Genomic DNA, 57,671 nt, shown 5'->3' on the forward strand with positions numbered 1-57,671 from the left:
TTAATACTAACTCTTGTATGTTGACGACAATTTGCGAAATACAATAAATATAAAATATGAAAGCTATTATTTTTCTTTTGTTATTACTTGGTACATACATTCCTTTTCATGAGTTATCTATAAATAATATCGATAATGAAACTGTAAATTTTGAAGACTTTGCAGGAAAAAAAATTTTGATAGTAAATACAGCTTCAAATAGCGCTGATTCCTCACAGTTTAGACAATTAGAAGAGCTATATCAATTGTACAAAAATCAGCTGATTATTATCGCTGTTCCTTCAAATGATTTTGCTAATGAGCCGTTAGAGGAAAACGAAATAAAATCCTTATTGGAAGAGCGATATGATGTGCATTATCTAATCGCCAAAAAACAAATTGTAAGAGATACAATAGGTTGTTCTCCGTTATATCAATGGATAACCCATAAGAATAAAAATGGAATGACAGATAGTAATGTGCAGGGTGATTTCTCTAAATACCTGATAAATGGAAGTGGGCAGATAATCGGAATATTTTCAAATCAGGTAAAACCATTAGACGAGGTTTTACTAACAGCAATAAAAAATTAACAGCAAATATTAATAAATATATTCTATGCTTAAGAAATTAATTGTTTGTGGAATTCTATCAGTAGCTTCCTTTAGCATATATGCACAAAACCTTCCATCTGGAGTAACGGCACCAGCTTCCGCGACTGCAAAAAAATTACCACCGGCTTTTGCCGGTTCTCCTACGGATAATTATCTAAGGACTTTTGTGCCACAGGTACCTATACAAGATTCTTCTCTAATTAAAATAACTACGTCTGTAGATAGCGTTTTAACAACAATTAGTTTTGCAGATAGTTACGGAAGAAATATTCAAACTGTTGCTAAGCAAACATCTCCCAATAAAAAAGATAATGTAACCACAACTTTTTATGATGAGTTCGGTAAGACCTCAATAGAGTATCTTCCATTTGCTTCAACATCCAATGACGGTGTTTTTAAAACCAATCCTTTTCAACAAGATTCAACCTTTTACAAAGGTATTTTTAGTAATGAACAAATATTTTATAACCAAACCTTATATGATGGTTCACCTTTAGGCATTACAGTTAAAAACTTACCACAAGGAAACAGTTGGGGAGGTGCCGGTATTGGCATTACTTTTGGCCACAGAGCAAATACTATTGCAGATAGTGTAGTGCAATGGGTGATATCAATAAACACAGAAGATGATGTTCCAGTTAAGAGTGCTTTTTATTCTGCCGGAATATTACAAGTAGAAGAGATGACCGACGAACGAGGAATTAAAGCTGTCAAATATATTAATGAAAGAGGTCAAATCATATTATCCAAAACACAACTGGCCTCTAGTCCTGGAACAGCTCATGTTGGATGGCTTTGTACTTATTACGTTTATGATGAAATAGGGAAGCTACGAATGGTAATTCCTCCCAAAGCAACTGATGCGTTGAATAGCGTTTCAACAAACTGGAATTTTAGTACCACACCTTCAATCAATACAAGTCTTTGCTATAGCTATTTTTACGATGATAAGGGACGTTGTACTATGAAACGTATCCCAGGAAAAGGAAAATCTTATACAGCTTATGATTTATATGACAGAGAAGTGATGTCTCAAGACTCTCTTTTAAGATCCACAAATCAGTGGGCATTTGTAATTTATGATTTACAAGGACGACCTAGTTCGGCCGGAGTTATTACGTCAGTATTATCAAAAGATACAATCCTGTCACAAGCAGCGCGAAGCACTGCTTATCCAGTACTAACCGGAACATATACTATACGGAGCCAATCTTATTACGATGATTATAGCTGGATCTACCCATCCGGCACTTCACTAAACAATACCCTTGAAACGTCGAATATAACTGGCAGTAATTTCATTACGACCTACAATTCATCGCCTAAGTTTGCGCAACAAATTGTCACCGGTGGTCGTATTAGAGGAATGCTGACAGGAATGAAAAAAATAATAATTAATACCAGTAATTATTTATTTGATTTGTATTTATACGATGCGAATGGTCATATAATTCAAAAAAAGCAAACTAACTACAGCGGTGGAACGGATGTCAATACTACACAATACGATTTCGTAGGGAGAACGCTCGTAGAACATCAGGCGCATCAAAAAAGTGGAACGCTTGCACAAACACATACTATACTGACTAAGTATTCTTACGATCACATTGGAAGAACCAAAAGTGTTAGTAAAAACTTTGATGGATTGGGAGATAAAACTATCCTTCAGAAAAATTACGACGAACAAGGTCAGTTGCAGGCAAAAGTTATTGGAAACGGAATCGAAACACAAAATTTCACTTATAATATCCGGGGTTGGGTGACGAGTATTAACAAAGACCATGTGAATAATACTAGCCAATCCGCATTTTTTGGCGAAGTCGTTTCTTACGATTATGGGTTTAGCAATAGTCAATTAAACGGAAACAAAGCTGGCATTAAATGGCGGGCAACAGGGGACAGCAATGTACGTGCTTTTGGGTTTGCCTACGATAACCTTAATAGATTAACCGGCGCGAATTACAGTCAGCAAAACTCCGGCAGTTCTAGCTGGACAAATGACAAGGCTGATTTTTCTGTAAGTAATTTAAGCTATGATGCCAATGGTAATATCCTCACTATGAGTCAGCGTGGCTTACAAATAGGCACCTCCGCTTTGATCGATAGTTTAAAATACACCTATTTCACCAACAGTAATCAACTACAAAAAGTTAGTGATTATGCGACTGCTGGAGGAAATCTTGGCGACTTTAAAGATAGCAGCAACACAGGCGACGATTATACTTATGATGCCAATGGTAATATTAACCGTGATTACAACCGGAGGATGCATACTACGTCTAATAATCCCGGTGCAGTTTTTAATAATTTGGATAAGGCTGATAGCATCGTTATAGCTGGAAAGGCCACGACCTATTATTATTATGATGCAGGAGGAGCAATGTTAGGAAAGAAGGTTAATACATATACAGCTTCCGGTAAAGTAGTAAAAAACTACCAGTATCTTGGTGATTTTGTTTATTATAATGATACACTGCAATATGCGATGATTGAAGGTGGCCGTATTAGGTACGCGCAAAAAAGAAATAGTATAACAGGAGCACTGTATTACGCATATGAGTATGACTATTTTATAAGTGATCACATGGGAAATGTTCGCTCAATCGTTACAGAAGGTCGCGACACAAGTACTTATAAAGCCACTATGGAATTGGCAAACCAAACAATGGAGGACGCCTTATTTACTAATGAGTATACTCCAGTAAATACTGTAATAAATAAAGTAAGCGGCTTTGATACGGATACCAGTAATCATCGGATAGTAAAAATTAATTCCTCCGGAAATAAAACTGGTCCCGGTATTGTTTTGAAAGTTATGGTGGGAGATAAAGTTCAAATTAGCAGTTATGCGTTTTATAATACGCCTACCCAAAATCCATCAGGTGTGAATCTGTTATCTGATATTCTTACGTCTCTTACAGGAGGTGTGATCACTAATAGTGGTGGTAAATTATTGCCGGGTAATAGTGCAACCGTAAACTCTGCATTGAGCCCTAATGTAACTAATTTTTTGAATAGCAGATCTTATGATAACTCAAGACCTAAAGCATACTTAAATTGGATTCTATTTGATAACCAGTTCAATTTTGTTTCCAGTAATTCAGGGGTTATGCAGGTCTTATCTGGAAGTAGCAAGCAGGCGCTTGTTCCTGGATTGCAGACAATGAACAAGAGTGGGTATTTATATGTATATGTGAGTAATGAAAGCCCGCAAGACGTATATTTTGATGATATCACAATTAAGCATACAACAGGTGCATTAGTTCAGGAACAAGCATATTATCCTTTCGGATTAGATATGGCAGGCTTAAGTGATAAAGCTCTGATGAAAAAGCCTACGAATTATAAATATAATTCGGGCAGTGAGTTAGAAGATGAGGATGGGCTCAATTATTATAACACATTTTACCGGAAGTATGATCCACAAATCGGCAGGTTTACCGGTATTGATATGCTTGCAGAAAAAACAGCGTCTATCAATTGTTACCAATATGCGAATAATAATCCCCTGCTATTTAACGACCCTTCAGGTGCGGTTTCGGTAAGTTTCAACGACATCCTAAATGTTTTGTTGAATAGTAATTATGGAGGTAGTTGGAGAGGAGGTACACTCATGGTCTTTGGTTCTGAAGGGCAAGCATTTGGAGCAGGAGCAGCATATATGACGGCCAATGGATTATGGGGTAGTCAAGCTGGATGGGCAAATTCTTTTGAAGCGGCTTTGAAAAATTTTGGAGGTGTATATGAAGGTGATGTCAGGAAGGGCTTTCAAAATGGAATTGAATCAATAGTAAAGCAAAGCATTAAGAATGGAAATTATATTAGTGCTGTCATAGCCATTAGAAATTACTACACTGAAATTTTCAAAGTTAATCCCAATTTATACAGAATTGGTACAAACACACAAGGCACCTGGTCTTCAACAGAAAAAGATGAAGATGGTCAATTCTATAGCACATTTGAAAGACAGATGTTAGATGCTTTTGCAAATGGAACTAAATATTCTAATAAATTTGGTTCATTTAATCCGACATTCAATGATATAATAAGATTGGTATATCATGAGATTCAAATCCACAACTCTCAAAATTTGGGCTTGCCTGGTTTCTCCCCTCCCGGTGACAACGTAGCAGCAAGAGCTGCCCGGGAAATGGAAGCCTACTATAGAATGTTCACCGATAATTTTGAGCGTGTTGGCCAAGCTTCATTATCTTACATGACGTATCAATGGGGTATCTTTTTAAATTATGCCACTGTTTTAGGGCAAACAAAGCCATCTTATCAGCTAATGACACCAACTGATCAGACTAAATGGGCAAAACAATATATGCAAATGGTTTTTTTCGTAAACTTTTTTAAACACTAATCATGAAACTGTTATTCATTTTTTTTATTTCAATGAGTTTTTCTGCTGCTGCGCAGAATAGTTCCCTAAAATTAGAAGTAAGTAAAATCCATGATACAATTTCACAAGAGAAGGACTTATCTATATCTCTAAAATTGTTCAACAACGATAAATTGCCTATCATTATTCCCGAGAGATATTTGATTATGAGTGATGATGATTCCTCAGATGTTTCTTACGAAATTGTGTATGTAAACAACGGTAAAATTGAAGCTGTAACTCAACATAAGACTAAATGGAGCATCGATGGTTTTGTTGATTTCGGATACACATTATTACAACCAAATCATTCAAGCGAAATTTCTTTAAATTTAGATTATGTGTACTTCAAGCGAGTAGGGAATTATAAGGTTAGGGCAACTTTTCATGCTGCAAAATTTAATAGGTGCGGAGTAGGAAACGTAATTACCGAATGGGTACCTTTCTACGTGAAAAATGTAAATATTGTGAAGCAATAAAAATAAAAGTACTATGATAGCTAAAAGTTGACCAGCTCATATTGAGATGTTTATACCGAACTTAAAAGCAACATTTATTTATTCGCTATGAGAATAGAAATCAACACAACGCCGGATATTAGCCCTCTCGATTTATGGAATAAAATAAAAGCCAAAATTAGAGACAACATTGTACGCACTTGGGAAATTGTTCGTGATGGAGATGGTAAAGAAGCATTAACACACGTAACAAGTAGCCAGCAATGGTATCGCAAAGCTGCTCTCAAACCTACCATTAACACAAACCCGAGTCGTCTTTTTCTAAGGATAATTGCATTACCAGATGAAGTTATACCCGACCACTATACACAGGCTCTTTATATTGGTCGATTCACTGAAACGCTAATGGAACACTTTAGTACCGATTTTATTAAGCTGGAAACTTTTCCTTAGTATATTTTTATCGTTGCAGGGATTAAGAACTCTACAAAATCGCAAACTGTATAAACTATTCTGGATGTTTTACTAGGCTCTTTAAGAATCTGTTTCTCGTGAAGGAAATCAAATGTTCATATAAAGACGAAGTATATTCCGTGCGTGACGATGGTTCCATCCTTCGTCACCCGCTACTAAATAGGCGTCCACGTCCAACAGATAATAAATGGACATTGGGTAAGCTTAATATTAAAACGGGCTATTTAGAAATTGCTTCAGTCCGGGTTCACCGCATCGTTGCTACCGCATTTCATGGAGATCCACCATCAGGTGAACATGTTGTCGATCATATTGATACTAACAAGCAAAACAATAGACCTGAAAACCTTCGGTGGGTAACACGATTAGAAAATATCTTACTGAATCCAATTACCGCAAGGCGTATTGAGATCATTTGTGGTAGCGTGGAAGCATTTCTTGCGAACCCGGCACAATTCCGGGATAAGTTTCATGACCCAAACTTTGCCTGGATGTGTAATGTTAGTGCTATTGAAGCTCGGCTAAGTTATGAACGACTTTTAGCCTGGTGTAAAAGTGATAAATATCCAACAGGGGGAGCATTAGGGCTTTGGCTTTTCAACCGTCATTACTACCAGCCAGAAGTCTCAGAGTTGACACTATCAAAAACTTCAAATGCCGTGCAACGCAATTGGACAACACCTTCAGAATTTCCTTGCTGTCCTCAGAATTTTACAGGCGAGCCTCTGCAATCTTATTTTGACCAGTTACAAGAACAACTAGTCTTTTGCCAAAATGAAATATACCGGTCATTAGTTTTCAAAAAAGTGCTGGCAAATGGTAATAAATCACTACATGTTCTGACTGAAAATGGTGAAGGCGTAAACAGTATTAAGCGTTGGGCGGTCGCGACAATTACTTTTGAAGATAATAAGTTCGTCCACGAAAGCCTTGGAGCATTTTTTTCAGTGGAAGGTGCTGAAAAAGTATATTGTCTTGCCCAAGGGCTTGAATGGACAGGTGGCGATTCGATTGATGATTACTGTTGACTGTTTTTAACTGGTTAGGTTTTTCAACGCCGACTATGGCACATTCGCCAAACCTATTCTAACTTCATTTCGCTGGAAGATTGTATTAATACGGCAATGTCAGTCCTGGAGGGCTTAATAACAGTTTTAAAAGCATCTTGAATAAATGGAGCCACCCAATATTGTGATCCCTCTTCAGGTTGCATATCCGCTTCAAGATGATCCAAATAATCATCGGAAGACATATAATGCGGTCTTAGAATAAAAAGGTAAGCAAAGTGAAGAACAAATAGGTCTTTTAAATTCTCTGACAACTGATCTAAAAAAGGAATTCTGCTTGTGTAAATCTGATTGTCGTTGATCATGACATACTGAAACAGGTTGTAATGCATGTGATTATTACATATGGTTCTTATTTTCTTATAACGATCATCTTTTTTCAACAAAGTCTCTAATTCATTCAGCCGATCAAAACTTTCAAGATATTTTTTCATCTCCTTATAGGTTGGAAGACCTTCAGTTCCGGTAACCCATCTGTCGATTTTTTCAGCAACACGAATTTCAACATCCAATTCCTTATCCAGATAAGAAATCTCATATGCATTAATAATAATCGAATCATGCAACTTTCTAATCAATGCGTAACTATCATTAATGCGCCCCGCATGCAGAATCATTTCTATTGAATCTAAAGTTCCTTCAATTGAAGACATGATGTGAGTGTCGAGATTAATCAATCCAGGTGTTCCTGAATTTAAATAATTTGCAACGCCAAACGCCAAAGAATTGTAGTATTCAATATAATATTGAAGTTCTTTAAAAACTTTATGGCCGATATAATCAGTGCCTAGTTGAGTATGCTCTGGCAGAATCATATGTATATTTTTTGATTGTGATCGATGATTATAGTTCTTTTTGTTCATTAAAGGTGATGGTCTCTTTTATTCTCATGGTAAAGGATATGCTGTAAGCCTTATCGGGATGATTCTGCCAATTTTCCTTTTTTAGGTTGAGTTCAAGATAATCCAAGGGCATTTGAATATTCCGCTCCTGCTTTATAGCATTAAAAATCTTTTCCGGCATAGGTTTGCCTACAGCCTTTTCGAAAAGTAAATTAACGCATGATAGCAGTTTTTTATTTGCTGAACTTTTTTGTTTCGGGTTAGTAACATTTAACATTAGTTTTAGTTCAGTTGCCTTAATCATATCACCTTTAACGAAATAACTTATTGTATTTGACATCGGCTCTTTATCCACCGCAACGTGATAGGTTGAAGCAGACCATTCATCTTCAAAAATTCGCTCATAGTATTTTGTGACAAGTCCTTCAGAAAGTAAAAAATCTTTCGCTGAATAAGGAGACCAACCTTCTTCCTTTTTGATAATTTTAGGGTTTGCTTCGAGGGCTTTCATCATAGCAAATTCTTCAAAGGACTGTAAAATTTCTTCTTTAGTTGACCGCTGTTGACGTGAAAGAAACCCTGACCATCGTGTCAGATCTTGCGCATTAAGCTTGAATCTCTTTAGAGCCTGCACTTTAGCAAATTTCCTGACGTCATTATTTTGAATAATGAAATCCAGATGAATAAATTTAGACTCATAAGCCATTATAACGGAGAAAAAATAAAGGCAAGGAATAAAAAAAAGTGTAAATAATGCGGGGACAACGAAATCTTGCAAATTGGAAAACGTCGCGAAGGAGCTAAAGTGAAAAACAAGTTGAAAAATCGCGTAAAGAATCAAAGCCAACCCAATCAGAAACAAGACCGACTCTAAAAGTTTTTCCGCAAGTTTATATTTTTTATCGGTTTTTGCATAAGCAAAAACACCTGCTATTAAAAAAAGAAAAGGGACTAAAAACAACTCAATTGCGAAATGGAAAGAATACACATTGACAAAGAATTCGACAATCGCAGTTCTTCCGAATATTTCTTTTACTTCCTTTTTAAAATATCCCGGTTGGCTGTACACATTCTGAGATTTAAATAAGGAAGGGAATGCGGAAAAAATTATCCAAACAACAGAATTTTTAATCTGTGAAAAATCCCACAGTTTAAACTTATATAGTAATAAAATAACGATAGCAGAATATAGGAGGAGGCAGAGATGTACGACCAAAATCTTTTTTGAAAAGAGCAATTTTAAGAGGCCTAAAAAACTTTGCCGTGTGCCTTTTAGAGTAAAAATCCAACCTATGAAAATCATACCCCAAATTGCCGGGCTGAGTTCCCGATTGTTTAAAATTTCTATCAGCTTCATTGGTATATTGATAATTTTCTGAATTTAGATTTTAAGTTTTCCATTTTGAACTGTTGGTAATAATGAAAAGTCGAAATCCGAGAACAAAGAACTTATCCGCATTCGGCTGATCCAAAAGAATCGAGAGGTTGATTGAAACCAATATTATTTATCTATTACTGTGCAACGATGATTCATAAATCAATTCTTTGCTTCACCATACTTTTCAAAATACTTTCTTCAATTTTGATCATATCGTCTAGAAAAAAATCTAATCCTGCTTTCGTCACGATATATACTATAGCAGATTTAGGTTCTTCACGAAAATGATAATTGTAAACCAGTCTTGATAGTGTAGTGTTTCGTAATGTTGTACTATTATCGTCTTCAATTGTCAATTCAAACAGGTCATTAGTTATTAAAACAACTGGGATGTAAATAAAATTTCTGTAATAACTTTCCTCTTCAGACATTTCCCGGCTATTCCATTCAAAAAATTCTTCCTCGGCATACTGTGTTATTTTAGATAAGCCGCTATGCAATTCTTCAGGATGTATAGCCATCAACTCTTCATTTTGTTTCTTTTTTTGAAAACTACAATATTGTGTAAACAACTTTCGTTCTTCGCCTGATGGAAAAAGCTGCTCTTGAAAATCAGAAGCGCCTTCATAGTCGACACCTTTAGGCTTCGTCTGTACAATTTTGAACATTTCATCAAAGTCTGAATTTGGCGTATACTGATACTCTGTTAACAAGACCAAAGGAAGAACGTTATTTTTTATCTCAAAGACAAACTTGATTTTGGCTGAACACCGCTTATTCTTCTTTGTATATCTTCTGTAGTACTCAGCGAGTAGATCAATCTCTCTACTTTTATTGGTAATAGGATCTTTGATAGATTGGTTTGTTTCGACAAAAAAGCCCATCTGTTGTAAATTTTTTGCCGTTTCCGATTCGAACAAATATCCTGATCGAGAGAGTGCTTCTAAAATTTCATTTTTATCCATTCTTCATTGTATTGTGAATAAAAGTTGACCCAATATCTTTCATTACCTTCGGGGCTTAATAATATTTACTGCTAATTGTTCTCATCTGAAAAAAAGTCTCTAATCACAGGAATTTTTGACAATTCCTCATAACAATCGGTTGAATGGATAAATCCAATATTTCTATCATGTGATTTATCAATCAAATTAATAAGTAATTGAAGATTCGTTTTTTGGATGTCAGACAATTCTATTAAATCTTCAAAAATCTCTTCGTGAGACTTTGTGTTCGTGTAAGCTGAAAATTTACCCAAAAGTCCCATAAGAACATCAGAGCATTGGATTAATGGACACGTTTTGGAATCTTCAAAAGAATAATTCTTAACTTCCTCATTTTCGTCCAAAATTCTATATTCCCCCATCATTTTAATTATATCGTCTTCTTTATCAAAAACATGCTGAGAGTTTTTAAATGTATAAACTGGTCTCAGGTAAAAATGTGAAAAATCTCCAATCAAAATACGATCAGTTTCATCCATGATAAAAGGGAGTGACTCTTTCTTTTTTGCTTGCTTTAAAATTTGCCTTAATGATTCTAATCCAAAATGAAACTCCTGGGTATCAATATATCCTTCAAAAAGGGAGGTTAAATCCTCAATGAAACTTGTTACTTTTTCTTTTTTAATATTGGGATAATTGTACAGATTAAAAAGTTCAATGACTGAATCAATTTCAAGTCTGCATAATTTGTATAAATCATTTTTTAGATGATTACTAAAGACCGGCCCGGCAGCTTTTGCCTCTTCTGAAACCGCAATAGCAGAATCAACGATATCAACAATTGACCAATAAAGTAGGTTAAGGCTTGAATAGTGTAGGTACATTTTGCTTTTAAGAATAAAGTCTAAAAAAAGCTGCAATTTTTGAGACTTCAAGCAATCAAGGAACTCTCCCTTTGCTATATGTTTAAATTTAATCTCAACAGAATTCTTTTGTAATTTCAGTCCATCAATAAGTGGCTGCAAATCTGGTGCTTCATCTTCATATAAAAGTCCCCCTAATATAAAGTTTGCTGTGAATGCAGCATTGAAGCCATCCTCCCTGACATGAAACTTTTTTATATTGTTTGTTTCATCATAGTAGAAAGTTAGTGACGCGTCAAAGTCTGCTTCCGGAAACATCATTTTGTTAAACTTTCGTGTGTCGCCGATTGGTAAATCTATCATAAGGCTTTTTTTTCGACTAATAATAATTATCTGATACTTTATACATTCCGTTTTCGATTATGAATCTAAATTTAAAATTTGAGAATTATAATCATCCAAAACATTTGAGGGTAAACTTTTCAAATAAATTTCAGTGGTCTTTAAGCTTGAATGTCCTGGCATAGCACTAATTGCATTAATTGGTACATTGCCCATCATCGCATGGGTGGCGAAAGAGTGGCGACTAACATATCCGGTTAAGTTTTGATCGATATCACAAAGTTTAGCAATATCCTTTAAATTTTCATTTAGAAGCTTTTGAGCATTTAATACATCAAGTTGTTTTTCAGTGGCAGAGTGCCGCTTTATTAAGGGGAAAACATATTTTGATTCACTGTTTAAAGTAATATAGTAATTCAAAATTTCATTAAGGCCTTCTGTGATTTTGATATCATATACTTTGCCTGTTTTCTTTCTTTTATAGTTTATTCTACCATCAATAATATTTTCTTTTCGCAGATAAGCCATATCAGTAAAATTCATCCCATACATTAGATAACTAGCGATGAAGTAATTGCGGGAATGAAAGCAAGTATGAGTAGAAGGCAATTTTAATGAAATGATACGTTTGAATAAGTTATGATCTAAAGCGCGCTTTTTTGTTGCTTGCGTTTTGATCTGGTAGTCAGAAAACGGATAGTATAATTTTTCCACTTTTTTCGCTTTAATAGCCTGATTAAAAATTGATCGTATAGTACGCATATAAACTGCGAGCCCGTTAAGGCCATTTCCCGACGATAAATGATAATTCTCAAACGATTTTAAAAAATCGTAATTAATTTCTTCAAATTTCAAATCCTTAAAAGTTACATCTTTGAACTTTGAAGAGTATTTGACAATATTCGAATTTTTAAAACGACCACCCTGATTCTTTTCCAACGGGTTTCCTTTGTTATAAGTTTTTAACGCAAATAATACCCCTCGATAAGATCGGGCAGTTCCAATACGTTCGGCTTTGATTAAGTCCACTACTAATTCATCGCCAAAATCGTAAAATGATAGGCTCTTTGTTTCCGGATCAATTTCAGTTTTAATATCTTTTAGTGACAGCGGAATGGAAGATGGTTTTGCCTCAATTTTTAGAATCTTATCTAAGGCTTCAGCTTTTTTCTTCTGTATTTCATTATTTAATCGTGTAACATTCGCGGTACCTTTGTAGGATTTTTTTACAACCAATCCTTTTTCATCCCAATCCTCTTTTTTTAGAGAAATGCCAGTTTTCAGTGATGTGGTTTTTCGATTATGAGTCAAACGAAAGATAAGAGGATATGTGCCGTCAGATTTTTGACGACGTGTATCAAGTGAAATTTTGATACTGGTTCCATTCATACGTTGCCCTTTCATGTACTAAATAAACAAAAAATTTGCACGCAATTTGCACGCAAATCATGTTTTTTTATGATTTTACTTGATCAAATATTTTGAATTAAAGTTGGTTATTAAGTATAAAAAACCCAAATTGCACCAAATTAATACAAAATACCTACGACTCTTAATCAGTAGGTCCAGGGTTCGAGTCCCTGAGGGGTCACAATACATTGCCCGATGGTGTAACGGTAGCACAACAGATTCTGATTCTGTTTGTCTTGGTTCGAATCCAGGTCGGGTAACAAAAAAGGACAGATCGCCATGCGGTTTGTCCTTTTTATTTGAATTCTACTCAGCTTTTTGTTTTCATTAAATGATCAGTTTTCTTTTCCAGAAATCGCCATTGCGCACAGCGATTTTTTCCACAAGATCTTTTTCAATCCCTTCGTGTAAAATCTTTTCGGCTTCCTCCATGGGACGGTCAGTGATCACCGCAAATTCTTTGGTAGTAAACGAAGGATAGTTTGAACAGAAATCTTCCAGGCTGTTGCTGAAGATCTTTTTTTCGGCACCGGGACAAAGATCGAGTACAATATTCTCGAACCTGTCAAATGATCTCACTCCTTTCAGCATCCGCTGATCGCCGGCTTCGTTCGTAAAGAATAATGTCGGAAAGCTGCGTACACCCAACGAATGCGCATAATCCAGATCGGCTGCAAATAATTCATTGGCTTTGTCTTTAAGATCTTTTTCAAATAAATCCAGCTCCAGTCCGGCTTCCTTCGCCGCTTCGCGAAGATGTTCCGGACGGGTGATATTTTTTTTCTCCAGGAAGACCATTTCTTTTATCCTCCGGAAAAATTTATCCGCTTTGGCAATATCCTGCATTTTAGCAGCAATGAAAGCGATGGAAGGAGGATAGGATGAATACAATGGATCTTCCAGCCATACATTTCCATCAATCGGCATTTCGAAATATGCACTTACTTCGTCCCAGTGATGCGCCACATCAGAAGGTTTTGCTATCGCGCCACTATTGTATACATCCCATGAAGGCAGCAATCCGCCCATGCGGTATTCGATGTTGAAATGATCGCCATATTCCTGTTTTAGTTTTCGCAACTGAGGCTCGATCCCCCAGCACGAAGAGCAAATGGGATCGGTGAAATAAATGACCTGCAGGGGTTTTTGTTGAGTAACAACAGGTATTTCCACGGACTCATAACTGGAGGTTCCCGGTATTTCACATACACCGGTTTGGGGGTCGCACAACAAAGGATTGGTGTTTTTTATAGCCATTTTATCATCTATTTTTGCAATGCAAAGTTCAAGCCTCTTTAACAGTCAAACAATAAGTCAGAAAAAACTGACTATGCAATAACCATGAGTGCAGCACCAACACCACCCAATACGCAAGGTTGCCCGGCCGAAGAAACATTGAAACTGGTTTCGGGAAAATGGAAAGCAATGATCCTCAAACTTGCCGTGGATGCGCCTTTGAGGTTCAATACCTTACTAAAACAATTACCTGGCTCCAACAAAGAATCGCTTTCAAACGCACTCAAAGACCTGGAAGAAGCAGGAGTGCTCCTTAAAGAAACGATTCAACTCAAGCCTTTGCACATCGAATATAGGTTGTCGGAAAAAGGCCAATCCATCATCCCGGTATTAAGATCCATCGAAGCGCTGGCTGAGTCAAACAATTCTGCCGGATCGTAATCATCATCTCCGGTGATTTGCGTGCCATACATCTGTGGGCATTCACAAACATTATTTCGCAGAATTCTCCCATTATCTATACTTTTGCACCCGAACCAGGTTTTTTCGCCGTTGGCGAAAAATTAAAAGGGAAGCCGGTGTAAGTCCGGCACTATCCCCGTAGCTGTAAGCTCTGTTAAGATTGTTCACTCTACAGGCCACTGTACCGCCATATCGGCGGGATGGGAAGGCAGTGAACAAAGAGTAAGTCAGAAGACCTGCCAGGTATCATTATTCATCGCTACGCTTTCGGGTGAAAGGCAGGCGGGGTATAGTCTTGTTTTATATCCTGTTTGTATACCCGTAAGCGTGGTTGAAAAATAACCATGTTCAACAGGCAAACTACATATCGTTTCAAACTGCTTCTATGCTGCACCTGTATCGTATTGGTATTGCTGGTTGTATCGGCATCTGCACAAACCGGAAAGGACACTTTGCCTGCAGTGATTGTTTCTGCCATCAAATATGCTGATGTTACCAGTTCACCGGTGCCCGTGCAGCAATTGACCAAAAAGGAGATCGGCTCATTGAATAGTTTTTCGGTGGCCGATGCCGTGAAATATTTTTCGGGGGTGCAGGTAAAAGATTATGGTGGCGTAGGCGGATTGAAAACGATCTCCCTGCGTAGCCTGGGCGCCAATCATACCGGTGTGATGTATGATGGTGTGATGCTGACAGATGCACAGGGTGGACAAATAGATCTCGGTAAATTATCGCTGGATAATATTGACCAGGTCACCCTATACAATGGCCAGCCCAACGATCTGCTGGTCCCTGCCCGCTCATTTGCATATGCCGGAGTGCTTTCATTGCGCTCGCCGATACCGCAGTACGATTCGCTGAAACCATTACATGTAAAGGCTTCTGTGAAAGCCGGCTCCTTCGGGTTGGTGAATCCATCAGTGCTTTTGCGGTATAATTTCAACAGGCATTTTTACAACAGTTTTAATGCAGAGTGGATGAGAAGTGATGGGCAATATCCATACAATGCCTATGAAGCCGGAGGTGGAAGAGTAAAACGGCAAAATTCGGATGTAGATGCATTAAGGCTGGAATATGATGCAGCTTTTGCTTTCAACGATAATGACAACATCCGGCTGAAAGCTTATTATTATAATTCCGACAGGGGCTTGCCGGGGTCAGTGATCCTTTATAATACCTATAGCGGACAACGGCTGAAGGATGAAAACTTTTTTATACAATCATCCTGGCAAAAATATTTTTCCAGCCGCAGCAAATTATTGCTGAATGTAAAATATGCCTGCAACTATAGTTTCTATCTCGATCCCGACTATCCCAATACACAAGGCAAACTGGAAAATAAGTTTCATCAAAAGGAATATTATTTGTCGGCAGCTTATTCCTATGATGTATCGAAAGTATTGTCGCTGGCTTATTCCGGAGATGCTTCTTTTAATGAACTTACCAGGTCCGACGAATTTGTTTTGGATTTTCCTGATCCAAAAAGAACAATATTGTTGAATGATGTAGCGGTAAAATTATTGCTCGATAAACTTACCATAGGGGCAAATCTTCTGCATAGCTGGTACAAGGATAAAGTTAAATACGGAACTGATGGAAAAGATATAGATGCTTTTTCACCCGGGATAGCCGTCAATTATCAGCCCTCTGCCAATTCCCCGTTACGGCTGCGATTTTTCTATAAAAACATTTTCAGGGCGCCTACTTTTAATGACCTGTATTACACATTTATCGGCAATACTTCATTGCGGCCGGAATATGCAAAGCAGTACAATGCCGGCATCACATACAAAGTAAATGGAAGAGGCTTTTTGCAATCTTCCGTATTCACACTGGATGCTTATTACAATACGGTAAAGGATAAGATACTCGCTGTGCCACGGCAAAACCTTTTTCAATGGACGATGCTGAACCTCGGCAAGGTGCAGATAAAAGGATTGGATGCCGCCTTGCAATTTTACCCGGCATCATTCAACAACATCAATATTTCTGCCCGCCTGTCGTATACCTATCAACAGGCATTGGATGTATCGGATAAAAATTCAGCCTTGTATAAAAAGCAGCTACCCTACACCCCGGAGCATTCGGGAAGTATGCATATCAGTATTGCCCGCAAAAAACTCATGATGGCATATAATGTTTTGTTATCGGGTTACCGCTATCGCCTCGGGGATCAGCTGCCGGAAAACCTTGTAAAGGAATGGGCCACCCAGGATGTAATGATGGGGTACAATTTCACCGGTGGTAAAAATTTAAAATGCCGTTTGTTCGCGGAGGTGAATAATATTTTTAACAAACAATACGAAATCATAAAACTCTATCCTATGCCGGGGATCAATTACCGGGCAGGCCTGGTAGCGGAATTTTAACCTGTATAAATTTTTTAATCAATAAAAAAGCAACAATGAAAAGGAACTTAATTAAGTGGCTGTTACCGGCAATCGTGATCTTCAGCGCATGTAGTAAAGATGATGTAGCGCCTACACCTCCGGTGCTTTCACCGGCGACCGGGGTTTATGTATTAAGCGAGGGAAATATCGGGGCAGGAAATTCAAAACTGGGATTTTATACTTTTAACCCCGTGTTGTATACAGGCGATTATTTTGTTCAGCAGAATCCCGGGCAAACCGGTCTTGGAGACACAGGAAACGATGCGGTCTTTTATGGCAGCAAGATGTATATCGTGATGAATTTTTCGAGCGAAGTAGTAGTGTTGAATGCCTCTACAGGAGTTTTCTTAAAACGTATCACTTTTGGCACCGGGGCCGGAAAACAAAACCCGCGTTATGCTTTGGGCGCAAAAGGAAAAGTATATGTTACTTCAACTAACGACAACAAGGTAAGTATCATCGATACTACTTCTCTCACCATATCGGGTTCTATAAACGTTGGTGCAAATCCCGAAGGCATGGCCGTTGTGGGGAACAACCTGTATGTGGCAAACTCTGGCGGTTACAATCTTGTGCCGGATTCTACCGTGTCTGTGATTGACCTGAATACCAATGCAGAAATAAAAAAGATCACCATCGGAACCAGGAACCCACAAAGGATTGAAGCTAATTCTGCCGGAGATCTTTATGTAAGTGGTTATGGAAACTTCACCACCATTCCTGCCAGCGTTAGTGTTATCAATAGCTCTACCAATACGGTGGCATCAGAGATGGGGGCGGCATATTCGTATGCTTTCCTCAGAATATCGAATGACCTGGCTTATTTCTACAATAACTACGGTGGTGCCGGAACAGCAAAAGTCTACAACACTATTTCTAAAACCGTTGTAAGAAATGAGTTTGTTACCGATGGAACGGTAATTGACAACCCTTATGGATTGAACGTAGATGAGCAAAATGGCGATGTATATATAACTGATGCTAAGAACTTTTCATCCGCAGGTTCTGTTACATGTTTTGATAAAGACGGTAAAAAGAAATTCTCTTTTGCAACTACTGCCGGAGTTAGTCCGAATAAAGTGCTTTTTAAACGATAGTTTTGTACCGATAAGTGGCGCATCAGTTCTGGTGCGCTGCTTTTTTTAAATAATCAAGTGATGACAAAAATAAAACCTGTTTCTTTTTCGGCCCCTCTCGCCAGTTGGGATATCTTTCTCGCCAACTACCGGCAGCTTATGCAAAAAGGGGATGACCTGGAAATGCTTAAAGCAATTTCGGGAAAAGCAAACTGGCAGGTGAAATGGGATCTCAAAGAAGAACTGGTAGCACATGATCATGTGATAGTGGTAACCGATGTGAAAAGAAAGATCGTTTTTGCAAGCAACAATATTGCGGACATGACGGGGTATTCGCCCAAAGAGCTATTGGGAAAAAGCCCTAAAATGTTGCAGGGCAGCGATACCGATCAGGAAAAACTGAAGTACATCCGCGAAAGCATTGCCGCGAAACAACCCTTTGAAGCTACCATTGTTAATTACAGGAAGGATGGAGAAGCGTACGGATGCCATATCAAGGCATTTCCTGTTTTTGATGCGGAAAACAAACTGGTCAATTTCATCGCTTTTGAAAAAGCAGCTTAATTTTATTGCATGAATCTCGAAGAACAGATCAGGTTATCGGAAACACATATTTTCAAAGCCGTGTTTCCCAATACCACTAATCATTACGATACATTATTTGGCGGAACCGCTATGCACCTGATGGACGAAGTGGCTTTCATCACAGCCACAAGGTTTACCCGTAAGCGTGTGGTGACGGTTTCTTCAGACAGGATCGATTTTAAGCAACCGATCCCTGCCGGAACGATCGTCGAACTGATCGGGAAAGTGTCTAAGATCGGCAACACCAGCCTTGATGTGAAAGTTGAAATTTATATTGAAGAAATGTACAGCAACGAAAGGAAGAAAGCCATCACCGGTAGTTTTACATTTGTTGCCATCGACGAACACAAAAAACCAACGAGGATATTGAATATCTGATGGAAACAAACCGTAAACATGAGCACAAATCCTGTCCCAGGTGTGGGAACGCCTTCACCTGCAAAGTAGGGGATGTGGCCAACTGCCAGTGCAATACGGTGAGGCTGAATAAAGAAGCATGCGATTTCATCAGCAAAAAATATGAAGACTGCCTGTGCAGCAATTGCATGGCCGAACTCAATAACCGCCCCGTTCTCTTTAAGGAAAAATTTGGAGGAAGCCCTCATTAAATACTACACATCAGCTCTTTTCGTTTTAACTTGTGGTAAATACCTGATAAGGATCATGAGGAAAACCACACTGTTATTTTTTTATTGTATGATCAGTTTGCTGTGCAAAGCACAAATGGTACATACAGGAAAAGTGACAGATGAAAATGGCAAACCATTGCGGGGCGTAACGGTTACAGCCGGTAAAAATATCTTCTCTACAATAACCGATTCTGCAGGTAGTTATTTTATTTCCCGGGAAATTGGCAATGCCGATCTTTCATTCAGCCATGTAGGCTTTCTTTCTTCTACAACAAGTGCCGGCCAGGCATTTGGTAATATTATAAAATTATACCGCAATAACGAATTCCTGGACGAAACGATCGTTACAGCTTTTGAAAACAACACAACTTTAAATCGTGTACCTGCTGCCGTTAGTGTGCTCGGCAAGACGTTGCTCAATCGATATGGCGGGCAAAGTTTTGTAGCGGCGATCAATACAGTTCCCGGGGTAAAAATGGATGAGCGCAGCCCTGGCAGTTACCGGCTGAGCATACGCGGAAACCTCCTGCGTTCCACATTTGGGGTGCGAAATGTAAAAGTGTACTGGAATGGAATTCCATTTACCGATGCAAGCGGCAACACATACTTCAACCAGCTTTCGCAGGAGAATATCGGCAGGATCGAGATCATCAAAGGCCCTTCGGGAAGTATGTACGGATCGGGAACGGGAGGTGTAGTGTTACTGGGTACTTCGCTTCCGGTAACCCGCGAAAAAACGATCTCGGTGAATGCTGCTGCAGGTAGCTACGGAATGTTCTCTACCGGTGCCGCCTACACGCAATCGGGTACAAATGCAACTTCGCTTTCTTTTCAACACCAGCAAAGCGATGGCTACCGCGTACAGACAAATATGCGCCGTGATGTGGCCAATTACACCGGTAGTTATCGCATCAATTCGCGGCAGCGTATCCACGCGAATGTTTTTTACAGTGATCTTTTTTACCAGACACCAGGAGGCCTGACTATTGCTGAATTAAGCGCAAACCCCAGGCAGGCAAGGCCTGCAGCCGGCGCCTTCCCTGGTGCAGTAACACAGAAAGCGGCGATTTATCTGAAAACGATCTATGCGGGTATTTCGCACGAGTATGAATATGGCAGGTGGAGCCACACCTCCGCACTTTACGGCTCCTATACGGATTTTAAAAATCCAACTATCCGAAATTATGAAGACAAATACGAACGTGGTATCGGCGGGCGCACTGTTTCTAAATATAAAGGGAAAACCCTGGCCCATACATTTGGCGGCGAATACCAATCGGGTTTTGTCAATACCAGTGTGCACGGCAACCGATCCGGAATAAAAGATACTTTGCAGTATCATGATAAAATACAATCAAGACAGTTCAATATCTTTCTGCAATCGGAATATTCACCGGTAAGAAACTTTAGTGTAACCGCCGGCGTTAGTTACAATAATTTTCATTACGGTTTCCGGCGTTTGAGCGAAGCACAAAAAAGAAGCAGTGATTTCACCCCGCAATTTGTACCACGGATAGCAGCGTCGCTGAAGCTTGGCCAATCCTATCTGTATGCCAATGTGAGCAAAGGATATTCGCCGCCTTCCATCGATGAAGTGCATGCCAGCGACGGAATATTCAATACAGGCCTCAAAGCAGAAAGCGCATTCCATTATGAAACAGGTATACGCACCATTATTTTACCCAACAAGCTTTGGCTGGATGGCAGCATCTATCTTTTTCAATTGCGTAATACCATTGTGAGCCGCAGGGATTCCGGCGGAGCGGATTATTATGTGAATGCCGGTAAAACCAGGCAGGCCGGCGTTGAAGTTGGGTTGATTTACCTGCCCGTAAACAACCAGGTTGATTTTGTAAGGCAATTGAAACTGCGGGTGAATTACACTTATATCCATGCCCGCTTCGGCCAATACCAGCAGGGGGTAAATACATACGACGGCAACCGGCTCACCGGTACGCCACCGGATGTATTGATTGGTGCGGCGGATATCAGTACTGCTCCGGGTATTTATCTGAACCTTACTTATAATTATACGGCCAGGCTCCCGGTGAATGATGCCAATACTTTTTTCGCCACTTCTTACAACCTTTTCATCGCGAAAGCCGGGTACAAAATAAACTTTCGGCAAAAAGCATCCGCTGATATTTATGCAGCTTACGAGCATTCTTTCAATACGCCTTACAGCCTGGGCAACGACCTGAATGCCGCCGGTAACAGGTTCTTCAACCCATCGGCGCCTTCCACATTCACAGTTGGTGCAAGGTTTGGTTTTACGGTAAAATAATCTGTTCCCATGTCGATACATCGGCGCAGGGTTGTTATCTTTGCAAAAATTCAAAGGGATGTTTGACTTCCACCGGTTGGCAATCAAAGAGATCATCACGGTATCGTTTACGCTTTTCGCCATCATAGATATGTTGGGATCGGCACCGGTATTGATTTCGCTGAAAGCAAAAATGGGGGGGCATATCAAAAGCGGGCAGGCCACGCTGGCATCCGGAGCGTTGATGATCGCTTTTTTATTTTTCGGGGAACAATTTCTCGGGTTGCTCGGGCTGGATGTAAAATCCTTCGCGGTAGCAGGCAGTATCGTGATCTTCATCCTCGGACTTGAAATGGTATTGGGGATCGAATTTTTCCAGGCCGACAAAAGTGGAAAAGTAGGGGGAAGCGTGGTGCCGATAGCGTTTCCATTGATAGCGGGATCGGGTACGCTCACCACCATCATGTCGCTGAAAGCGAATTTTTATGACGGCAATATCCTGATCGGGATACTGGTGAACCTGATCATCATTTTCCTGGTGCTCCGTTCATTGAAGTGGATAGAAAAAGCGCTCGGCCCGAACGGATTAATGGTGGTAAGAAAATTCTTTGGCGTAATATTGCTGGCCATTGCGGTAAAAATATTCGGCACGAATATTCAGAATTTTGGAAAATAAAAAAGGTCAAAAGGTTTAAGAAGTTCAAAGGTTCAAAATGTCCTGACATCATACGTCTTACATTTTACATCATACATAGATTGGCCTCGTAGTACAATGGATAGTATAAGAGTTTCCGAAGCTCCAGATCCAAGTTCGATTCTTGGCGAGGCCACTTTTCCGCTAATTTAACGTGTATCAACATTATTGAAAGCCTTACGAAGTAATTAACTGGTAAGGCTTTCAGCGTTTTTGTACTCTTTTTAATTCCCGTCAACCCCCGTTAATTCATTTACGGTTTTTAAAGAATTGTAAAACGAGATAATAGAAGATATCGAAACAGAAATTGAAAGGATACTGAACACCCCTGGCCTTGAAAGATAGGGTAATATTGGATTTGTATTTAAGAATTATACTATAATGACCATTGACGTATGGAAGAAATAGTAAAAGAGCGTGAGAAAGAAAATAATAAAATAGATATCAAACCCTTTGATGAATTAAATGATGATAATTAGCGATTAATAAGTTGTTGTTATGTGTAATCTTTACAAAAGGTCAATAGCCTGCCTTAAGGATTCTTTCCGTTTTAATTCCATTTTCTGTCTCCAGTTGCAGATAATATATACCGGTTGGGAAATTGCGTAGCGATAACCGGGTAGAGTGGCTATTGGTTTGTTGTGTTAGTAAACGTATTCCTGTACTGCTGAACAGCGAGAGCCCTTTTATTTTATCGTAACTATTCAATGATAGTTCTGAAATGACAGGGTTGGGGAAACAGGAGATACCCTGTTTATCAGCGGCGTTAAAGAGCATGACCGTGCGGCTGTACCGGTATCTTCCATCTATGTCGATCGACTTTAAGCGGTACCAGGATCGCTGCTGACCGTTTCCGGGTTGACTGGTGAAACGGTAGGCCGCCTTTCCTTCGGCCATTACTGTTCCCGCAGTGGTGAACTGGGTTCCATTTATAGAAACTTCTATATCGTACTGCTTTAATTGCCCTTCGTTAGCCACCTGCCAGGATAATAAATGAGTACCCGCTGCGGATCTGCCACTGAAAAGAATAATGTCAACAGGTAAAACGGTAGAAATAATAAAAATAGGTTGGGCGCCGGTATAAATAGTACCGCCGGGCAACAGGTCATACGGCGTATCGTCATTGGAAATCCAATTGGCAGGGTTGGTTATCTCATCCAATAGATAAGTCTTTGTTCCAACTCTGTTACCATTATAGTGCCAATTGTCCCTGTGGGCCGGCCCTCCAAATCCAATTGCAAAATCTCCTGCGGCCAATGCAGCAGGCAGTTCACAAGATCCATTCACATTAGTAGTGAGACCCGTATTCCAGCCATTGACGATGCCCGAATTCGTGAGTCCGCAATTAAAACCAAAGATGAATTTAGGAACTGCAGGTGTTCCCTGATAAATCAGTATGTTGTCACCGTTTTGACCGAAAGAGCTGGTGATGGCATTATCTGTTGTCCACCCTTCCAGTATGGTACTTACACCAGTGACAGGACTGGTAGTAATGGATGGGCTGGTACTGCTACTGGTAAGCGTAAACTGTATCATCGTTCCTTTCGGCACGCCACCGGCAGGGAGTGTCCAGGAAAAAGTTCCCTCGCTCCCATTCCCCAACAACGCACTGAATGTATCATCGTAATAAGCTTTATCCGAAAAATAGATTACTTCACTGGCAGGCAGATCCGTTAACGCTACAATCGCAAAGGTTTTAGCTGTCGTGTTGTTGGGGTCACAGTTCAGTCCGATGATGGCGATATCACCAGGCACCAATGTGCCTTGTCCCTTTGCCGACTGGTACGAAATTAATTGAATGCATAGAATAGAGAGTACGTAAAGTTGACGCATAAGCTGAAGGTTACTGAAGGTTATGACGCAAATTTAACCCATGAGTTTTATGGGAACGGGGTCGCCTGGCAATCGTTCTTTACTATTTAGGTAACGTAGGGGGGTATTTAGGAAATGTACCCTGAAAGTAGATTCAATACCATTCCTTTTTTTCGGTGAGATACCGGTATGCTGCTTCCGTCCGATAAGACCAGGGTTCCATCATCGGTATGAAGATATTTTTTTACATGCAGCAGGTTAACGATATAAGATTTATGAATGCGCAAGAATCCTTTTGCGCCAAGTTGAACTTCTAGTTCTTTCAATGTTTTAGCAATATATATCTGTTCACCATTAGCTAGCCTGATCCGCGAATAATTATTGTCCGCTTCACAGAACAGAATATCTCTCTGGTCAACAAGGTGAATGCCTTCGGCGGCAGCGAACCCAATCTTTTCATGCGATGGCTTGAGCGAAGACAGCAAATCTTCCCAGTAAGGCTGTTGCGATGCTGGCTGTTGCTGTAAGGCACGGGAAAGCGAAATCCGGAGTTCTTCCGTATTGATTGGTTTGAGCAGATAATCAAGCGCATGAACCCGGAATGCGTTAACCGCGTACTCACTGTAAGCGGACAAGAAGATCACCTGGAAGTTTTTCCAGCTTGCTTTTTCTATAATATCAAAGCCGTTTCCATCTCCGAGACGAATATCCAGCAACAGCAAACCCGGTTGAAGCGCATCAATCAATTCGGTTGCCTGAACAACGCTGCCTGCTTCGCCACATATCTGTAGCGCCTGGCCTGACTGCTGCACAGCAACCCTTAGCGCGTTCCGCGATTGCACTTCATCATCAATGATCAGCACCTTCATCAATGTTGGTAAGTTTAGAGGTGATGGGTATAGCTATTTCCACTTTTGTACCTTCGACCTGCCCGGTTTCTGTTGTAATTTCTGTTATCAGTAATTTATTATCCGGACCGAGCATATTTAATCGTTGACGTGTGATGGCAATTCCCTTTGAGGTGCGGGATATATATTTATTCTGCCGCGCCGATTGCTGCAAACCTACTCCATTATCGGTAATGATGCAATGTAGAATTCCGGGTTCGGTTGTAAAGGTTATTTCAACTCTGCCGGGCACATCCAATGGTCCGATACCATGAATCACGGCATTTTCCACAAAAGGTTGTATCAGCATTGGCGCCAGTCCGATGGATCTTGTGGCCGGGCCCGTGTTATTGTTAATTACCCAACTCAGTTTGCCGGGATGATTGAGCGTGATTAGTTCAAGATAGTGTTGGAGCATCTCTATCTCTTCGGCAAGCGAAATTGTTGCACGTGCATTATTTTCAAGCATTTTCCTCATCATGCCTGAAAACCGGCTGATATAATGATGACCACCTTCCATATCTCCTGAACTGTAGTAACCCCTGATCGCATTCATGGCATTAAAAATAAAATGCGGATTCATCTGAAGGGCTGCTGCTTTTTGTTCCAGTTGTAATTTCTCTTTTTCCCAGCGAAGCAATTGTTGCTGGTGTGAATGTTTCTTTCGAAGGCCACGCATGCGCAGGTAAAAAAACATTCCCGACAATAAGGCGAGCGCAAGAAAAGAAAGTAAAAGGACAATCTTTCTTTTCCAGAAAGGCAGTGCAATCGTGAGATCCAATTCAAGTAAGCTATCAGGATTCCGTTCACCCGGTTCCGCTGTTGTTACCTGCAACCGGTAATTACCCGGCGCCAGGTTCGAAAATTGAATCCGGCGTGAATAAATTTTTGTCCAGCCCGTATCAGCTCCGAGCAGACGGTAGCTGTATACCGGTTCTTCCGCTAACCCGAAGTTGAGGGAAGTGAAATCAATACGCAGGTTGTTTTCCCGATTCGTTAACGATAAAGGTTGCTGATAGGAGCGTGCTTCTCCGTTGACAAAGATTTGTTCCAGCAGAATTGCCGGCGATTTTTGTTTGGTGATGGCGGAAGCACGGAACCAGGCTATACCCGTCTGTGTAGCTACCCATACAGTATCCGACAGCACAGTAATATCATTGATCATAGGATCGGGCAGGCCCTCATTGACAGAAATATTCTGAACAGTATGATTCAATCCTTTTGCTGTCCATTCAAGTTGCACACGGCTCACGCCTTTGTCGGTTGCCACCCAGAGTAACGAATCGCCAACAGCTACAAGACTATTGCAGTTATTACTTGCCAGGCCACTTTGCGCAGTTATCTCATAACAACGTTGCTTATATAATACACCAACGCCCTTGCCGTTTGTTGAAAAAAATAACTGTCCTTCTTTGTTGCCGGTAATGCGGGAAATTTTCGCTTCTATCAGGGAAGATTGATAATTGCGGAGACTCGCCAATGTATCTTTTACCAGTAACCGTAGTCCGTCAGCCGTCCCCATAAATAAAGAATCGCCCGAAAACCACAGATTACTTGCTCTTTTATCATACACCATTTTCTGGCTGCTATCAATTTTAGCCCGGGCTTTCCACCAATCCGTCAGCCTGCGTTTATTTACACTGAAGGATAAACCGATGTACAGATACTGGTTATTGATTGCTATGGCTTTGGCAGAACCATATGTGGGAATGGCTTGTCCGGTTTGCAGGTTAATCAGCATTGTTCCGGCTACGGCCCATAACTGCCCATTTAATCCATAAAATCCATATACTTTATGGAGGCCCGGCGCATGGCCGGTTTTTTTCCACTTGACACTGCCGGAAGACCAGTGAAAAAACTCTCCGTTGATCAGCCCGGCATATACCTCTCCTTTCCATTGTCCGACACTGTGCACGGCATATGTACCCAGTTCGGTAGCGTGGACATATCGGTGTACCGCCGAAGGACGATACAGAAACAATCCATGATTTTGTGATCCTGCCCATAGCAGGCCATCTTTGTCCCTCAGCAAGTAACCGAAGTAGGGAATATTGATGGTCAGTTCCCTGGTCCACTGTCCCGTGACAATATTCAGCGCAAATAAATTCCTGTTTGAAGCTACCAGTAATAAGCCGGAACTATCGCGTAAGGTAAAAGTTGAAATACGCTCCTTTGAAGGTAGCTGGTAGGAACTGAATCGTTTGTTTAAAAGCGAATAAACAAAAATCTGTGAGTCGTTGAAATAAACAATACGCTCTTTGTATAAAATTGATTTTTTAGCTGGCAGTATCTTACCATCAGGGAAATCTACCTTTACTCCGGTCATGGGATTATAGTATCCTTTGTCACTGAGGAATAACAATTCATGGCCGTACAAAGAAACATCAGCGAAAGCAGCATCTGCGTGACCGAACAGAGCGGCGGCAGAAAACGTTTGTTGCACTTTGTCATTGACCAACAGAAAAGCCTTGCGGTAGTCGATGTACCAGATACTGTCTCCCTTCTCTACCCAACTCCTGCTCATTCCGCCCGGATCTATGCGGGCAAGAAAGTCTGTATTTTTTTCATTCAGGATTTTTCCTTTGTCGTAAATGCTGATACGGCCATTATAGGTCAAAAACCACAAGCGACCCTTTCGGTCCTCCTTTATCTGAAAAACTTCATTGTCGCTCAACCCATCAGCCATCGTTAGTAAAAAAAAATCATTGCCATCGTAACGTGCAACACCCGCGTCAGTACCCACCCAGATATAACCTTTGCTATCCTGCATAATGCAGTACACCACCTTTGTTGGCAAGCCGCTTACGGGCAGGAAAAAAGATTCTTCCAGTTGCTGACTACAGGAAGTTTTCACCGTGAATGAAAAAAATATCAGCAAGATCCATTTCATACGATAAATGTATAATAATCTGCCAAGCTTTTTACACAAGGGCTTTTGACTACATGAATGGGCAAGCCGTTTTTTATCAGTGAAGCGGTGAATTACGGGGAGCAAACTTAATGTTGTAGATTCCAATTACGCATTTACATCTTTCATGTGCAAATGAGGACTATTTAATTGGCAGCACTCAATTTAGCCCTGGCGAGGCCACATAACCGGAAATTCCTGGAAATTAATGCAGCCATTAAATTTTTCTTTTTCCTGTATTGCCCTGCACCCGTCGGGCAAAGGGTGATGGGGTGGGGTACTTCGCAAGAATCAGTATCCGGATAGCGACTGATGTATTTATAATATTTATTTACTCATGCTGTATCTTTAACCCGCATGAAACTAACCCTCCTCGATACAAAAACCGGTGCCGACCTCCTCCTCATAAAAAACGAATACTCGTATGATCATTATTCTTTTTCCCGCGATAAAGAAAAAAAATATTTTACCATTATCTGGAACCGGGGTGGGGAAAAGGTCATTCACATCGATGGAGAAGAAACCGTGCTGATGCCCGATACCATTTTGCCGCTGATGTTCAATCAGACCTTCAGGGTGGAAGACGGCGAAACGACAGTGGCGTGGCAATTCAACCGCGAATTCTATTGCATCCAGGATCATGATGAAGAAGTAAGTTGCCTGGGGTTTTTATTTTGCCATGGCGACAAACAATTCATATCGCTCGATGATACCATGAAACAGAAGCTGGAACTGCTGCTGGATCTTTTTATTCTGGAATTGAATACAAAAGACACCATACAGCGGGAAATGCTCATGGTATTGCTCAAGCGCCTCATCATTGACCTTACCAGAATTGCCCGCAACACTTATATGCCCGACAGTAAAGGGCAGGACGACAGGTATAACCTTGTGAGGGAGTTCAATATGTTGGTAGAAGGGCATTTCCGCAAGGAGCATTCCGTGAATTTTTATGCAGGACTGCTGAATAAGTCACCCAAGACATTGTCTAATATTTTCCCGCAGGTAAACCAGAAAACACCACTTCAGATCATCCAGGAGCGGATTGTGATGGAAGCGAAAAGACTGTTGTATTATACCGACAAAACGGTAAAGGAGATCACTTACGAGCTGGGATTTGAAGACCCGGCTTATTTTGCCACTTTCTTCAAAAGAAGCACTTTGCTTTCCCCCGGGGAATACAGAAAGAACCGGGAATCTTTCGTTTAGGGAAAAAATCAAAGCCTTTCGGGAAGTATGCCCATTTTTTCCGGGCGTGATCCGTTGCAATTTTGTGTTGTCAATCAGACGTTCATCAAACAACACAAATCAATATGAAACAGTTATTAATCGCAGCAACAATGATCATGGCCACTTTAGCAGGTTCAGCTTCTGAAGCTGCCGCTCAACATGTAAAAAATGTAGTACTGGTACATGGTGCCTTTGTAGATGGTTCCGGATGGAAAGCGCTTTACAACGAATTATCTCAAAAAGGATATAATGTAACGATCGTTCAGAACCCATTAAGCTCACTGGAAGATGATGTGGCAGCTACAAAACTGGCGCTCGACAAACAAGACGGCCCGACAATACTGGTAGGCCATTCCTGGGGCGGAACGGTAATTACGGAAGCAGGCAATCACCCGAAGGTAGCGGCCCTTGTATATGTGGCAGCCCTTCAGCCTGATAATGGGGAAAACAGTATTCAATGGCTGATGTCTGCACCGGCATTACCCGAAAGCGGTGCGTTGCCCGCGGATGAAAATGGTATTGTATATTATGACAAAGCTAAATTCCACGCAGGTTTTTGCGCCGATATTCCAAAAGCAGATGCTGATTTCATGTTTGCCTCCCAGGGAGCATTTCATGGCAAAGGCTTCGGTACACCTATCAGCATAGCAGCGTGGAGAAACAAGCCTTCTTACGCGGCGTTAGCCACAGAAGATAAAAGCATCAACCCGGAAATCCAGAGAGCGATGTATAAACGATCCAACACAAAAGTTACAGAAATAAAAGGCAGCCACGTGATCTTCATGTCTCAGCCAAAAGCGGTAGCGAAAGTGATTATACAGGCAGCAACGGAATCAATTACGAATTAATAATTACGAATGCTATCAATTGTCAGAAAGGCCTTCCTTACTTGAAATATTCAGATAAGGAAGGCCTTTAACATTAATGAACCCATTCGTAATTCGTAATTATAAATTGTAGCTATTTGCGAGTTCTTTCAACTCCAGGATATTCGTCACTTTCAGTTTATCGAAAATGCGTGCTTTGTGTGTGCCTACCGTAGAGACCTGCAGGCTAAGGGTATTTGCTATATTGCTGATGGTTTGCCCGGCTAGCAATAACGATACGATCTCAAATTCCCTGGCCGATAAAGTATTGAAAAGGTTCGTGTCTTTTGCCGCTCCGCTGCTTTCCGCAAGGCTTTCGAGCATCGCTTCGCTGATATAGCGGCTGTTTTGCAGCACCTGGTTGATCGCTTTTTTTATCTCTTCCAGCGGCGCGTCCTTACTGATGAAACCTTTGGCACCCGCTTTCAGAAAGCGTTTGGCATAAATGTTTTCGGGGCTCATGGAAAATATTAGCACACGAAGTTCGGGATATTTGATCTTGAAATATTCCATCAACCCAAATGTATCCGTATGCGGCATCTGGATATCCAGCATCACCAGGTCATAAGAACTTTCCTTCAGCCTGGCAAGAGCGCTGTCACCATCATGTGCCTCGTCGATCTGCGAAGGTTTGTATATCTCCGATAACAAAACCTTTATTCCTGATCTGACAACAACATGGTCGTCTATCAATAAGAATTTTTTCATTACTAAGAATTAGAGGGTCATAAAAGTACGGACAAAAAGAATGTTTCAAGCTACCTATGCAACTTAAGAAAAATCCTGTTCTTTTACCAAAAGAAATATTACGGGGCGAATCTTGCAAATATTTTTGCCTATGTTACGAAATATATCACTAACATCGTATCTAGAAATCATCGACGTCCAATGAAACTTGAAGCTCTGCCAATCCAGGTTCTGATCATACAAACCGATGCCGCACAAGTGTTTGTTTTGAAAAATGTATTGGACAAATCTTCTGTTTCCATCTCGCAAATCATTGATACTCCGGATCTTCGGTCAGCAATACAATACCTGCAACTACAAACACCGGATATCATTTTTCTCGATCTTTCCCTTTCCGACAGCAAAGGCCTGAATACTTTTCTGCATTTAAAATCCCACAGCAGGCAGTGCCCCGTGGTAATACTTACCGGCGAAAAAACGGATCTGCAGGCAATTGAAGCGGTCAATAGCGGTGCGCAGGATTTTTTGAGTAGCGACGAGCTGGAGCCAAAAGTGCTGAGCAAAGTGATCCGGTACAATATCCGCCACAAACGTATATCCCAGTCTTTACAGGAAGTCAACGAACGGTATGACCTGGTTTCAAAAGCTACCAATGATATGTTGTGGGACTGGGATCTGTTAAAAAATAAGGTATACCGCAGCCGCGAAGGCTGGTGCAGGCTTTTTGGTACACCAGACACCGGCGATAATGAACTTTCCGATAGCTGGATAGAAAGGGTACACCCCGACGACCGGGAAAAAACCGATGGGCAGATAGACAAAATTTTGCAGCACAAAGAAATGGAAAATTTTGAGCTCGAATGCCGCGTGATCCGGGACGACGGTAGTTATGCCCACGTCATCGATCGCGGTTATGTGATCCGCAATGAAGACGGGGAAGCCATCAGGCTGATTGGTGTTACCCAAAACATCACCGAACAAAAACTTGCGGAAGAGCGGCTGAAAACCAGCGAAAAACGTTTCCGTTCCATTATAGAAAGAAGTAATGAAGGGTTGATATTGCTGAACGCCGACGGTGCACCATTGGACATCAGCCCGGCGGCAAGAAAGATATTGGGCTTTTCGGGGCTGATGGATGAACTCGTCATCGATATCAGTGAAGTGCATCCTCATGATGTGACCCGTGTGCAGGATGCGTTTGCAGAGATATTCGGCACGCCCAACATTGTAAAAGTGATTGAGTACCGGTACAAAAAACTAAGCGGCAGTTATATCTGGCTCGAAGCTACCTGTCATAACCTGTTGCACGAACCCTCCATAAACGCCATAGCGATACATTTCCGCGATATCTCTTCGCGAAAAATGTTTGAAGAAATACTAAAGAATTCGGAAGAGAAATACCGTCATCTTTTCAATGTCAACCCATCGTCTATCATAATTTCTGACCCCAACGATTTTACTATCCGTGAAGTAAACGATGCCGCCATAAAGGAATTCGGGTATACCCGCAAAGCGATCCTGAAAATGCGTACAATTGACCTGGTGGCGCCTAAAGATCAGGAAAGACTGAAAAAGTTATCGGATAAAATGCAGCGTGAAGCATTTCAAACATCCAATATCTGGGAAGTAAAAACAAAAGACGGTGGTTGGAAATATGTGGATGCGATCTCGCAGGGAATAGATTATTATGGTAAAAAAGCCACGCTTACCATTGCCAATAATATTACAGAAAAGATTGAGCTGGAACAGAACCTTGCGGAGCAACGGATAAAAAGCCAGCAGGATATTACCACTGCTGTAATTACCGCACAGGAACAGGAACGTGGTAAACTCGGAAAAGAACTGCATGATAATATCAACCAGATACTGGTGACCACCAAGTTGTACATCGAATATGCCATGGCCAACGAAGACGTAAAAAATGCCCTGCTCACAACGGCAAAGGGTTTTCTCACATCGGCGGTCTCGGAAATACGCAATTTATCCAAATCATTGCTGCCGCCATCGTTGGGCGAAGTGGGGCTCATCATGGCACTGGAAGAACTGGTGGAAAGCCTTCACGCAGTAAATAAATTTACCATTCATTCCAGGTGGGAAAACCTGGACGAAACAAAATTATCTGAAGACCTGAAACTGACTGTTTTCCGCATTCTTCAGGAGCAATTGAGCAATATCATCAAGCATGCGGAAGCAAAAAATGTGTGGATCAAAATAAAAATCAAAAACGAGCGTTTAAGTATTGAGGTGAAGGATGATGGGGTGGGTTTCAACGGTGATGAAAAGCACAGCGGAGTAGGGTTGAAAAACATCAAGAGCAGGGCCGAATTGCACAACGGCCGGATGAAATTGAAGTCTAAAAGGTTGGATGGCTGCACGTTAAGTGTACAATTTAACCTTTGAACTATACAGGAAACACCTGAGCCTTTCGAAACGAACCAATATCTATGGAAAAAATCTTAATCGTTGACGACCACAACATTATCAGGTCCGGAGTGAAGATAATGTTCACGGGAGAATTGTCCCGCTTTAGTTTTGATGAAGCTGCCGATGGCGATACTGCCATGAATTTCATCGAACAGAACAATTACAGTATGATCATCCTCGACATCAATATGCCGGGAATGAGCGCCCAGCAGATCGTACAAAACACATTGGCGTTATACCCCGACAGTAAAATATTGATCTTCAGCATGAATGCTGAGAATATTTTCGCCAAGCCGTTCCTGAAAATGGGGGCTAAAGGGTATATCCGTAAGGATGAAGCCGCGGATGAGATCCGTAAGGCGATCATGACAGTACTCAGCAACAAACGGTATATCAGCAGGGAATTGTCGGAAAATTTCGCCGGCGAGTTGCTGGTTAAGCAGACAGACAACCCATTTGACAAACTTTCGCCGAAACAATCGGAAATCACCCGCTTCCTCATAGAAGGAAAAGGGCTGAATGAGATCTGTCATAAGCTGAACCTCCACAGCTCTACCATCAGCACACAAAAAACCCGTATTTTCCAGAAACTGAACGTAAAGAACGTGGTGGATTTGTATGCGCTGGCAAAAATGCATATGGTGATCGCACATTGATTTTATTGGTAATTATTTATAGAAGAGTCCCCGGTAACGGGGATTTTTTTGTTTCACGCAAAGCCGCAAAGGAAGCGCAAAGCCGCAAAAGCAATCGTTTATTGACCGCTTTTGCCTTTTTTATCTTCATTTCTCTGTCAGCCTGAGCTTGTCGAAGGCGGGGTGATCTAATGGCATCGCCTTCGACAAGCTCAGGCTGACAGAAGAGGTACTCGTTAAATACCCTCTCTAATAGCTTATATTTATAAAAAAATAATGTACTTTTTTACAGAGTGCAAAGGGAAAAAATATGGCTGAAGACAAGATTTCCATAAAACGGGTAAAGATCACTTTCATCGCGGCATTTGTATGCGTAGGGTTTTTGCTGTACATAACATTTGCCAACATGCGCAACGCGGAAAACGAAAGCCGCAATGTGAAGTCTGCGCTCGATGTATTGCTGAGGCTCGAAAATGTATTGGTAGATGTGCAGACCATCGAAAGTGCGCAACGCGGTTTTACCATTTCAGGCGACGAAAAATACCTGCAGAGTTTTTATACCGGCATCAATAAAATGCGCACGGATACAACTATCCTGGCAAAACTTCAATTATCGGATTCTACCAATCTTGAAGAACGAACCGCGTTACTTTCTTCATTAAATAAAAAAATAGCCCACACAAAATTTGTGGTGGAAGTGCGGCGATTGTATGGCTATGATTCAGCATCGGCACTGATGCAGACGAATGCCGGAAAATTATTGATGGATGAAATTACCGCCACCATCAGTAAGATACAGAGCAAAGACAAAAAGTTGCTGGAGCAATCCAACATCAACCGCGAAAAATATGCCCGCGAAAATACCTGGGAATTCGGCGTGCTCGCGCTGCTGATCTTCCTGATCCTTTTCTACAGCCTGTATATGATCCTGAAAGAATTCAGGCAGATAGAAGAGAATGAGAAGCTTCTTAAATACAATGCTTCGTTGATCCGGAATATTTATGATCCGATCATCACCACCGATGCGGAACGCATCATCACCAACTGGAACGTTTATGCAGAGCAGCTTTACGGTTATACAGAAGAAGAAGCTGTAGGCCAGAATATAAAAGATTTGCTGAAGATCGATTACGGAATAAATGATCGTTCGGAAATATTAAGCGAGTATTTATCGCAGGATCACTGGAAAGGTGAAGTGATCCATTATCACAAAAATGGAATGCCGATAGATGTGGAAGTGAGCACATCTACCATAAAAAACCAGGCTGGCAACGAGCAAGGGATCGTGGCGGTGATCAGGGATATCACGCAGCGTAAAAAAATGGAAGTGCAGCTGCAGCAACTCACGCAGGATCTGCAAAAACAGGTGATTGCAAAATCGAAAGAACTGACCTATGTTTTTGAACGTATCACCGATGCGTTCATCGCCCTGGATAATAACTGGAATTATACTTATCTCAATAAGAAGGCGGCGGAAATGCATGAGAAAACGCCGGACCAACTAATCGGTAAAAATATCTGGGAAGAATTTCCTGATGTGAAAGATGAACCTTTTTATGCAGCACTACGGCTTGCCCGCGAAACACAGGAAGCGCAACGCCTTCAGCTGTATTATTCAACAGCCGATAAATGGTTTGAAGATCTCATCTATCCATCAGCCGATGGTATTTCCGTTTATTACCACGACATCACCGAAAAGAAAAAAGCGGAGATAGCCTTTCAATCGGTGCACGAAAAGCTGAGTTATCATATCAATAATACGCCGATGGCGGTGATGGAATTTGACAGCGATATGAAAGTGCTGCAATGGAGTAAAAAATCGGAAGACATATTTGGATGGACAGCCGAGGAAGTGGTGGGCAGCAACATCGATTTCTTTGATTTTATTTATCCTGATGATCGTGGGCTGGTGAAGAACGCGATCGAGGATCTTTCCGGCGAGCAGGTAAACAATGTAGTGTTCAACCGAAACCTTACAAAAGACGGCCGGGTGATCTTTTGCGAGTGGTACAATTCTGTATTGAGGGATGAAGAAGGAAAAACGATCGGTATCATGTCGCTGGCACAGGATGTAACCCAGCGAAAACAAATAGAGCTGGAACTGCAGGAAGCGGAATCCAAATTCCGTAACCTTGTAGAGCAATCGATGGTGGGTGTTTACATCATACAGGATGATAAACTGATGTATGTGAACCCTACATTCGCGAAAATATTCGGCTATGAGCCGGAAGAGATACCTGCTGATTTTCCGCCGGCGAAAATTGTGCATGAAGACGACCGCGACCGGGTATTTAAAAATGTTCAATCAAGGATACGCGGGGAAAACACGAGCATGAACTACGAGTTCAAAGGCCTGCACAAAGCCGGCGAAATGCTCACCCTTGAAGTGTTTGGCTCATTCACTATCTATCGCGGCAAGCCGGCGATCATCGGTACGCTCATTGATATTACGGAAAGAAATAAATCCATCGCAAGGCTGGAAGCTTCCGAGCAGGCATTGAAAATTTCCAACGAACGTTTCCTGCTGGTTGCTAAAGCTACGAACGATGCGGTGTGGGATTGGGATCTTACCACCAATAAAGTATGGGGCAATGAAAGCTTCTGCAAGATACTCGCACTGGAAAAACATGAAGATTTCGACTTCCAGAAATTTGTGGAATCCATTCACCCCGAAGACCGCGAAAAAGTGATCGGCAATTTTACATATTGTCTTAAAAATGGCATCAGCCTGGTGATGGAAGAGTTCAGGCTTAAAACAAAAAAAGGAGATTACCTCACGGTATATGATAAAGCATATATTATTTACGATAAAGACAAACGTGGCGTGAGGATGCTGGGGGCGATGGAAGATATCACAGAAGAACGACAGGCGGAACGAAAACTGTTGATCGAAAAAGAATTGTCGGATTCCATCATCAACAGCTTGCCGGGTGTATTTTACCTGCTCAACCGGGAGGGTAAATTCTACCGCTGGAATAAGAACCTCGAAACGGTAACGGGTTATTCGGCAGAAGAGATCGCTACCAACAATCCGCTGGTGTTCTTTTCGGAAGAAGACCGCGAACTGATCAAAGAAAAAGTGCAGAACATTTTTGAAGTGGGTGAAGATAGTGTGCAGGCGAATTTTATTTCAAAAGATGGTACGGCCACGCCGTATTATTTTACGGGAATGTATATCAATTACGAAGGTGAAAGTTGTTTCCTTGGCGTGGGTATCGATATTTCCGAAAGGGTGAACTCGCAGAAACAACTGGTAGATAGCGAAGAAAAATATCGAACGCTTATCGAGCAGGCGTCGGACGGTATTTTCATCACCAACGAAAAAGGCGATTACCATGATGTGAACTCCAGCGCAGCGATGCTGACGGGTTACTCCAAAGAAGAATTGCTGACGATGAACGCGAAAGATGTGATCTATGATGATCTTTCTAAAAACCCGTTCATCTTCACCGATCTGCTTAAAGGTCAGGTGATATTGAGCGAACGGATCATGCGCCAGAAAAACGGTACGCTGATCAATGTGGAGATAAGCTCGAAACTATTGACCGACGGGCGTTTTCAGGCGATCGTGAGGGACATCACCGCACGTAAAATGGCCGAAGAAGCATTGAGGGTTTCGGAAAGTAAATACCGGTTGCTCTTCAATAAAAATCCGATGCCGATGTGGATGATCTCTATCCCGGAGAGAAAATTCCTCGATGTGAATCCTGCGGCTATAGAGTTTTACGGTTATAACAGGGATGAATTCCTGCAGATGAATATTTTTGATATTACGATCCCCGGGGGTAATAAGCAGACTTTCGGTACATTCAGCAATGCTTCACGGAATATCAACCAGGGCGGCATCTGGGATCATCAGAAAAAAGATGGCAGCAGAGTAAAAGTGAATATCATCAGCCATGATATAGTATATGAAGGAAAGATCGCGAAGCTGGTATTGGCGAGTGACGAAACGGAAAAAATTGCGGCAGCAGAAAACCTGAAACGTTCGCACGAAGATCTTCGCCAGCTGGCAACTCACCTGGAAGATATTCGCGAAACCGAACGCACCCATATGGCCCGTGAGATACATGATGAACTGGGGCAGCAGTTGACGGGATTGAAAATGGATATTTCATGGATCAACCGTAAAGTGAAATCGGAAGATCCGGAAGTGGTGCAGAAGATGAAAGATACGATCCAGCTGATCGATACCACGGTGATCACTGTACGCCGCATCGCTACGCAGCTTCGCCCAAGCATACTCGATGATCTCGGGTTGATAGCGGCCATGGAATGGCAGAGTGAAGAATTTGAAAAGAGGGCGGAGATCAGGACGAATTTTACCACGAACAATACCAACCTTGAAGCGCCACCCGATGTGGCTACCGGTATTTTCCGTGTATTCCAGGAAAGCCTCACCAATGTGCTCCGCCATGCCGAAGCCACAAAAGTGGAAACATCGTTGACGGAAAATAATAATAAACTGGAACTGGTGATCGCCGATAACGGCAAGGGTTTCAATACGGCGGATATACAAAGCAAACGCACACTCGGATTGCTGGGTATGAGAGAGAGGGTTTTGATCATGGGCGGAACCTATAGTATTTCGAGCGAACCCGGCAAAGGGACTTTGGTTAGAATTATTGTACCTTTAACACAACCTTAAACCTATCCATTCATTATGATCAGGATTCTTATTGCAGATGATCACATTATCGTAAGGAGAGGCCTTCGGCAGATATTGCTCGAAGGGTTTCCGAATGCGCTCATTGAAGAAGTTCCGGATGCAGAAGCGATGATCAAAAAGATCATGGCGCATGAATGGGATGTGGTGATCAGCGACCTCAGCATGCCGGGCCGCAGCGGACTGGATGCCTTGCAGCAGATCAAACAGTTTTACCCTAAATTACCGGTGCTCATTTTAAGCATCCATCCCGAAGAGCAATACGCATTGCGGGTATTGAAAGCAGGAGCTTCCGGTTATCTCAGCAAAGACCTGGCGCCCGATGAACTGGTGAATGCCGTGAACAGGGTTTTGCTGGGCAAAAAATATATTACCGCTACCATCGCGGAAAAACTGGCTTCGGTACTCGACCAGGACAGCGAAAAACAACCACACGAGTCTCTGTCCGACAGGGAGTTTACCGTTTTGAAATTACTCGCCGCCGGCAAATCGGTTTCGGAAATAGCCGAATCGATGTTCCTCAGTGTAACCACTGTGAGTACCTACCGGGCCAGGATCATGGCAAAGATGAACCGGAAAAGCAATGCGGACCTTACGTTGTATGCGATAGAGCACGGGCTGTTATAAAGTTCAAAAGGTTTCAAAAGTTGAAAAGTTGAAAAGTTCAAAGGTTCAAAGGTTCAAAATGTTAAGCAATGTTTTGAACCTTTGAACTTTTTAAACCTTTTAAACTTCTGTGTAGAACTATTACTACGCCAGAATATCATTTCAATTACATCAATTCAGTTCAGTCAATTACAAATGGAGAAACCTGTTGGGGTTAGCTTTGCAGTGTGTTGACAAATACATCTTTATGAAGAAAAAAGACCTGAAAGTCTTGATCGTTGATAATGCGTTATTGGTAGTGAGCCGGGTTTCTGAGATCATTTCCGAATTGGATTGTGTAATGAGCGTATCTGTCGCTACCACATATGAAGAAGCGGTAAAGAAAATATCTTTGCTGCAACCGGATATCGTGTTGCTGGATATTTATCTGAAAGATAAAAGCGGATTGGAATTACTGGAATTTATAAAAAGAAGTCACCCGTCTATCAAAGCGATCATGCTGACGAACCAGTCGAGTGACAACTACAAGAATCTTTGCGAAAAAATCGGGTCGGATCATTTCATTGATAAATCGAGTGAGTTTGAGAATATCACCGGTATCATTGAATCCTACCACGTTTGATCATATTTTGTCCTTGACTAACCAACATTTTGATTATCCTTACAATTGGCCATCCAATAGCCGAAAGCCAACCCCCGCAAGAGTTTCAATACTATGGAAAAAACGTTTTAGTTCAAACAATCAGCCCCGGGGTATACCCCGGGGCTTTTTTGTCACGAATGCACAAATGAATTTTGCCACAAATGCACGAATAAAAGGCAACTTCTGCAAGTGCGTTTATTCGTGCATTTGCGGCAACTTATTATCTCTAGCGGTAAATCCTTTCTACCGCCGCCTTGTATTTCTCCATGATCACTTTTCGTTTCAGGCTAAGCTTCGGTGTCATCTCACCGGTTTCGATGCTCCATTCTTCCGGTAACAATTCAAATTTTTTCACCTGCTCCACATGATTGAAAAATTCGTTGAATGACTCGATCAGCTCTTTGTAAAGCGCCAATATTTTCGGATTGTGTATTGCATCTTCATTGGTGGTGAAGGGGATTCCTTTCAGTCGCATCCATTCTTTCAGATTAGGCATGGAAGGTACGATCAGGGCACCAACAAATTTTTCTTCTGCCCCTACGATCATGATCTGCTCTACAAACGGAGATTCCTTCATTTTGTTCTCGATCGGTTGCGGAGCTACATATTTGCCACCGCTGGTTTTAAACAATTCTTTTTTGCGGTCGGTGATCTTTAAGTATTTCCCGTCTTCCAGCACACCGATATCACCTGTATGCAACCATCCGTTTATAACGGTTTCGGCAGTAAGATCGGGGCGTTTGTAATATCCCATCATCACACTCGGGCCTTTTACACATATCTCGCCATCGGCTTCCAGCTTTACTTCCTGGCCGATGATAGGTAAACCCACCGTGCCGAATTTGGTACCGTTATCACGTTTGGAATTCACGCTGATCACCGGGCTGTTTTCCGTTGGGCCGTAGCCTTCATAGATAGGGATTTTCGCTGCACTGAAGATCCTGATCAGCCTTACCTGGCAGGCAGCGCCGCCTGTTACGATGAAGTCTATATTATTACCCAACGCTTCACGCCATTTGCTGAAAATAAGTTTATTGGCAATTGCCAGCTGCAGGCGGTACCACGGCGACCCTTTTTTCTGAACATCATATTCGTTGCCGAGCTTCACCGCCCAATCAAATAGCTTTTTCTTAGTGCCGGTCAGCTCAGCACCTTTCGCCATGATCTTTTCATACACTTTCTCAAGTAATCTTGGTACCGTGCAAAACAGGCTGGGCTGTACATCTTTCAGATCGTCGGCAATTGTTTCCAGGCTGGATGCATAATAAATGGAAATCCCGCTGTTGATGTAGATATAAGAAACCATCCGCTCGAAAATATGATTGAGCGGTAAAAAACTGAGTGACCTTGCCGTTACATTATCTTCAAAAGGGAAACTTTCTTTGGCGTTCAATACATTCATCACGATGTTTCGATGCGACAACATCACGCCTTTGGGCGTACCCGTAGTACCAGAGGTATAAATGATGGTAGCGCAATCCGTGGCCTTGATGGAGTTCTTTATCTGCTCCATTGCCGCAATATCCGCATCGCCGATATTTTCAAAAAGTTCTTTCCAGTAACCGACACCTTCAAGTTTATCAAGTCCAAAGATCCCACGCAGGGAAGTGATCTTCGGGCTGATATTCTTTACTTTATCCAGTATATCCTGCCCGCTTACAAAAACATATTTTACCGCTGCATCATTGAATATGAATTCCAGTTCGTTGATATTGGTGGTGGGGTAGATCGGGCAAAGTGTTACGCCGATCTGCTGGCAGGCCAGGTCGAGCACCAGCCACTCGGGGCGGTTGCGGGAAATCAGAGCGATCTTGTCCTGGTTTTCCACTACCATATCATTGCCGCTGATGCCAAGTTTGAGAAGGCCGGCGCTAAGCTTCTTCACCAGGTCGGCAACGGCGGAAGTGCTCAGGGGACCCCATTTCCCATCCACCTTGCCTGTAAGCATATCATCTTTGGGAAATTTTTCCAGCTGGTCGTAGAGAAAATCGAAAATTCTGGATTGATCATTCATATAGCGCTGCAATTACGTGAAGGCATTTTTATTAGTGTAACTAAGATAAATAAAAAAAGCCATCCGCCGGGGATGACTTTTAGTAAAGTACTTTTCAATTGAAGATTATATTCTAACCTTCGGGGTTTTCGTTCAACCCCGGAGAGTTTATTTAATAAACGCCCGGAGGTTGAAAGAAACCTGCGGGGTTTTTACTTTTTCGTCGCGTTCAAAGCAAGTTTGATGTTCACAGTCTTGCTGATCACCCAATCCTGAGGATTGTTCGGGCCTTTGTAGCTCATGCCCCATTCGGTACGGTCGATGTTGAAATCGGCAGTAGCAGCGGCAGTAGCGGCATCAACAGTTACTTTAGCAGGGAAAGAAATGCTCTTGGTGCTGTCTTTCAAAGTAAGGTTTCCTTTGATGGTGTGAGTGGCATCTTTCAGCAATACATCTTTATTGGTGCTATCAGCAACAAATGGAGTTACTGAAGTGATCTCAAACTTAGCTGTTGGAAATTTAGCTACATCAAAGAAATCAGGGCTTTTCAGGTGGCCTTCCAGTTTTCCTTTGCTGTCTGCATCTCCTGCCAGATCAGTATTGTTGAGGCTATTCATATTGATGGTGAAATTTCCACCTGCCAACTGGTTGTCTTTTACGATCAATGTACCTTCCGTCAGTTTGAAAGTGCCGGTGTGTGTGCCGGTTGGCTTGCTGCCGGTCCAGGTTACGGTGGTGGTAGAATCAATTGCATAATTGGTTCCGGTTACTACAGTTACTGAATCTTTTTCACCAGATACTGCCTGGTCGGCTTTTGGTGAGTTATTGCAGGCTGCCAGTATTGCCACTGATGCGGCTGCTAAAAAGAGAATTTTTTTCATGATTATTTTTTTTGAATTGCAAATATAATAGAACAATGTTTAAACATCAAACATTTTTTTAGATGTTAATATACTTTGTAAAATCCGTTTATTTACCAGCACTGGTAAATTTTTGCCGGGAAGACGGGAAGATATAACGCCAGATTTATTAATTTATAACATCTTCCCCTCTTCCCGGCAAAAAAATCTTTCTCCCCGGGGAATGTCTGAAAATTTAATGATAATACTGTCCGGCAGGCACTTTAAAAATACGCCCTTTTTGAAAATCGCTGAAAGCGGTATTCTCCTGCGCATGAGTATTTACCCAGTTCTGGTAGGCCGAAAGGCTTTGAATGGAACCGAATATCCATTGATTATAAGCGTCAAACATACCTTCTTTGAGCAATTGCTGCTGGTATTCGAATAATTTGAAGGGCATTTTTCCCTGTTGTGTATTGAACCAGTCGAGGATAAACCTGGTGCGGATCATTGTAAGGGATTCGGTGTTGACACCAGATCCCAGCAATCCTGTCTGCTTATTCATTTCTGTAAGAAAAGCTTTTGCAAATGGGTTTTTATCTTTAAAATCCTGCAACAGATCGGTAGCTGTAAAGAGTTTTTTATAGCTGTCGAGTAAAAGTTGTTTCACCTCCGGGGCTTTACTGCCAAATGGTTCCATATTGAGAAAAATTTCACCATACAGGATACTCCATACCTTATCGCTGGTGAAAAAATAGTAACGGGCGGCATTATAATAATTTTTACTGTAAGAAGGATCCACTTCTATTCCTTTTTCCCAGTTCTTAATGGCTTCGTAATCCTGCTGGGCCCACTGGAGTTCACCCAGTTCATTGTACAACGGTCCGCTTTCCGGAAATTTTTTGATCCCCTTTTTATACATTTTCTCACAATCCTTTACCAGTGCCAGCTGCTTGTAAATATTTCCTGCTATCTGGAAAACCTGGTCATCGGAGCGGTCATTGTCCAGCAAAGGCTTGATCACATCCAGGGCTTTATTATTTTCTTTCTGATAATAATAACTCATCGCCAGGTCCTTTGCCAGCGGGATGTTGGCAGGCTCCTGCTGAATCCCACGGTTGAGCACCAGTATCGCATTGGCATAATCTCCCTGCCGCATAAAGGAACGGGCAGTTTCATGCAACTGCTGAACAGACTGTGGCTGGGCAACACCCAAGCTGGCTAAAAGGCAAAGTGCGAGTGCAATGGAGAGTTTTTTCATTGTTGTAAAGATAAAAAAAAATTGCCCCGGCCTGAAGACCGGGGCAATTAAAACAAAATATTTTTAGTCAATAAGATGTGTCAGCAAACCATCCCTCAGCTTTGGCTCAAACCAGGTGCTTTTTGGAGGCATCACTTCTCCGCTATCGGCTACATCAAATAATTGCTGTATGCTTACAGGATAAAGGCTGATGGCCAGGGTCATTTCTCCGCTATCCACTCTTTTTTCCAGTTCTCCGAGGCCACGGATACCGCCTACAAAATCGATGCGTTTATCCGTGCGTTGATCTTTGATGCCCAGAACCGGGTCGAGCAACTGATCCTGCAGGATGCTTACATCCAGTACACCAATGGGATCTTTTTCATCAAAACTGCCTTTTTTTGCCGTCAGCTTGTACCATTGTTTTTCAAAATACAGTCCGAAAGTATGTGCCGATTCAGGCCTGAAGGCTTCACTCACTTTTTCTACGGTGAAGGCTGTACCTATCTTTTTCATTAATTCTTCGGCACTCAGCCCGTTGGTATCTTTCACTACACGGTTGTAATCCATGATATGCAGCTGATCCGAAGGAAAAAGTGTAGTGAGGAAATAATCCGAATTTTCTGTGGATTGGTCGCCCATGCTCACCCTTACCTTTGCCGCCGAAGCTGCCCTGTGGTGGCCATCCGCAATGTAGGAAGCCGGCACCAGTGTTTTAAAAAGCCCGGTGATAAGGCTGATGGTATCATCATCATTCACGATCCAGATGCTGTGCTGCACACCATCATCGGCCACAAAATCGTACTGGCAGTTTTTTTCCGAGATCCATTTGTTGATCACCGCGTCAATTTCCGGAACACTTTTATAAGCCAGAAAAACATTGCCCGTTTGCGCCCCGGTAGTCTTGATATGCGTGATCCTGTCCAGCTCTTTTTCAGGGCGGGTGAATTCATGTTTTTTTATCAGGCCGTTATCATAATCATCCACAGAACTGCCGCATACGAGGCCAGCCTGAGAAACGCCATTCATCGTCAGTTTATAAATATAGTAACAAGGTTTGCTTTCCCTGAACAGGATATTCCTGCTGATGAACGCGCCAAGATTTTCTTTCGCCTTATCATATACTTCCTGTGAATGGATGTCGGTAGTTTCGGGAAGGTCTATTTCACTTTTGGTGATGTGCAGGAAGGAGTTAGGATTTCCCTGCGCTTCAACTTTTGCTTCTTTGCTGTTTAAAACATCATATGGCCTGGAAGCCACTGTTTTCGCGTGCTGTGCTTCGGGCCGGAGTGCTTTAAAAGGAGTGATCGTTATCATAATATCCGTATGTAAAAACCTGTAGAAATGTTTTACAGGTCGGTAAATATAGGGAGAACAATTAAAAATTAAGAATTAAAAATTAAGAATGCAGCCGGATGAGGCTTACTATAAATAAATGAGGTTTACACCTAAGAAATTTTTAATTTTTAATTCTTCATTTTTAATTGTCCGAAGGACTGCATCGTTTCAACCAGTACCTGTACACTGCTGATAGGCATAGCGTTATAAATGGAAGCCCGGAAACCGCCCGTGGTGCGGTGCCCCGCTATGCCCACGATGCCGAGTGATTTCGCATACTGCAAAAATTCCTTTTCGAGCGAAGGATCTTTCATTACAAAGCAGGCGTTCATCTTGCTCCGGTCTTCTCTGGCCACATTGCCTATAAATAATTCGTTGTTATCGATCTCGTTGTACAACAGGTCGGCTTTTTCAATATTCTTTTTCTCCATAGCAGCCACGCCACCATTGGCTTTCAGCCACCTCAGCGTAAGCAGGCATACATACACGGCAAATACCGGTGGTGTATTCAGCATGCTTCCTTCTTTGATATGGTTGCGATAATCCATGATGGTAGGGATCACGCGTTTCACTTTACCCAGTATGTTTTTGTTCACCACCACAAGATTGACACCTGCAGGGCCCATGTTTTTTTGCGCCCCGGCGTAGATCAGGTCAAAAGCGTTGAAATCAAGCACACGGCTGAAGATATCGCTGCTCATATCCGCCACCAGAGAATTACTGGTTTTAGGAATGGTTTGCCATTGCGTACCGTAAATGGTATTGTTGGTGGTGATATGTAAATATTTTGAATCGTTGGGCACCGCAAAATCCTTCGGGATGTAATTGTAATTTTTATCCTTTGAAGAACAGACCACGTCTACTTTTCCAAACAACTTCGCTTCTGTAATGGCTTTTTGCCCCCAGATATCGGTATCGGTGTAAGCAGCAGATTCTTTGCTGTCGAGTAGGTTCATCGGCACCTGCATGAATTGTGTGGAAGCCCCTCCATGAAGAAAAAGTACTTCACGGTTTTCATCCAGCTGCATGAGTTCCCTCACCAGTGACCTCGCTTCTTCCATCACGGCAGTAAATTCGGGTGTGCGGTGGCCAAACTCCAGAATGGAAAGCCCTGTGTCGTTAAAATTCAATATTGCGGCAGCTGCCTGCTCAAACACTTCTTTGGGTAGGATAGAAGGCCCGGCGTTAAAATTATGTATCACTTGAATGAATTAGAGCGTGAGAAAATCAAGACGCAAAAGTAATTAATAATTAAGAATTAAAAATTAAGAATGCAGCGAAGGTTGATCGCAGATTTTAAAGGGATGAAGGGGATTACACAGATTGTTTTGCTGGCGCAAAACTAAAATGCAGTTTATAATAGTTTTACAACCATTTATAAACTGCATTTCTATTTTTACGAAGTAAAAATAATCAGCGAAATCCTTTTATCTTTTTAAAATCAGCGTTTCCCTTTGGCTGCAATCACATTCGTAATTCGTAATTACCCATTCGTAATTGATCAGTTTTCCTCTCTTCCGATCATCTTACCCGATCCGCCATTCCATTTGTTGTTTAATTCCTCGAAGTCTTTACTTTCTTTTTCAGAAAATTTTTGTTTCACCAAAGGTTTCAGATCGGGTTGTCCGGCGTTGATCCAGGCGGTATACCAGAAGGAGGCGATGGCCGAAATGGATTGCCGCATCCTGCGCTCGATCATACCATCGAGTTTTTTATTGAAAGCGATGGTAAATGCGGATGAGTACTGGCGTATCACCGTTCCATTACGTTGCTCGAAAGAATATTTCTGATCGTCTTTAAATTCTCTGGTGAGTTCCCTTTCGAAGCTCAGCACACTATCGGCGGCTTTGGCACTTTCGAGCACACGGTCCCAGATGAAGCTGCCCGGGTCCTTGATATAGGTTGCTTTGCCTACAAAAAAATCAAACTCTTTTTCGGCCAGCAATTCGGGTACACGGCTTTCCCAAAAAGCATGAATGCCTTTCTGATTGGTCAGTTGCCCGTTGTGGTTGCTGCTGGCATGTAATGGCACGTGGGCATCGGCGATATAATGCCCGAGCTCAGCGCTGTTCTTCAATATGCGGCTGTAATTTTTATCCTTAAAAGCCGCGGTAAGCCTCTGCAGCATCACCTGCACATGCCATGGAACGATTCCATTGGCACGCACACTGTCTTCGGAATATTTTGCAATGGCATCTTCCCATTTACGCGGCAGATCGGGGTAAGGATAAGTGCCATAATTATCGATGTCGATAAAATGTCTCGGCCCTTCTTCCGCTACAGCATAACGGCGCTTATCCGGGTCGATGGCATGTTCGGTAATGAATGCGATATTTGGTTTATAAAATACCATCATTTCCGGCGGCAGCAGGAAAACGGCATAATAATTTATTTTCTGATGTGCCCAGAAGCCCCAGCAGTAGGAGGGGAATGATAAGCCTAGAAGGATGCCAAGCAGCAGTATAGATCGGGCAATTTTTTTCATTCCTAAAAATAAGAAATAGAAATTAAGAATTAAAAATTAAGAATTAAGAATGCATTCTCATTGAAATCCTTCCGGCAAGATAAAAATTCTTCATTCTTCATTTTTCATTCTTCATTATGCTTTATGTTCGGTATCGTCAATATCCGTCACCCCGCCGCTTACCGCAAATTTCATCGTTTGTGTGCTGGTGATATTGGTGATAGGTTTGATACGGTTTCGAGGGATGATGTAAACATTGCCCGCCACCGAATAAGCCATGGGGATGTATACCGCCACATAATCTACCAGGTCGAAATCGCTCATATCCTCACGGGTGATGAAACCCATGCGCCATACGTCGTTGTCGTCGACATTTGCCAGCACATTGTGAGTGAATTTTTTCTTGTCGCCGGCAAAAGCCTCAAAAAAATCGCGGGTGGTCGAATAGATATGTTTGATGCCCGGTGCTTTCTGCATGAATTTGTCCATGAAACTCACGATACGGCCGGTGATGAAGAACGAGCTGAAGTAACCGATGGAAACGATCGCCAGTAAAATGATCACGAAGCCGAGCCCGTAATTCTGCACATGTACCCGGCCGAGTTCATCTTTATAAGAAAAAATGGGTATCCATCCATCTATCGTGGATATCACGAAGAACAATGCATAAATGGTGATGGCGATGGGGGCCAGTATCAATAATCCCTGCAGAAAATATTGCAGGAGCCTGCTGTAATCGAACTTTTTTTCCATGGTGGTCAGTTTAAAGGTCAAAGATAGTTGAACGCGGAATGGATAGTTGAGAATTGATAATGGGCAATTAATAATTAATAATTTATAATTAATAATTCTGTGTTTCAAAACCTCATGCTGGCAAAGAGAAATAATTCCTATTTTCAACCTTTATTTTTATTTATGAAAAGAGATTGCTTTCGCTTCGTTACCACCTTTATATTGCTGACTTCCATGTTGTTTGTCAGTTGTAAGAATTCTCCTGCCGACGAACACTATAAAGTTGTACCGATGGAAGCTCCCGATTCGGCTACACAGGTGAAAGTGGGCGCCATCAAGGCACTTGATGTGGTGATGAACCTGGAAGAAGGGTTTGGTTTTACCGATAAAAACGGCCGGCAAATCTGGAGCAGGCTGATCCATCCGCCTGCGGGTATATGTGGGAATGATACCGCTAAAATACCTGCCGATAAAAAATTTCCGCTGGTGATCGTGTTGCACGGCTCCGGCGCTGTAGGGACCGATAATATTTCGCAGATGGGCGTGCTGGCAAAAATGTGGGCATTCAGTCCTGTTCGTTGCAAATACCCGGCTTACGTGCTGGTTCCGCAGTTTCCGGAGCGTTCGTCTAATTACGTGACCGACCAGGCCCGCGGGGTACTGACTTCCAAACCCCAGCCTTACCTGAATACTCTGATCGCTTTGATAGATTCGATGAAAATGAAAACCGATATCGATAGCAACAGGATATATGTGATGGGTTTCTCCATGGGCGGTTCTACCGCCATGAACGCGGTTTCATTGCGCCCCGACCTTTTTGCCGCCGCGATCTCATTTTCCGGCATCCCCAACTTTGATGGCGAGGCGGCGTATTCAAAAATCCCCCTGTGGATCATTCATGGCAATGCCGATGTGGAAAATCCTTTTGGCAGCGATTCATTGTTATATAAAGAACTGAAAGCAAGAGGCAATAACCAGGTGTTGTTTTGGGAAATGGATAAGATGGGACATGAAGTACCGAAGCAGCTGTATACGGATACGATCATCCCATCCTGGCTATTCGGGCATACAAAAACCCCCTGACCCCCTGAAGGCATATGCCTCCACGAAGTACAGTACCCGAAGGGTTATTTGAAGCAATTGATGTATCCGTTAACCAAAAGTCGGTTTGATGATGAATTGAATATGGAAGAAAGAACGAAGCAATGAGATCATGGATCAGGGTTTAGGTTAGAACATGCTGAACCCTAATCTGTGATCCCTAAACTTTTTCGTATTTTCTACACAATCTTTTGAGTAAAACAACGTTATCCCTATAGAAAAAATACTGTGATGTTCAATTTTACACATTTTGGTTGCATTATTGCTGCTGGTCATTTGAAACAACGATCTTATCTATGACCACATTACCCGAAACCAAACCTGTTATTCTTGCAGTAGATGACCAGCTGGAACTGCTGAACCTCCTCGATATGATGATGAGCTTTCAGGGTTATGAAGTTAAAATATCCCAGAATGCCGAGAACCTCATCGATATACTTCATGCTAAGACGCCGGATATCATCCTTATGGATGTGACGATGAAACAGATCAATGGGGCCGTTTTATGCACGTTATTGAAAACCAATAAAAGTACCGCCGCGATCCCCGTAGTGCTGGTATCCGGTGTGGAAGACCTGGAAGATATTGCCCGTGAAGCCGGCGCAGACGCCTTCATCCGCAAACCTTTCGATACGCAGGAAATAGAAAAAGTGCTGTTCAGGTTTGTAGGAGCCGGTTCATTTGTGGTAACTACTCCTGATGTTGATATGCCGGAATCGGCGGCCAGTGCTTCTTCCGAAGATTATTAATTTAGGGTAGTCAACTCGCGGTAGTCAACCCGCGGTAGTCAACCCGTGGTAGTCAACCCAGGGTAGTCAACCCATCATTCTCACTTACCGTTTTTTTTTACAGCTTACCCCCCTTATTCCTGCAGTTCATCGGATTAGTTGCCCTGAATCACCCCATTACCGGTATTTTTATCATAATTAATTGAAGGCGGCAAAAAAAAATTGATGGAAACTTTGGTTACGTAAAAAGTTTCCGTAGTTTTGCGGTCTCATATTATGACAGAAATAGATACCAAAGAGAGGATCAAACTGGCGGCCAACGAGCTGGTAATGAAGTACGGCGTACGTAGCGTGAGCATGGACGACATCGCCGCACACCTTGGCATCAGCAAAAAGACAATTTACCTGTATTACAAGGATAAAGATGAGTTGGTAGACGCGATCATTGAATCTGAGATCGGTCGTACGCAGGAGATCTGCGAACGCGATCTGGATATTTCCGAAAACGCTGTCCATGAGATCATCCTCGCGATGGATATGATGGTGGAAATATTTCACTCCATGAACCCGTCGTTGCTGTTCGACCTCAGGAAATACCACCCGCGGGCATTCGAAAAATTCAATCTCCATAAAAATACTTACCTGTTTGAAGTGATGAAACAGAACCTGGTGAGGGGGGTGAAAGAAAAACTTTACCGTCCCGAAGTCAATATCGACATCATGGCGAGGTTCAGGGTAGAAAGTGTGTTCATATCGATGGCGCCCGAATTTCATGCAGGAATAAAATCATCCCTGCTCGAAGCCGAAGAACAACTGATCGTGCATTTTCTCTTCGGGCTGGTAACCCCAAAAGGATACGACATGGTGGTCAATTATTTAAAGGAAAGGAATTTGCCGGCAGGTAAAACAGATAAAAAAAATAAAGTCAATGGTTAATAAAAATAAACAGATGAGTTACATAACAAAAGGCATCATGGGAGCGATGATGCTGTTATTGGTAGCCGGTGCAAAAGCGCAGGTAACGCCACCTCCGGCAACACCGGTGGTAAATGAATTTTCTGTAAGGCAGGCAGTGGAATACGCAAAGAAAAATTCGATCCGTGTCAAAAATGCCTTGCTCGATATCCGTATGCAGCAGGAAAAGAACCGCGAGATCACGGCACAGGCTTTACCGCAATTAAGTGGCAGTGGAACTTTCAATGATTACCTGACAGTGCCTACCAGCCTGCTTCCTGCAGAAATAACCGGTGGCCCTGCGGGAACTTATATCCCTGTACAGTTTGGTACCAAATATAATGTTACCGGTGGTTTCGATGCTTCCCAGATATTGTTCGACGGACAGGTATTCGTTGGTCTGCAGGCACGCAGGACTTCCGTTGATTTTTATTCTAAAATTTCTGATATCACTGTTGAACTTATCAACCTGAATGTGCAGAAGATCTATTATCAGCTGGTAGTTGGCAAAGAGCAAATCGCCAAGATCGAAGCGAACATCGAACGTTCTCAAAAATTATACAACGATACCAAAGCTATGTTTGACCAGGGTTTCAAAGAAAGACTGGATGTAGACAAGGCGCAGGTGCAACTCAATAACCTGCAGACGGAAAAGATCAAAGCGCAAAACCAGCTGGACGTAGGATATGCAGGATTGAAATTCCTGATGAACATGCCACAGAAGGAAAAGCTGGTGCTGACCGATACGTTGTCGGAAGATAAGATTAAGTCCGATCTGCTGGTGACTGAATATAATTATAAAGACAGGAATGAATACCAGTTGCTCGAGCTTCAGAAAAAACTCAATGAATACAATGTGAAGAGGTACAAGCTGAGTTACATCCCTACGTTGAGTGCGTTTGGCAGCTATCAGAAAAATGCCCAGCGTACATCTTTCGATTTTTTCAAAGGGGGTGAAAACAGGCAGTGGTTCACTACATCGTTGATAGGCCTGAAACTGAGCGTGCCGATATTCGATGGTTTTGCAAAAAGGGCGCGTGTGAACCAGGCGAAGATAGATCTGCAAAAAACAGAGAATACCATCCAGAACATGAGGGATTCTATAGATTATGATGTGGTGCAGGCTAACCAGAAGATCACGGCGGCATTGCTCACGATGGACAACCAGAAACGCAATATGGAACTGGCGGAAAAAGTGTACAATACTACCAGGATAAAATATGACCAGGGGTTGGGCGATAACCTGGAAGTGTACAATGCGCAGGCCGACCTTAAAGTAGCGCAGAATGATTATTACAGCGCCGTTTACGATGCTATCGTAGCAAAACTCGATTATCAGAAAGCGATCGGAAAACTTGAATAACAGTACTCATGGCAATCAATATTATAACTAACAGCATACAAAATAAATACATGAAAAAAGTAACACAGATATTCTTCGCAGCAACGCTCAGCCTGGCAATCGTCTCGTGCGGCGGTAGTAAAAAGGAGGGCAATGCGGCATTGAATGACAAGAAAGCAAAGCTGGCAAAACTGAAAGCCAATAAAGAAAAAGACGACCAGGAAATATTGAAACTGCAGGAAGAAATATCCAAACTGGATACCAGCAGCAGCAATCCTGACAAGATAAAGCTGGTAGCAACGGCGCCGATCGTTCGCCAGGATTTCAATCACTACATCGAACTGCAGGGTAAAGTAGATGCGGAAAATATTTCCTACATCGCTCCGCAGGGGCAACCTGGAATTGTAAAGCAGCTTTTTGTAAAACAAGGAGATCGTGTAAGCAAAGGCCAGCTTTTGCTGAGGCTGGATAATTCACTTTCAGTACAAGGAATTACCAGCGCAAAGCAGCAGGCATCGGCATTGCAGGCGCAGCTGGCATTGGCTAAAACAACTTACCAGCGTTATCAGAACCTTTGGAACCAGGGGATCGGTTCGCAGGTGCAGCTGCTGCAATACCAGACCAATGTATCCGCACTCGAAAGCCAGCTGGCAGGGGCCAATGCAGGCATCAGGCAGGCACAGGCGCAGGCCAATACCGCCAATGTATACAGCGATGTAAGTGGTGTGGCCGATGTGGTAAACATCCGTGTGGGAGAAATTTTTTCCGGGTCAACCGCTAATGGTCCGCAGATAAAGATCGTAAACAATTCTCAGCTGAAAGTAGTGGGCAACATTCCTGAAAATTATCTGGGAAGTGTACAGAAAGGAACAGATGTAGCGGTGTTGTTGCCAGATCTTGGCAAAACCATCAACACCAAAGTAAGTTTCCTGGGTGCCTCGATCGATGCGATCAACCGCGGTTTTGTAGTAGAAGCCAAACTTCCTACCGATGCGGCTTTCAGGCCAAACCAGATCGCTACGATCAAGATTAATGATTACAGTTCAAAAAATACCATCGTTGTTCCGCTGAATACTTTGCAGAATGACGAGAAAGGAAAATTCGTAATGGTCGCTTCCACCGATAATGGCAAACTTACAGCGCACAAGCGCCCGGTTACCATCGGCAAGCTCAATGGCGATCAGCTGGAGATCACATCAGGATTGAAAGAAGGCGATATACTGGTAACAGAAGGTTTCGCCAGCATTTACGAAGGACAGGTATTAACCACAGGTAAATAGTTATAAGTGATAAGTTATAAGTGATAAGTTCTGAGTTTTTATATTCAACTTATTCACCCATTGACCCATTCACTCATTGACTACTCATAAACTCATAACTTATAACTCGAAAATGAGCGCATTAGAAAGTAAACAAGAAAAATTCAAGGAGTTTAAACCTACTTCGTGGAGCGTAGGCAATAAAACATCGATCTACCTGATCATGCTGATTGTTTCCCTCATGGGATTATTTCAGTTCCTGACATTGCCAAAAGAGCAGTTTCCGGATATCGTGATCCCTACGATCTATGTTCAGACTATTTACTTCGGTAACTCACCAAAAGATATAGAAAACCTGGTAACGAGGCCGATCGAGAAACAGATCAAAGGTATTACAGGGGCAAAGATCAAAAAATTCACCAGTACCTCACAGCAGGATTATTCCGCTATCATCGTAGAGTTTGATACGGATGTAAAAACCGAAGTGGCGCTGCAAAAGGTGAAGGACGCGATGGATAAGGCCAAGCAGGATCTTCCTACCGACCTTACCGAAGAACCTACAGCGCTTGAGGTGAACCTCAGCGATCAGCCGATCATGTATGTGAACCTGAGCGGTGATTATGAAATGGCAAAGCTGAAAAAATTTGCCGATGATATGAAAGACAAGCTGGAAGAAATTCCGCAGATCAACCGCATCGATATCGTGGGTGCTCCTGAAAGGGAGTTCCAGATCAATGTGGATAATTACCGTATGCAGACTGCCGGTGTCACATTCGATGATATCAGCAATGCAGTGGCGAGGGAAAATATGGATATTTCAGGCGGCCTGCTGGACGTGGGTTCCATGAAACGTAACCTTCAGCTGAAAGGCCAGTTCCATACCGCATTCGACATTGAAAAAGTGATCATCAGGAATACCGGAGGCGCACCGATCTATTTGAAAGATATCGCGGTAGTAAAAGATACTACCAAGGATGCCGAAAGTTTTGCCCGCCTGGATGGTAAGAATGTGGTAACGCTGAACATTATCAAGCGAAGCGGTGAAAACCTGATCGAAACCAGTGAAGCGGTGAATAAAGTGGTGAAAGAAAATGAGGGGGTGATCTATCCGAGCAATCTGAAAGCAGTGATCACCGGTGATCAGAGTGTGCAGACAAAAGCATCATTCAATGAGCTGGTTACTTCCATCATCATCGGGTTCATCCTCGTACTTATTGTACTGATGTTCTTCATGGGGGTCACCAATGCATTCTTTGTGGCATTGAGTGTTCCGCTGAGTATGTTCGTGGCATTCGTATTCCTCCCGGGTGCAGATCTCATTATAGGCACGCATGTAACCCTGAACTTCATCGTGCTCTTCGCACTGCTGTTCGGGCTGGGTATCATCGTGGATGACGCGATTGTGGTGATTGAGAATACGCATAGGATATTTACCGAAGGAAAAGGAAACCTGTCGACGGAGAAAGCCACGAAGATGGCAGCGGGTGAGGTTTTCATTCCGGTACTGGCGGGTACTATCACCACGCTGGCTCCATTCTTCCCGTTGTTGTTCTGGCCGGGTATCATCGGGCGTTTCATGGTGTACCTGCCTACAATGCTCATCTTTACACTGGCAGCATCATTAATAGTGGCGTTTATCATGAACCCGATCTTCGCGGTAGATTTCATGAACCATCCCGAAGGAAAAAAAGAGCCGAAATCGGCCATATTCAAAAAACCGATCTTATGGATAGTGATAGGTTTAGGTATTTTGCTCGATGTACTGGGCACCCCTTTCCTTGGTAACCTGCTTATATTCTTCATGATATTGGTCGTGTTCAATAAATATGTACTGGATGACGCAATACATGGTTTCCAGAACAGGGTATTGCCATGGATCATGAGCCATTACGAAAATCTGTTGAAATGGTCACTTAAGGGCTGGAGGCCTGTCCATCTTTTGCTGGGCACTGTAGGCTTGCTTATACTGTCGGTATTCATATTCGGTGCATCCGTTAACTCAGGCAGGGTAGGTATCGCATTTTTCCCTAAAGGCGATCCTAACCAGATATATGTATACCTGAAATTACCCGTAGGAACAAGTGTGGAATATACCGATTCGGTAACAAGGACACTCGAAGTGAAAGTGAATAAGGTATTGGGTATCGATAATGCAAAGAATGTAAAGAATCCGATTGTGGAAAGTGTGATCAGCAATGTGGCCATCGGCGCGAGCGATCCATCTGCAGGTGACAGGAGTACAAGAAGTGAGCTGGGAAGGATACAGGTATCTTTTGTGGAATACGAAAAACGCCACGGAAAAAGTACCAGGCCATATCTCGATGAGATACGTGCCGCGGTAGGTGGTATTCCCGGCGCTGAGATAAGTGTTGACCAGGAAAGTAGCGGTCCGCCAACAGATCCTCCAATCAATATCGAAATCGCGAGTGAGGATTTTGATAACCTGGTAAAGACTGCAGTTAATCTTAAGAATTATCTTGATAGCATACAGGTGCCGGGTGTGGAAGAATTGAAGATGGATGTGGATCTGAATAACCCGGAGATCACGTTGACTGTAGATCGCGACCGTGCATTGATCGAAGGTGTTTCGTCTGCACAGATCGGTATGGAAATACGTACGGCATTGTTCGGTAAAGAAGTGTCGAAGATCAAGGAAGGAAAAGATGAATACAAGATCCAGTTACGTAATAATGAACTGCAACGTAAGAACCTCTCCGAACTGCTGAACATGCGTATTTCTTTCAGGGATATGGCAGCAGGCGGTGCGGTGAAAAATATCCCGATCAGTTCGCTGGTATCGGTAGAGCCAACAAGCACTTTCGGTAGCGTTAAGCGTAAAAATCAGAAAAGGTTGATCACGCTTCGCTCGAATGTATTGACCACACAGGGTTTCAATGCTACAGCAGTGAACCAGGTGATTGCCGGACATATCGCTTCATTTACTAAAAAAGGCGAAGGTGTTACCATCAAGCAAACGGGTGAAGGAGAACAACAGGCTGAAACTGGAGCTTTTCTGGCAAAAGCATTGGTAATTGCCCTTGCGTTGATATTGCTGACACTTGTGCTGCAGTTCAATTCGCTGAGCAAGTCTATCATCATCCTCACGGAGATCATATTCAGCGTGATCGGGGTATTACTCGGCTTCTCCATATTTGGTATGGAAGCCTCGGTACTCATGACCGGACTTGGTGTTGTTGGTCTGGCTGGTATCGTGGTGAAAAATGGTATCCTGGTGATCGAATTTGCTGAAGAGCTCCGCCATCGCGGGATGAAGACAAGGGAAGCAGTGATAGAAGCAGGTAAAACACGTATTATCCCCGTATTGCTGACGGCTTTGGCAGCGATCCTGGCGTTCATTCCGATAGCAGTTGGTTTCAACATCAACTTCGTAACGTTGTTCTCCGAACTCAATCCGCACATCTTCTTCGGTGGTGATAACGTAGCCTTTTGGAAACCATTGAGCTGGACGATCATCTTCGGGCTGGCATTCGCCTTCTTTATGACCCTGATCATCGTACCGGCGATGTACCTGATAGCTGAAAGGCTTCGCAGGCCCATGCGCAGGATGTATGGCGGCAAATGGATATCCTTCGGGTTCCTGTTGTTCCCGGGCGTTGCTATCGCTAATGCAATGAATGGAGGGCCGACTGTGGTAACCTTCCTGTTATTCTTAGGGTTCCCTATGCTAATGATCTACACTGCGGTTAAACACAGAATGGAAGTAGCCAAAAGAAAAAGAAGACTTAAAGACGCTCCGGTGGCACATACCGGCAGCTGGTTATAACCGATTTAAAGTTCGCTTTAAACCCAATATGGATTTTAATGTGTATGCCCCGCGATTCTTCGCGGGGCATTTTTATTTCAATAGCCCCGGGCTATTGATTAAAAAAACAGGATGGTTTTCTTTTTTGAAATAAATCATCTTCTCTTTTTATATTTGATGATGCGCTTTATTTTTACCCTTGCAGCATTGCTGCTCACCTCCCTGTCATTTTCCCAAAGCCTCTAAGGCGAACGGAGAGGCTTCTATGATAATTATAGCCAAAATACCACACACAAGATCATCCTGCATTTTACCTTAAATAAAGATCAGTCTTACACTGTTTACAGCTATACGCCGGATATCAAAGGCGATGGCACCGATAGCGTATCGGTATGTACAGTCAGTTATAAAAAAACAGGCAGCAATAGTTTTCAATTGGAAGAAACTGCAGTAGTCAGGCCTGT

Annotated in this window: 44 protein-coding genes, 2 tRNA genes and 1 riboswitch (1 of these 47 running past the window's edge); of the genes, 29 read left to right on the forward strand and 17 right to left on the reverse strand. The window is 42.2% G+C overall.

The features are described 5' to 3' along the window. Positions 1-56 precede the first annotated feature (56 nt). The 5 genes from EGI32_RS05165 to EGI32_RS05185 all read left to right on the forward strand — a co-directional run bounded on the left by EGI32_RS05165 (position 57) and on the right by EGI32_RS05185 (position 6,937). A complete protein-coding gene (locus tag EGI32_RS05165; RefSeq protein ID WP_255153951.1) occupies positions 57-572 on the forward strand; it encodes a hypothetical protein in 516 nt (171 codons plus the stop codon). A gap of 25 nt (positions 573-597) precedes the next feature. Then, positions 598-4,959, forward strand: coding sequence for a DUF6443 domain-containing protein (locus EGI32_RS05170; RefSeq protein ID WP_255154310.1), 4,362 nt, complete (start codon positions 598-600; stop codon positions 4,957-4,959). 2 nt (positions 4,960-4,961) lie between these two features. Beyond that, positions 4,962-5,456: a hypothetical protein gene (locus EGI32_RS05175; RefSeq protein WP_255154311.1), complete on the forward strand. Its 495-nt coding sequence runs from the start codon at positions 4,962-4,964 to the stop codon at positions 5,454-5,456. 87 nt (positions 5,457-5,543) lie between these two features. Further along, the gene (locus tag EGI32_RS05180) at positions 5,544-5,888 is read left to right on the forward strand and encodes a hypothetical protein (RefSeq protein WP_255154312.1); all 345 of its coding nucleotides are present in this window, start codon (positions 5,544-5,546) and stop codon (positions 5,886-5,888) included. A 98-nt stretch (positions 5,889-5,986) separates the two neighbouring features. Further along, positions 5,987-6,937, forward strand: coding sequence for an HNH endonuclease signature motif containing protein (locus EGI32_RS05185; protein ID WP_255154313.1), 951 nt, complete (start codon positions 5,987-5,989; stop codon positions 6,935-6,937). Positions 6,938-6,990: 53 nt separating this feature from the next. Here the strand turns inward: EGI32_RS05185 and EGI32_RS05190 are convergent, their stop codons facing one another. The 5 genes from EGI32_RS05190 to EGI32_RS05210 all read right to left on the reverse strand — a co-directional run bounded on the left by EGI32_RS05190 (position 6,991) and on the right by EGI32_RS05210 (position 12,749). Next, positions 6,991-7,791, reverse strand: a complete 801-nt coding sequence (locus EGI32_RS05190; protein WP_255154314.1) for a hypothetical protein — start codon at positions 7,789-7,791, stop codon at positions 6,991-6,993. A gap of 28 nt (positions 7,792-7,819) precedes the next feature. Continuing rightward, on the reverse strand, positions 7,820-9,175 hold the full coding sequence (locus EGI32_RS05195) for a hypothetical protein (protein WP_255154315.1): 1,356 nt from the start codon (positions 9,173-9,175) through the stop codon (positions 7,820-7,822). A gap of 173 nt (positions 9,176-9,348) precedes the next feature. Next, complete coding sequence (locus EGI32_RS05200; RefSeq protein WP_255154316.1) at positions 9,349-10,161, reverse strand: hypothetical protein; 813 nt, start codon at positions 10,159-10,161, stop codon at positions 9,349-9,351. A gap of 71 nt (positions 10,162-10,232) precedes the next feature. Beyond that, positions 10,233-11,366: a DUF3800 domain-containing protein gene (locus EGI32_RS05205; protein WP_255154317.1), complete on the reverse strand. Its 1,134-nt coding sequence runs from the start codon at positions 11,364-11,366 to the stop codon at positions 10,233-10,235. 57 nt (positions 11,367-11,423) lie between these two features. Further along, on the reverse strand, positions 11,424-12,749 hold the full coding sequence (locus EGI32_RS05210) for a site-specific integrase (protein WP_255154318.1): 1,326 nt from the start codon (positions 12,747-12,749) through the stop codon (positions 11,424-11,426). 195 nt (positions 12,750-12,944) lie between these two features. Here EGI32_RS05210 and EGI32_RS05215 point away from each other — a divergent pair. Further along, positions 12,945-13,015: transfer RNA gene (locus tag EGI32_RS05215), tRNA-Gln, on the forward strand. A 67-nt stretch (positions 13,016-13,082) separates the two neighbouring features. Here the strand turns inward: EGI32_RS05215 and EGI32_RS05220 are convergent. Next, positions 13,083-14,012: a DsbA family protein gene (locus EGI32_RS05220; RefSeq protein ID WP_255154319.1), complete on the reverse strand. Its 930-nt coding sequence runs from the start codon at positions 14,010-14,012 to the stop codon at positions 13,083-13,085. Positions 14,013-14,096: 84 nt separating this feature from the next. Between EGI32_RS05220 and EGI32_RS05225 the strand changes: the two genes are divergently transcribed. The 9 genes from EGI32_RS05225 (at position 14,097) to EGI32_RS05265 (ending at position 22,226) form a co-directional block, all read left to right on the forward strand. Next, positions 14,097-14,432, forward strand: a complete 336-nt coding sequence (locus tag EGI32_RS05225) for a helix-turn-helix domain-containing protein (protein ID WP_255154320.1) — start codon at positions 14,097-14,099, stop codon at positions 14,430-14,432. Positions 14,433-14,512: 80 nt separating this feature from the next. Next, a riboswitch (cobalamin riboswitch) is annotated at positions 14,513-14,712 on the forward strand. 85 nt (positions 14,713-14,797) lie between these two features. Further along, positions 14,798-16,822, forward strand: a complete 2,025-nt coding sequence (locus EGI32_RS05230; protein ID WP_255154321.1) for a TonB-dependent receptor — start codon at positions 14,798-14,800, stop codon at positions 16,820-16,822. A gap of 35 nt (positions 16,823-16,857) precedes the next feature. Then, positions 16,858-17,940 (forward strand): YncE family protein, encoded by a 1,083-nt coding sequence (locus EGI32_RS05235; RefSeq protein ID WP_255154322.1) that lies wholly within the window; start codon positions 16,858-16,860, stop codon positions 17,938-17,940. Between the two features lie 60 nt (positions 17,941-18,000). Then, a complete protein-coding gene (locus tag EGI32_RS05240; RefSeq protein ID WP_255154323.1) occupies positions 18,001-18,483 on the forward strand; it encodes a PAS domain-containing protein in 483 nt (160 codons plus the stop codon). A gap of 9 nt (positions 18,484-18,492) precedes the next feature. Then, positions 18,493-18,882 (forward strand): acyl-CoA thioesterase, encoded by a 390-nt coding sequence (locus tag EGI32_RS05245; RefSeq protein ID WP_255154324.1) that lies wholly within the window; start codon positions 18,493-18,495, stop codon positions 18,880-18,882. Further along, positions 18,882-19,112, forward strand: coding sequence for a cysteine-rich CWC family protein (locus EGI32_RS05250; RefSeq protein ID WP_255154325.1), 231 nt, complete (start codon positions 18,882-18,884; stop codon positions 19,110-19,112). The genes EGI32_RS05245 and EGI32_RS05250 overlap by 1 nt, the downstream gene beginning before the upstream one ends. Positions 19,113-19,167: 55 nt before the next feature. Then, on the forward strand, positions 19,168-21,417 hold the full coding sequence (locus EGI32_RS05255) for a TonB-dependent receptor (RefSeq protein WP_255154326.1): 2,250 nt from the start codon (positions 19,168-19,170) through the stop codon (positions 21,415-21,417). Between the two features lie 58 nt (positions 21,418-21,475). Then, on the forward strand, positions 21,476-22,072 hold the full coding sequence (locus EGI32_RS05260; protein ID WP_255154327.1) for a MarC family protein: 597 nt from the start codon (positions 21,476-21,478) through the stop codon (positions 22,070-22,072). 82 nt (positions 22,073-22,154) lie between these two features. Then, positions 22,155-22,226: transfer RNA gene (locus EGI32_RS05265), tRNA-Arg, on the forward strand. A 383-nt stretch (positions 22,227-22,609) separates the two neighbouring features. On the opposite strand, the gene EGI32_RS05270 is transcribed toward EGI32_RS05265, so the two are convergent. From EGI32_RS05270 to EGI32_RS05280, 3 genes are all read right to left on the reverse strand, one after another. Then, positions 22,610-23,923, reverse strand: coding sequence for a T9SS type A sorting domain-containing protein (locus EGI32_RS05270; protein ID WP_255154328.1), 1,314 nt, complete (start codon positions 23,921-23,923; stop codon positions 22,610-22,612). A 107-nt stretch (positions 23,924-24,030) separates the two neighbouring features. After that, complete coding sequence (locus EGI32_RS05275; protein ID WP_255154329.1) at positions 24,031-24,771, reverse strand: LytTR family DNA-binding domain-containing protein; 741 nt, start codon at positions 24,769-24,771, stop codon at positions 24,031-24,033. Then, positions 24,752-27,679 carry a sensor histidine kinase gene (locus tag EGI32_RS05280; RefSeq protein WP_255154330.1) on the reverse strand — a complete coding sequence of 976 codons (2,928 nt, stop codon included), beginning with the start codon at positions 27,677-27,679 and terminating at the stop codon, positions 24,752-24,754. The genes EGI32_RS05275 and EGI32_RS05280 overlap by 20 nt, the downstream gene beginning before the upstream one ends. 375 nt (positions 27,680-28,054) lie before the next feature. On the opposite strand from EGI32_RS05280, the gene EGI32_RS05285 reads away from it, so the two are divergent. Both EGI32_RS05285 and EGI32_RS05290 read left to right on the forward strand, forming a co-directional pair. After that, positions 28,055-28,906, forward strand: a complete 852-nt coding sequence (locus EGI32_RS05285; RefSeq protein WP_255154331.1) for an AraC family transcriptional regulator — start codon at positions 28,055-28,057, stop codon at positions 28,904-28,906. A gap of 104 nt (positions 28,907-29,010) precedes the next feature. Further along, positions 29,011-29,775, forward strand: coding sequence for an alpha/beta hydrolase (locus EGI32_RS05290; RefSeq protein WP_255154332.1), 765 nt, complete (start codon positions 29,011-29,013; stop codon positions 29,773-29,775). 99 nt (positions 29,776-29,874) lie between these two features. On the opposite strand, the gene EGI32_RS05295 is transcribed toward EGI32_RS05290, so the two are convergent. Then, positions 29,875-30,501 carry a response regulator transcription factor gene (locus EGI32_RS05295; protein ID WP_255154333.1) on the reverse strand — a complete coding sequence of 209 codons (627 nt, stop codon included), beginning with the start codon at positions 30,499-30,501 and terminating at the stop codon, positions 29,875-29,877. A gap of 180 nt (positions 30,502-30,681) precedes the next feature. Between EGI32_RS05295 and EGI32_RS05300 the strand changes: the two genes are divergently transcribed. The 5 genes from EGI32_RS05300 (at position 30,682) to EGI32_RS05320 (ending at position 39,433) form a co-directional block, all read left to right on the forward strand. Continuing rightward, positions 30,682-32,880, forward strand: a complete 2,199-nt coding sequence (locus EGI32_RS05300; protein ID WP_255154334.1) for a PAS domain S-box protein — start codon at positions 30,682-30,684, stop codon at positions 32,878-32,880. A 44-nt stretch (positions 32,881-32,924) separates the two neighbouring features. Further along, positions 32,925-33,560, forward strand: coding sequence for a response regulator transcription factor (locus EGI32_RS05305; protein WP_255154335.1), 636 nt, complete (start codon positions 32,925-32,927; stop codon positions 33,558-33,560). Positions 33,561-33,849: 289 nt separating this feature from the next. Continuing rightward, positions 33,850-38,187 (forward strand): PAS domain S-box protein, encoded by a 4,338-nt coding sequence (locus tag EGI32_RS05310; protein WP_255154336.1) that lies wholly within the window; start codon positions 33,850-33,852, stop codon positions 38,185-38,187. 15 nt (positions 38,188-38,202) lie between these two features. After that, entirely contained in the window at positions 38,203-38,832 is a 630-nt protein-coding gene (locus EGI32_RS05315) for a response regulator transcription factor (RefSeq protein WP_255154337.1), read from the forward strand. A 226-nt stretch (positions 38,833-39,058) separates the two neighbouring features. Continuing rightward, positions 39,059-39,433 (forward strand): response regulator, encoded by a 375-nt coding sequence (locus EGI32_RS05320; protein WP_255154338.1) that lies wholly within the window; start codon positions 39,059-39,061, stop codon positions 39,431-39,433. Positions 39,434-39,680: 247 nt separating this feature from the next. Here EGI32_RS05320 and EGI32_RS05325 read toward each other — a convergent pair whose 3' ends face one another. The 7 genes from EGI32_RS05325 to EGI32_RS05355 all read right to left on the reverse strand — a co-directional run bounded on the left by EGI32_RS05325 (position 39,681) and on the right by EGI32_RS05355 (position 48,081). Then, positions 39,681-41,468, reverse strand: coding sequence for a long-chain fatty acid--CoA ligase (locus EGI32_RS05325; RefSeq protein WP_255154339.1), 1,788 nt, complete (start codon positions 41,466-41,468; stop codon positions 39,681-39,683). A 191-nt stretch (positions 41,469-41,659) separates the two neighbouring features. Then, complete coding sequence (locus tag EGI32_RS05330) at positions 41,660-42,328, reverse strand: YceI family protein (protein ID WP_255154340.1); 669 nt, start codon at positions 42,326-42,328, stop codon at positions 41,660-41,662. Positions 42,329-42,542: 214 nt separating this feature from the next. Beyond that, positions 42,543-43,547, reverse strand: coding sequence for a lipopolysaccharide assembly protein LapB (locus tag EGI32_RS05335; protein WP_255154341.1), 1,005 nt, complete (start codon positions 43,545-43,547; stop codon positions 42,543-42,545). A gap of 63 nt (positions 43,548-43,610) precedes the next feature. Further along, positions 43,611-44,843 (reverse strand): DUF1015 domain-containing protein, encoded by a 1,233-nt coding sequence (locus tag EGI32_RS05340; RefSeq protein WP_255154342.1) that lies wholly within the window; start codon positions 44,841-44,843, stop codon positions 43,611-43,613. Between the two features lie 149 nt (positions 44,844-44,992). After that, entirely contained in the window at positions 44,993-46,066 is a 1,074-nt protein-coding gene (serC, locus tag EGI32_RS05345) for a 3-phosphoserine/phosphohydroxythreonine transaminase (protein ID WP_255154343.1), read from the reverse strand. A gap of 299 nt (positions 46,067-46,365) precedes the next feature. Next, positions 46,366-47,349 (reverse strand): zinc dependent phospholipase C family protein, encoded by a 984-nt coding sequence (locus EGI32_RS05350; RefSeq protein ID WP_255154344.1) that lies wholly within the window; start codon positions 47,347-47,349, stop codon positions 46,366-46,368. Positions 47,350-47,463: 114 nt separating this feature from the next. Beyond that, a complete protein-coding gene (locus EGI32_RS05355; RefSeq protein ID WP_255154345.1) occupies positions 47,464-48,081 on the reverse strand; it encodes a DUF502 domain-containing protein in 618 nt (205 codons plus the stop codon). Between the two features lie 162 nt (positions 48,082-48,243). On the opposite strand from EGI32_RS05355, the gene EGI32_RS05360 reads away from it, so the two are divergent. The 7 genes from EGI32_RS05360 to EGI32_RS05390 form a co-directional block, all read left to right on the forward strand. Further along, complete coding sequence (locus tag EGI32_RS05360; RefSeq protein WP_255154346.1) at positions 48,244-49,143, forward strand: prolyl oligopeptidase family serine peptidase; 900 nt, start codon at positions 48,244-48,246, stop codon at positions 49,141-49,143. 314 nt (positions 49,144-49,457) lie between these two features. Then, a complete protein-coding gene (locus tag EGI32_RS05365) occupies positions 49,458-49,910 on the forward strand; it encodes a PleD family two-component system response regulator (protein WP_255154347.1) in 453 nt (150 codons plus the stop codon). Between the two features lie 255 nt (positions 49,911-50,165). Beyond that, positions 50,166-50,825 carry a TetR/AcrR family transcriptional regulator gene (locus tag EGI32_RS05370; RefSeq protein ID WP_255154348.1) on the forward strand — a complete coding sequence of 220 codons (660 nt, stop codon included), beginning with the start codon at positions 50,166-50,168 and terminating at the stop codon, positions 50,823-50,825. 13 nt (positions 50,826-50,838) lie between these two features. Continuing rightward, positions 50,839-52,206 (forward strand): TolC family protein, encoded by a 1,368-nt coding sequence (locus EGI32_RS05375; protein ID WP_255154349.1) that lies wholly within the window; start codon positions 50,839-50,841, stop codon positions 52,204-52,206. A gap of 50 nt (positions 52,207-52,256) precedes the next feature. Continuing rightward, positions 52,257-53,465, forward strand: coding sequence for an efflux RND transporter periplasmic adaptor subunit (locus EGI32_RS05380; RefSeq protein WP_255154350.1), 1,209 nt, complete (start codon positions 52,257-52,259; stop codon positions 53,463-53,465). Positions 53,466-53,577: 112 nt separating this feature from the next. Then, the gene (locus tag EGI32_RS05385) at positions 53,578-57,228 is read left to right on the forward strand and encodes an efflux RND transporter permease subunit (RefSeq protein WP_255154351.1); all 3,651 of its coding nucleotides are present in this window, start codon (positions 53,578-53,580) and stop codon (positions 57,226-57,228) included. 414 nt (positions 57,229-57,642) lie between these two features. Then, on the forward strand, positions 57,643-57,671 hold the start of the coding sequence (locus tag EGI32_RS05390) for a hypothetical protein (RefSeq protein WP_255154352.1). 160 nt of this gene lie beyond the right edge of the window; only the first 29 of its 189 coding nucleotides appear in the window; the start codon lies at positions 57,643-57,645; the stop codon falls past the right edge of the window.

Origin of the sequence: Ferruginibacter sp. HRS2-29 (genome assembly GCF_024343615.1) — a bacterium.
Taxonomy (GTDB): domain Bacteria; phylum Bacteroidota; class Bacteroidia; order Chitinophagales; family Chitinophagaceae; genus Ferruginibacter.

Excerpts from the sequence above, each read along its gene's own strand:
- EGI32_RS05205 (WP_255154317.1), bottom strand. The coding sequence starts at position 11,366 with ATGATAGATTTACCAATCGGCGACACACGAAAGTTTAACAAAATGATG.
- EGI32_RS05245 (WP_255154324.1), top strand. The coding sequence starts at position 18,493 with ATGAATCTCGAAGAACAGATCAGGTTATCGGAAACACATATTTTCAAA.
- EGI32_RS05290 (WP_255154332.1), top strand. The coding sequence starts at position 29,011 with ATGAAACAGTTATTAATCGCAGCAACAATGATCATGGCCACTTTAGCA.
- EGI32_RS05305 (WP_255154335.1), top strand. The coding sequence starts at position 32,925 with ATGGAAAAAATCTTAATCGTTGACGACCACAACATTATCAGGTCCGGA.
- EGI32_RS05370 (WP_255154348.1), top strand. The coding sequence starts at position 50,166 with ATGACAGAAATAGATACCAAAGAGAGGATCAAACTGGCGGCCAACGAG.
- EGI32_RS05295 (WP_255154333.1), bottom strand. The coding sequence starts at position 30,501 with ATGAAAAAATTCTTATTGATAGACGACCATGTTGTTGTCAGATCAGGA.
- EGI32_RS05320 (WP_255154338.1), top strand. The coding sequence starts at position 39,059 with ATGAAGAAAAAAGACCTGAAAGTCTTGATCGTTGATAATGCGTTATTG.
- EGI32_RS05285 (WP_255154331.1), top strand. The coding sequence starts at position 28,055 with ATGAAACTAACCCTCCTCGATACAAAAACCGGTGCCGACCTCCTCCTC.
- EGI32_RS05300 (WP_255154334.1), top strand. The coding sequence starts at position 30,682 with ATGAAACTTGAAGCTCTGCCAATCCAGGTTCTGATCATACAAACCGAT.
- EGI32_RS05175 (WP_255154311.1), top strand. The coding sequence starts at position 4,962 with ATGAAACTGTTATTCATTTTTTTTATTTCAATGAGTTTTTCTGCTGCT.
- EGI32_RS05170 (WP_255154310.1), top strand. The coding sequence starts at position 598 with ATGCTTAAGAAATTAATTGTTTGTGGAATTCTATCAGTAGCTTCCTTT.
- EGI32_RS05240 (WP_255154323.1), top strand. The coding sequence starts at position 18,001 with ATGACAAAAATAAAACCTGTTTCTTTTTCGGCCCCTCTCGCCAGTTGG.
- EGI32_RS05250 (WP_255154325.1), top strand. The coding sequence starts at position 18,882 with ATGGAAACAAACCGTAAACATGAGCACAAATCCTGTCCCAGGTGTGGG.
- EGI32_RS05260 (WP_255154327.1), top strand. The coding sequence starts at position 21,476 with ATGTTTGACTTCCACCGGTTGGCAATCAAAGAGATCATCACGGTATCG.
- EGI32_RS05275 (WP_255154329.1), bottom strand. The coding sequence starts at position 24,771 with ATGAAGGTGCTGATCATTGATGATGAAGTGCAATCGCGGAACGCGCTA.
- EGI32_RS05315 (WP_255154337.1), top strand. The coding sequence starts at position 38,203 with ATGATCAGGATTCTTATTGCAGATGATCACATTATCGTAAGGAGAGGC.
- EGI32_RS05220 (WP_255154319.1), bottom strand. The coding sequence starts at position 14,012 with ATGGCTATAAAAAACACCAATCCTTTGTTGTGCGACCCCCAAACCGGT.
- EGI32_RS05180 (WP_255154312.1), top strand. The coding sequence starts at position 5,544 with ATGAGAATAGAAATCAACACAACGCCGGATATTAGCCCTCTCGATTTA.
- EGI32_RS05350 (WP_255154344.1), bottom strand. The coding sequence starts at position 47,349 with ATGAAAAAAATTGCCCGATCTATACTGCTGCTTGGCATCCTTCTAGGC.
- EGI32_RS05375 (WP_255154349.1), top strand. The coding sequence starts at position 50,839 with ATGAGTTACATAACAAAAGGCATCATGGGAGCGATGATGCTGTTATTG.
- EGI32_RS05270 (WP_255154328.1), bottom strand. The coding sequence starts at position 23,923 with ATGCGTCAACTTTACGTACTCTCTATTCTATGCATTCAATTAATTTCG.
- EGI32_RS05190 (WP_255154314.1), bottom strand. The coding sequence starts at position 7,791 with ATGATTCTGCCAGAGCATACTCAACTAGGCACTGATTATATCGGCCAT.
- EGI32_RS05340 (WP_255154342.1), bottom strand. The coding sequence starts at position 44,843 with ATGATAACGATCACTCCTTTTAAAGCACTCCGGCCCGAAGCACAGCAC.
- EGI32_RS05225 (WP_255154320.1), top strand. The coding sequence starts at position 14,097 with ATGAGTGCAGCACCAACACCACCCAATACGCAAGGTTGCCCGGCCGAA.
- EGI32_RS05230 (WP_255154321.1), top strand. The coding sequence starts at position 14,798 with ATGTTCAACAGGCAAACTACATATCGTTTCAAACTGCTTCTATGCTGC.
- EGI32_RS05380 (WP_255154350.1), top strand. The coding sequence starts at position 52,257 with ATGAAAAAAGTAACACAGATATTCTTCGCAGCAACGCTCAGCCTGGCA.
- EGI32_RS05280 (WP_255154330.1), bottom strand. The coding sequence starts at position 27,679 with ATGAAATGGATCTTGCTGATATTTTTTTCATTCACGGTGAAAACTTCC.
- EGI32_RS05365 (WP_255154347.1), top strand. The coding sequence starts at position 49,458 with ATGACCACATTACCCGAAACCAAACCTGTTATTCTTGCAGTAGATGAC.
- EGI32_RS05235 (WP_255154322.1), top strand. The coding sequence starts at position 16,858 with ATGAAAAGGAACTTAATTAAGTGGCTGTTACCGGCAATCGTGATCTTC.
- EGI32_RS05360 (WP_255154346.1), top strand. The coding sequence starts at position 48,244 with ATGAAAAGAGATTGCTTTCGCTTCGTTACCACCTTTATATTGCTGACT.
- EGI32_RS05210 (WP_255154318.1), bottom strand. The coding sequence starts at position 12,749 with ATGAAAGGGCAACGTATGAATGGAACCAGTATCAAAATTTCACTTGAT.
- EGI32_RS05255 (WP_255154326.1), top strand. The coding sequence starts at position 19,168 with ATGAGGAAAACCACACTGTTATTTTTTTATTGTATGATCAGTTTGCTG.
- EGI32_RS05335 (WP_255154341.1), bottom strand. The coding sequence starts at position 43,547 with ATGAAAAAACTCTCCATTGCACTCGCACTTTGCCTTTTAGCCAGCTTG.
- EGI32_RS05355 (WP_255154345.1), bottom strand. The coding sequence starts at position 48,081 with ATGGAAAAAAAGTTCGATTACAGCAGGCTCCTGCAATATTTTCTGCAG.
- EGI32_RS05165 (WP_255153951.1), top strand. The coding sequence starts at position 57 with ATGAAAGCTATTATTTTTCTTTTGTTATTACTTGGTACATACATTCCT.
- EGI32_RS05310 (WP_255154336.1), top strand. The coding sequence starts at position 33,850 with ATGGCTGAAGACAAGATTTCCATAAAACGGGTAAAGATCACTTTCATC.
- EGI32_RS05385 (WP_255154351.1), top strand. The coding sequence starts at position 53,578 with ATGAGCGCATTAGAAAGTAAACAAGAAAAATTCAAGGAGTTTAAACCT.
- EGI32_RS05195 (WP_255154315.1), bottom strand. The coding sequence starts at position 9,175 with ATGAAGCTGATAGAAATTTTAAACAATCGGGAACTCAGCCCGGCAATT.
- EGI32_RS05330 (WP_255154340.1), bottom strand. The coding sequence starts at position 42,328 with ATGAAAAAAATTCTCTTTTTAGCAGCCGCATCAGTGGCAATACTGGCA.
- EGI32_RS05325 (WP_255154339.1), bottom strand. The coding sequence starts at position 41,468 with ATGAATGATCAATCCAGAATTTTCGATTTTCTCTACGACCAGCTGGAA.
- EGI32_RS05200 (WP_255154316.1), bottom strand. The coding sequence starts at position 10,161 with ATGGATAAAAATGAAATTTTAGAAGCACTCTCTCGATCAGGATATTTG.